At 65.4% G+C, this 57671-nt stretch carries 46 protein-coding genes and 2 pseudogenes (2 of these 48 running past the window's edge); 28 read left to right on the plus strand and 20 right to left on the minus strand.

The features are described from left to right. The 5 genes from shn_RS15750 to shn_RS15770 form a co-directional block, all read right to left on the minus strand. Nucleotides 1-852, minus strand: partial view of a Gfo/Idh/MocA family protein gene (locus shn_RS15750; RefSeq protein ID WP_064331242.1) — the 5' portion only. The gene continues 333 nt to the left of window position 1, outside the view; 852 of the gene's 1185 nt are visible here — the first part of the coding sequence; it begins with the start codon at nucleotides 850-852; its stop codon lies off the left edge, out of view. Nucleotides 853-948: 96 nt separating this feature from the next. Beyond that, entirely contained in the window at nucleotides 949-2001 is a 1053-nt protein-coding gene (locus shn_RS15755) for a sugar phosphate isomerase/epimerase (RefSeq protein WP_064331243.1), read from the minus strand. 246 nt (nucleotides 2002-2247) lie between these two features. Further along, nucleotides 2248-3201 (minus strand): substrate-binding domain-containing protein, encoded by a 954-nt coding sequence (locus shn_RS15760; RefSeq protein WP_064331244.1) that lies wholly within the window; start codon nucleotides 3199-3201, stop codon nucleotides 2248-2250. Between the two features lie 93 nt (nucleotides 3202-3294). Beyond that, the gene (locus shn_RS15765) at nucleotides 3295-4305 is read right to left on the minus strand and encodes an ABC transporter permease (RefSeq protein WP_064331245.1); all 1011 of its coding nucleotides are present in this window, start codon (nucleotides 4303-4305) and stop codon (nucleotides 3295-3297) included. 46 nt (nucleotides 4306-4351) lie between these two features. Beyond that, nucleotides 4352-5878 (minus strand): sugar ABC transporter ATP-binding protein, encoded by a 1527-nt coding sequence (locus shn_RS15770; RefSeq protein ID WP_064331246.1) that lies wholly within the window; start codon nucleotides 5876-5878, stop codon nucleotides 4352-4354. A 220-nt stretch (nucleotides 5879-6098) separates the two neighbouring features. On the opposite strand from shn_RS15770, the gene shn_RS15775 reads away from it, so the two are divergent. Continuing rightward, complete coding sequence (locus shn_RS15775; protein ID WP_064331247.1) at nucleotides 6099-7130, plus strand: LacI family DNA-binding transcriptional regulator; 1032 nt, start codon at nucleotides 6099-6101, stop codon at nucleotides 7128-7130. 33 nt (nucleotides 7131-7163) lie between these two features. Here the strand turns inward: shn_RS15775 and shn_RS15780 are convergent, their stop codons facing one another. The 4 genes from shn_RS15780 to shn_RS15795 all read right to left on the minus strand — a co-directional run bounded on the left by shn_RS15780 (nucleotide 7164) and on the right by shn_RS15795 (nucleotide 13084). After that, complete coding sequence (locus tag shn_RS15780; protein WP_064331248.1) at nucleotides 7164-8672, minus strand: globin-coupled sensor protein; 1509 nt, start codon at nucleotides 8670-8672, stop codon at nucleotides 7164-7166. A 559-nt stretch (nucleotides 8673-9231) separates the two neighbouring features. Continuing rightward, the gene (gene xylA, locus shn_RS15785) at nucleotides 9232-10542 is read right to left on the minus strand and encodes a xylose isomerase (protein ID WP_064331249.1); all 1311 of its coding nucleotides are present in this window, start codon (nucleotides 10540-10542) and stop codon (nucleotides 9232-9234) included. A gap of 27 nt (nucleotides 10543-10569) precedes the next feature. Next, on the minus strand, nucleotides 10570-12024 hold the full coding sequence (xylB, locus tag shn_RS15790) for a xylulokinase (RefSeq protein ID WP_064331250.1): 1455 nt from the start codon (nucleotides 12022-12024) through the stop codon (nucleotides 10570-10572). A gap of 10 nt (nucleotides 12025-12034) precedes the next feature. Further along, nucleotides 12035-13084 carry a LacI family DNA-binding transcriptional regulator gene (locus tag shn_RS15795; protein ID WP_064331251.1) on the minus strand — a complete coding sequence of 350 codons (1050 nt, stop codon included), beginning with the start codon at nucleotides 13082-13084 and terminating at the stop codon, nucleotides 12035-12037. Nucleotides 13085-13380: 296 nt separating this feature from the next. Between shn_RS15795 and shn_RS15800 the strand changes: the two genes are divergently transcribed. Beyond that, nucleotides 13381-14265 (plus strand): PhzF family phenazine biosynthesis protein, encoded by an 885-nt coding sequence (locus tag shn_RS15800; protein WP_064331252.1) that lies wholly within the window; start codon nucleotides 13381-13383, stop codon nucleotides 14263-14265. Between the two features lie 6 nt (nucleotides 14266-14271). On the opposite strand, the gene shn_RS15805 is transcribed toward shn_RS15800, so the two are convergent. Together shn_RS15805 and shn_RS15810 are read right to left on the minus strand one after the other, a co-directional pair. Next, nucleotides 14272-15864 (minus strand): DHA2 family efflux MFS transporter permease subunit, encoded by a 1593-nt coding sequence (locus shn_RS15805; protein WP_064331253.1) that lies wholly within the window; start codon nucleotides 15862-15864, stop codon nucleotides 14272-14274. Nucleotides 15865-15890: 26 nt separating this feature from the next. Beyond that, complete coding sequence (locus shn_RS15810; RefSeq protein WP_064331254.1) at nucleotides 15891-17093, minus strand: HlyD family secretion protein; 1203 nt, start codon at nucleotides 17091-17093, stop codon at nucleotides 15891-15893. Between the two features lie 145 nt (nucleotides 17094-17238). On the opposite strand from shn_RS15810, the gene shn_RS15815 reads away from it, so the two are divergent. The 5 genes and pseudogenes from shn_RS15815 to lysS all read left to right on the plus strand — a co-directional run bounded on the left by shn_RS15815 (nucleotide 17239) and on the right by lysS (nucleotide 24107). After that, the gene (locus shn_RS15815) at nucleotides 17239-17898 is read left to right on the plus strand and encodes a TetR/AcrR family transcriptional regulator (RefSeq protein WP_064331255.1); all 660 of its coding nucleotides are present in this window, start codon (nucleotides 17239-17241) and stop codon (nucleotides 17896-17898) included. A 134-nt stretch (nucleotides 17899-18032) separates the two neighbouring features. Next, nucleotides 18033-18781 (plus strand): annotated as a pseudogene (locus shn_RS15820) (TerC family protein). Nucleotides 18782-19182: 401 nt separating this feature from the next. Next, entirely contained in the window at nucleotides 19183-20955 is a 1773-nt protein-coding gene (locus shn_RS15825; protein WP_064331256.1) for an SLC13 family permease, read from the plus strand. Nucleotides 20956-21131: 176 nt separating this feature from the next. Then, nucleotides 21132-22601 (plus strand): glutamate--tRNA ligase, encoded by a 1470-nt coding sequence (gltX, locus tag shn_RS15830; protein WP_064331257.1) that lies wholly within the window; start codon nucleotides 21132-21134, stop codon nucleotides 22599-22601. Between the two features lie 12 nt (nucleotides 22602-22613). Further along, the gene (gene lysS, locus shn_RS15835) at nucleotides 22614-24107 is read left to right on the plus strand and encodes a lysine--tRNA ligase (RefSeq protein ID WP_064331258.1); all 1494 of its coding nucleotides are present in this window, start codon (nucleotides 22614-22616) and stop codon (nucleotides 24105-24107) included. 209 nt (nucleotides 24108-24316) lie between these two features. Here the strand turns inward: lysS and shn_RS15840 are convergent, their stop codons facing one another. Then, entirely contained in the window at nucleotides 24317-24958 is a 642-nt protein-coding gene (locus shn_RS15840) for a hypothetical protein (RefSeq protein ID WP_133033589.1), read from the minus strand. A 238-nt stretch (nucleotides 24959-25196) separates the two neighbouring features. Between shn_RS15840 and shn_RS15845 the strand changes: the two genes are divergently transcribed. The 6 genes from shn_RS15845 to shn_RS15870 all read left to right on the plus strand — a co-directional run bounded on the left by shn_RS15845 (nucleotide 25197) and on the right by shn_RS15870 (nucleotide 31021). Beyond that, a complete protein-coding gene (locus tag shn_RS15845) occupies nucleotides 25197-26087 on the plus strand; it encodes a metal ABC transporter substrate-binding protein (RefSeq protein WP_064331260.1) in 891 nt (296 codons plus the stop codon). Beyond that, nucleotides 26084-26953 carry a manganese/iron ABC transporter ATP-binding protein gene (locus shn_RS15850; protein ID WP_064331261.1) on the plus strand — a complete coding sequence of 290 codons (870 nt, stop codon included), beginning with the start codon at nucleotides 26084-26086 and terminating at the stop codon, nucleotides 26951-26953. The genes shn_RS15845 and shn_RS15850 overlap by 4 nt, the downstream gene beginning before the upstream one ends. Continuing rightward, nucleotides 26950-27822, plus strand: a complete 873-nt coding sequence (locus tag shn_RS15855; protein ID WP_064331262.1) for a metal ABC transporter permease — start codon at nucleotides 26950-26952, stop codon at nucleotides 27820-27822. Before shn_RS15850 ends, shn_RS15855 begins: the two co-directional genes overlap by 4 nt. Then, the gene (locus tag shn_RS15860) at nucleotides 27819-28673 is read left to right on the plus strand and encodes a metal ABC transporter permease (RefSeq protein WP_064331263.1); all 855 of its coding nucleotides are present in this window, start codon (nucleotides 27819-27821) and stop codon (nucleotides 28671-28673) included. Before shn_RS15855 ends, shn_RS15860 begins: the two co-directional genes overlap by 4 nt. Nucleotides 28674-28794: 121 nt before the next feature. Next, nucleotides 28795-30030, plus strand: coding sequence for an FAD-binding oxidoreductase (locus shn_RS15865; protein WP_064331264.1), 1236 nt, complete (start codon nucleotides 28795-28797; stop codon nucleotides 30028-30030). A 40-nt stretch (nucleotides 30031-30070) separates the two neighbouring features. After that, on the plus strand, nucleotides 30071-31021 hold the full coding sequence (locus shn_RS15870; protein ID WP_064331265.1) for a nucleoside hydrolase: 951 nt from the start codon (nucleotides 30071-30073) through the stop codon (nucleotides 31019-31021). Between the two features lie 202 nt (nucleotides 31022-31223). Here the strand turns inward: shn_RS15870 and ung are convergent, their stop codons facing one another. Both ung and shn_RS15880 read right to left on the minus strand, forming a co-directional pair. Further along, on the minus strand, nucleotides 31224-31919 hold the full coding sequence (gene ung, locus shn_RS15875) for a uracil-DNA glycosylase (protein WP_064331266.1): 696 nt from the start codon (nucleotides 31917-31919) through the stop codon (nucleotides 31224-31226). An 85-nt stretch (nucleotides 31920-32004) separates the two neighbouring features. Beyond that, nucleotides 32005-33177 (minus strand): dihydrodipicolinate synthase family protein, encoded by a 1173-nt coding sequence (locus tag shn_RS15880; protein ID WP_064331267.1) that lies wholly within the window; start codon nucleotides 33175-33177, stop codon nucleotides 32005-32007. A 374-nt stretch (nucleotides 33178-33551) separates the two neighbouring features. On the opposite strand from shn_RS15880, the gene shn_RS15885 reads away from it, so the two are divergent. The 5 genes from shn_RS15885 to shn_RS15905 are packed head-to-tail and all read left to right on the plus strand — an operon-like array spanning nucleotide 33552 to nucleotide 39492. After that, on the plus strand, nucleotides 33552-34598 hold the full coding sequence (locus shn_RS15885; RefSeq protein WP_064331268.1) for a LacI family DNA-binding transcriptional regulator: 1047 nt from the start codon (nucleotides 33552-33554) through the stop codon (nucleotides 34596-34598). Then, nucleotides 34595-35596, plus strand: coding sequence for a Gfo/Idh/MocA family protein (locus shn_RS15890; RefSeq protein WP_064331269.1), 1002 nt, complete (start codon nucleotides 34595-34597; stop codon nucleotides 35594-35596). The genes shn_RS15885 and shn_RS15890 overlap by 4 nt, the downstream gene beginning before the upstream one ends. 5 nt (nucleotides 35597-35601) lie before the next feature. Continuing rightward, on the plus strand, nucleotides 35602-37215 hold the full coding sequence (locus shn_RS15895) for an acyl CoA:acetate/3-ketoacid CoA transferase (RefSeq protein ID WP_064331270.1): 1614 nt from the start codon (nucleotides 35602-35604) through the stop codon (nucleotides 37213-37215). Further along, nucleotides 37208-37987, plus strand: a complete 780-nt coding sequence (locus tag shn_RS15900; protein WP_064331271.1) for an enoyl-CoA hydratase/isomerase family protein — start codon at nucleotides 37208-37210, stop codon at nucleotides 37985-37987. Before shn_RS15895 ends, shn_RS15900 begins: the two co-directional genes overlap by 8 nt. Further along, nucleotides 37987-39492, plus strand: a complete 1506-nt coding sequence (locus shn_RS15905) for an aldehyde dehydrogenase family protein (protein WP_064331272.1) — start codon at nucleotides 37987-37989, stop codon at nucleotides 39490-39492. Before shn_RS15900 ends, shn_RS15905 begins: the two co-directional genes overlap by 1 nt. Nucleotides 39493-39539: 47 nt before the next feature. On the opposite strand, the gene shn_RS15910 is transcribed toward shn_RS15905, so the two are convergent. Beyond that, nucleotides 39540-40505, minus strand: a complete 966-nt coding sequence (locus shn_RS15910) for a LacI family transcriptional regulator (protein WP_245337416.1) — start codon at nucleotides 40503-40505, stop codon at nucleotides 39540-39542. Between the two features lie 431 nt (nucleotides 40506-40936). Here shn_RS15910 and shn_RS15915 point away from each other — a divergent pair, with 431 nt between their 5' ends. The 8 genes from shn_RS15915 (at nucleotide 40937) to shn_RS15950 (ending at nucleotide 49635) form a co-directional block, all read left to right on the plus strand. Further along, nucleotides 40937-42148: an ABC transporter substrate-binding protein gene (locus tag shn_RS15915; RefSeq protein WP_245337417.1), complete on the plus strand. Its 1212-nt coding sequence runs from the start codon at nucleotides 40937-40939 to the stop codon at nucleotides 42146-42148. 167 nt (nucleotides 42149-42315) lie between these two features. Beyond that, complete coding sequence (locus tag shn_RS15920) at nucleotides 42316-43197, plus strand: carbohydrate ABC transporter permease (RefSeq protein WP_064332645.1); 882 nt, start codon at nucleotides 42316-42318, stop codon at nucleotides 43195-43197. Then, nucleotides 43194-44075, plus strand: a complete 882-nt coding sequence (locus shn_RS15925) for a carbohydrate ABC transporter permease (RefSeq protein ID WP_064331275.1) — start codon at nucleotides 43194-43196, stop codon at nucleotides 44073-44075. Before shn_RS15920 ends, shn_RS15925 begins: the two co-directional genes overlap by 4 nt. A 4-nt stretch (nucleotides 44076-44079) precedes the next feature. Beyond that, nucleotides 44080-45195, plus strand: coding sequence for an ABC transporter ATP-binding protein (locus shn_RS15930; RefSeq protein WP_064331276.1), 1116 nt, complete (start codon nucleotides 44080-44082; stop codon nucleotides 45193-45195). Nucleotides 45196-45202: 7 nt separating this feature from the next. After that, nucleotides 45203-46711, plus strand: coding sequence for a GMC oxidoreductase (locus shn_RS15935; protein ID WP_064331277.1), 1509 nt, complete (start codon nucleotides 45203-45205; stop codon nucleotides 46709-46711). Next, nucleotides 46708-47487, plus strand: coding sequence for a 3-ketoacyl-ACP reductase (locus shn_RS15940; RefSeq protein WP_064331278.1), 780 nt, complete (start codon nucleotides 46708-46710; stop codon nucleotides 47485-47487). Before shn_RS15935 ends, shn_RS15940 begins: the two co-directional genes overlap by 4 nt. Nucleotides 47488-47650: 163 nt before the next feature. After that, on the plus strand, nucleotides 47651-49306 hold the full coding sequence (locus shn_RS15945) for a GMC family oxidoreductase (protein WP_064331279.1): 1656 nt from the start codon (nucleotides 47651-47653) through the stop codon (nucleotides 49304-49306). A gap of 8 nt (nucleotides 49307-49314) precedes the next feature. Then, nucleotides 49315-49635, plus strand: a complete 321-nt coding sequence (locus tag shn_RS15950) for a Dabb family protein (RefSeq protein ID WP_064331280.1) — start codon at nucleotides 49315-49317, stop codon at nucleotides 49633-49635. On the opposite strand, the gene shn_RS15955 is transcribed toward shn_RS15950, so the two are convergent. The 4 genes from shn_RS15955 to shn_RS15970 are packed head-to-tail and all read right to left on the minus strand — an operon-like array spanning nucleotide 49632 to nucleotide 53432. Beyond that, the gene (locus tag shn_RS15955) at nucleotides 49632-50375 is read right to left on the minus strand and encodes an ABC transporter permease (RefSeq protein ID WP_064331281.1); all 744 of its coding nucleotides are present in this window, start codon (nucleotides 50373-50375) and stop codon (nucleotides 49632-49634) included. The two genes, shn_RS15950 and shn_RS15955, sit on opposite strands and share 4 nt — an antisense overlap. Then, nucleotides 50372-51310, minus strand: coding sequence for an ABC transporter ATP-binding protein (locus tag shn_RS15960; protein ID WP_064331282.1), 939 nt, complete (start codon nucleotides 51308-51310; stop codon nucleotides 50372-50374). The genes shn_RS15955 and shn_RS15960 overlap by 4 nt, the downstream gene beginning before the upstream one ends. After that, nucleotides 51307-52467: an ABC transporter permease gene (locus tag shn_RS15965; RefSeq protein ID WP_064331283.1), complete on the minus strand. Its 1161-nt coding sequence runs from the start codon at nucleotides 52465-52467 to the stop codon at nucleotides 51307-51309. The genes shn_RS15960 and shn_RS15965 overlap by 4 nt, the downstream gene beginning before the upstream one ends. Before the next feature lie 53 nt (nucleotides 52468-52520). Beyond that, nucleotides 52521-53432: an ABC transporter substrate-binding protein gene (locus tag shn_RS15970; protein ID WP_064332646.1), complete on the minus strand. Its 912-nt coding sequence runs from the start codon at nucleotides 53430-53432 to the stop codon at nucleotides 52521-52523. 325 nt (nucleotides 53433-53757) lie between these two features. Between shn_RS15970 and shn_RS15975 the strand changes: the two are divergent. Beyond that, a pseudogene (locus tag shn_RS15975) lies at nucleotides 53758-54227 on the plus strand (DUF4126 domain-containing protein). Then, a complete protein-coding gene (locus tag shn_RS15980) occupies nucleotides 54224-55597 on the plus strand; it encodes an FAD-containing oxidoreductase (RefSeq protein WP_064331284.1) in 1374 nt (457 codons plus the stop codon). The pseudogene shn_RS15975 and the gene shn_RS15980 overlap by 4 nt, the downstream one beginning before the upstream one ends. A gap of 204 nt (nucleotides 55598-55801) precedes the next feature. Here shn_RS15980 and shn_RS15985 read toward each other — a convergent pair whose 3' ends face one another. Further along, nucleotides 55802-57671: the 3' portion of a tyramine oxidase gene (locus tag shn_RS15985; protein WP_206362177.1), read on the minus strand. It continues 110 nt past the right edge of the window; 1870 of the gene's 1980 nt are visible here — the last part of the coding sequence; the start codon falls outside the window, past its right edge — the gene reads right to left on this strand; the stop codon is at nucleotides 55802-55804.

Here is a 57671-nt window from a genome sequence, read left to right on the forward strand (position 1 = left end):
GGTGCCATAGACGCGCACTTTCAGCCCGTTCTCGTGGCCCGGCGCCACCTGGCTGCACCAGAGCATGCCCTTGGCGGCGACGCCGTCCTTTTCCTTGAAGCGCATCATCACATGGGCATTGTCGTCGAGACGGCGGCCCGGCACGAAACTGTCGAGATCGGCGGCAAGCTCGGCGAGCTCCAGCCCGGAGATAAAGCAGCCGAGATTGTAGGCATGCGTGCCGATATCGCCGGTGGAGCCGCCGGCACCCGATTTCGAAGGGTCGGTGCGCCAGGCCGCCTGCTTCTGGCCGCTCGACTCGATGTCCTCCGTCAGCCAGTCCTGCGGATATTCCATCTGCACGAGCCGGATCGCGCCGAGATCGCCATTGGCCACCATCTCCCGCGCCTGGCGGACCATCGGATAGCCGGTATAGTTGTGCGTAAGCACGAAGAGCGCATCGCTCTCCTCCGCCAGCTTCTTCAGCTTGCGCGCATCCGAGAGCGTGGAGGTCAGCGGCTTGTCGCAGATGACATGGATGCCGCGCTTCAGGAATTCCTTCGCCGCCTCGTAGTGCACATGGTTCGGCGTGACGATCGCCACCGCCTCGATGCCGTTCTTCAGCTTCGCCTCGCGGATCGCCATTTCCTTGAAGCTGCCATAGCTGCGCGCGGGATCGAGCCCGAGCTCGCGGGCCGACTGTTCCGCCTTTTCCGGCGAGGACGACAGCGCACCGGCGACGAGTTCGTAATGATCGTCGAGCCGCGCCGCGATGCGGTGCACCGCGCCGATGAACGCGCCCGAGCCGCCGCCGACCATGCCGAGCCGGATGCGGCCCTCCCGCGCCTCGCTGGCGCTTCCTTCGATTGCCATGGGGTTTTCCTCCTTAAAATTTCTCCGAGGCAAATGCCCCTCGTCCGACCCCCTTCTCCCCGCAAACGGGGGGAAGGTTAGGGTGAGGGGTAGCCATCAAAGACCGAGCATGCGCCGGTTGGCCGCCTGATCCGTCCCGGCATCCGCAAAATCGTCGAAAGCCTTTTCCGTGACGCGGATGATATGCGCCTTGACGAATTCCGCGCCTTCCCGCGCGCCGTCCTCCGGGTGCTTCAGCGCGCATTCCCATTCCACCACGGCCCAGCCGGCAAAGTCGTTGGCCGCCATCTTGGAGAAGACGGCGCCGAAATCGACCTGGCCGTCGCCGAGCGAGCGGAAGCGGCCGGCGCGGTTCACCCAGCCCTGGTAGCCGCCATAGACACCCTGCCGGCCCGTCGGGTTGAACTCGGCATCCTTCACATGGAACATGCGGATGCGGTCCTTGTAGATGTCGATATTGTCGAGATAGTCGAGGCATTGCAGCACGTAATGCGAGGGATCGTAGAGCATGCAGGCCCGGGCATGGTTGCCGGTGCGCTCCAGGAACATCTCGTAGGTGATGCCGTCATGCAGGTCCTCGCCGGGATGAATCTCGTAGCAGACGTCGACGCCGTTCTCCTCCGCATGGTCGAGGATCGGCTTCCAGCGCCGTGCCAGTTCGTCGAAGGCGGTCTCGACGAGGCCGGCCGGCCGCTGCGGCCAGGGATAGACGAAGGGCCAGGCGAGCGCGCCGGAAAAGCTGGCCATGGCATCGAGGCCGAGATGCCGCGAGGCCGTCAGCGCCATCTTCACCTGCTCCACCGCCCATTCCTGCCGCGCCTTCGGGTTGCCGCGCACCTCCGGCGCCGCAAAACCGTCGAAGGCCTCGTCATAGGCCGGATGCACGGCGACGAGCTGGCCCTGCAGATGGGTGGAAAGTTCGGTGACCTCGACGCCGTTCTCGCGCGCCCTGCCGGCGAAGTCGTCGCAATAGGCCTTGGATTCGGCGGCCTTCCTGAGGTCGATGAGGCGGGCATCCCAGCTCGGGACCTGCACGCCCTTGTAGCCGATATCGGCGGCCCATTTGGTGATCGAATCCCAGGAATTGAACGGCGCGGCATCACCGGCGAACTGGGCGAGAAACAGGGCCGGGCCCTTGATCGTCTTCATCTGTGGCGTCCTCCCATGGACCGGGCCGCGCCTTGCGGGCGGCCGACGATATTCTTGCGGTACGTACCGCAGCGCGTGGAAAGCTATCGGCGTTTGGCGGGGTGGGCAATGCCGATTTGCCGGCAAAGGCCGAAACCTCTCTTCCGTCATCCTCGGCTCACGCCCGAGGATGACGGAAGAGAATGAGGAACTGTCGTTGTCAAACCGCCCGGGCCATCATGTCCCGGGCGGCTTGTTTCCGTCAGGTCAGAACGGGGAATCCGGGAAGTAGAAGTCCTTCGCGTTGTCCTTCGTCACCAGCGTCGCGTCGATCGTGTAGACGCCGCGGACCGGGACCTGACCGTAGAAGTTGGCGGCCGTCATTTCGAGCGCGGTGCCCACCATCGCCGGCGGATAGAGCACGTCGACGGGGATCATCTTGTCGCCGTCCATGACCTTCTTGATCATGTCCTTCGAGCCGGCACCGGCCACGACATACTGGATGTCCGTGCGGCCGGCCTGCTCGATGGCCTGCAGGACGCCGACGGCCATGTCGTCGTCCTGGCACCAGACGACGTCGATCTTCTGGTACTTGGTGAGATAGTCCTGCATGACCTTGAAGGCGTCGTCGCGGTTCCAGTTGCCGTACTGGCGATCGAGAATCTTCACGCTCGAGCCTTCGATGCCCTTGTCGAAGCCGTCCTGACGCTCCTGGTCGATCGGGATCGGCATGCCGCGGATGACGACGACTTCGGCTTCCGGCGTCGTGGCCTTGATATATTCGCCGGCCGTCTGGCCGAGCGCGAAGTTGTTGCCGGCGACATAGAGGTCACGCACGGAATTGTCGTTCGTGCTAGGCGCACGGTCGACCAGCGCCACGAAGGTGCCGCTGTCCTTGATTTCCTTGATGGCGTTGACCAGCGGATCGGGATCCGTGGGCAGGATGACGAGCGCATCGATGCCCTGCGTTGCAAGGTCCTGCACGGCATTCGCCTGGCTTGCCGGATCCGGCGAGGTCTTGACGACGATGTTGAGGCCCGGATGGCTCGCCATCAGGAGCTTGGCGACGCGCTCGGCATGGAAGATCACGCCGGCCGTCCAGCCATGGCTGGCCGCCGGGATCGAGACGCCGATCGTCACCTTCTTCTCTTCCTGTGCGTGGGCAAAGCCGGTGAAGACGGCGAATGCCGCAACCGTCAGGCCCAGTAGTTTCTTGCGCATGAGTTTCCTCCCAAAATCAGGTCTTCCTCACAGACCGGGCGACCTGTAGACCCGGCTACTTCCCCGCAATTCCATGGCTGGAACTGCCTGGTCTCACGATTTGCGCACCAGCGAGCGCTGGACGAGCATCGCAATGATGATGATCGCGCCCTGGATGGCCCCGATCAGGTATTCGCTGATGAAGTTGGAGAGCAGCATGATGTTGCCGACCAGCTCCAGAATGAAGGCGCCGCAGATCGTGCCCCAGACACGCCCCGCCCCGCCCTTCAGCGCCGTGCCGCCGACGACGACCGCGGTGATCGCCTGCAATTCCCACAGGATGCCCGTCGTCGCCGAGGTGGAGCCGAGGCGCGGCACATAGAGCAGCACGGCGATGGCGACGCACAGGCCCTGGATGACGAAGGCGATGGTGCGCACGCGATCGACCGGAATGCCCGAATAGCGCGCGACATCCCTGTTCGAACCGACCGCCACGACATGCCGGCCATAGCGCATGCGATAAAGCACGAAGGCGGCAATCGCGGTGACGACGAGGATGACGGCGATCGGCACCGGCACGCCGAAGATCGAGCCGAAATAGACCGGGCGATAGAGCGCCTGCAATTCCGGCTCGCGCAGCGTGATCGCGCCGCCCTGCGAAAGCCAGGTCGTCAGGCCGCGATAGATGCCCATCGTGCCGAGCGTCGCGATGAAGGGCTCGATCTTGCCGACGGTGGTGATGAGGCCGTTCAGAAGGCCGCACCCCGCGCCGATGACGACCGTCAGGACCATCGCGGCGGTCAGCATCAGCGAGGGATCGGCGATAGCGCCGGAATTCATGAAGAGGATCATGAGGCTGGCGACGAAGGCGACCATGGCGCCGACCGACAGGTCGAGGTCGCCGGACGAGATGACGAAGGTGGCGCCGACCGCGATGATCGCGATGAAGGCGCTGCGCGTCGCCACGTTCGCCAGGTTGGTGAAACCGATGAAGTTGGGGTTCACCAGCGCGCCGACAATGAGCAGCAGGGCCAGCGCCGCGAAGGGCGCGACGGCCCTCAGGTCGACATCCCGCCAGCTGCGGCCCTTGCCCTTCGTTTCGACCGCGTCTTCGCTTGCCGTCATGTCCGTCCCCAACCTTGAATTCTGTGTGATGCCGCCGGCGCAAGGCTCAGGCAGCGGACTTCTTCTTCAACCCTGCCGAATAGCGCATGATCTCCTGCTCGGAGATCTCCTCGCCTTCGAGAATGCCGACGATCCGCCCTTCCCGCATCACCGCGACGCGGGTGCACAGGCCGATGATCTCCGGCATCTCGGAAGAGACGACGATGATCGACTTGCCGTCGCGGGCGAGCGCCGAGATGAAATGGTAGATCTGCTGCTTGGTGCCGACATCGATGCCGCGTGTCGGCTCGTCGATGATGATGACGTCGGGCTCGGTCTCCATGACCTTGGCGAGCAGCAGCTTCTGCTGGTTGCCGCCCGACATGCGGCCGGCGACGACGCGGCCGTCGCGCACGCGGATATCGAAGCGCCGGCGCGCACGCTCCAGCGCCTCCGCCTCGCTCTTCGGGCTGAGGTAACCGTAATGACCGTGCTTATCCAGCGATTGCAGCGTGAGGTTCGCCGTCATGCGGGAGTTCAGGAGCAGGCCCTTGTGCTTGCGGTCCTTCGTCATATAGGCGATGCCGACGCGGTTGGCGGCATGAACATCGCCGCCCGGCACGCTTTCGCCGCGCACGGAGACCTCGCCGGAAAGGCGCGAGCGAAGCCCCGCCACGGCCTCCATCAATTCCGAGCGCCCGGAGCCGATCAGCCCGGAAAAACCGAGAATCTCGCCCTTGCGCACCTCGAAGCTCGCGTCCTTGACATAATGGGTCGAAAGGCCCGCCACGGCGAGCGTCACCTCTTCGTCGACGCTCGGCTCCTGCTTGGACGGGTAGAGGCTGGAAAGCTCGCGGCCGACCATCAACTGCGCGATCGATTCGCCGTCGAGAATGGCGGTGGGCGCGGTCTTCACCCATTGCCCGTCGCGCAGCACCGTGACCCGGTCGGTGAGTTCCATCACCTCGTCCAGCTTGTGCGAGACGAAGACGAAGGAGGTGCCCTCCTCGCGCAATTTGCGCACCTGGCGGAAGAGATAGTTGGTCTCCTCGCGCGACAAAACGGCCGTCGGCTCGTCCATGAAGATGATGCGCGCATCGCGGCTGATCGCCTTGGCGATCTCCACCATCTGCTTGTCGGCGATGGAGAGCGAGCTGATCAGAGCGTTCTCGTCGACATGGGAGCCGAGCTGGTCGAGCACGCGGCGCGTTTCGGCGCGCATGAATTTCCGGTCGAGCACGCCGTAGCGCGTCACTTCCCGGCCGAGAAACAGGCTCTCGGTGACGGTCAGGTGTTCGGCGAGGTTGAATTCCTGGTGGATGATGACGATGCCGAGCTGCTCGGCCTGGCCGTTCGGCGGCAGCTTGACCGGCTGGCCGTCGAGAAGGATCTCCCCCGATGTCGGCTGCTCGAAGCCGGAGAGAATCTTCACGAGCGTCGACTTGCCCGCGCCGTTCTCGCCCATCAGGGCATGGATCTCACCGGCGCGCAGCTCGAAATTGACGCTGAACAGCACCTGCACGCCATTGAAAGACTTGGCGATGCGGCGTGCAGCGAGAACGACGGGAGCCCCGTCGGCAGCGTCCGGATTCATGATTTCCTCCCTGCGGCTCCTCGACCGCTTGAGAAGTGATGTAAACCTTTACACGATCCATGTAAAGGTTTACATCATGGGATATCAGGAATTTTCACCAAGCGCCGTTTGACCCTCAGTCCAGTCTGTGTAGTGTCCCCCGCACTTCGTTTGTTAATGCAATTCCGGATGCTGCGCTTCGCACCCCCGCCGGACTTGCCCGTGCCGAGTGAGAGCCAGTTTGTCGACGTCCAGCCCCGCCACGATCGAGGATGTTGCGCGCATCGCGCAGGTCTCGATCGCGACCGTATCGCGGGCGATCCACACGCCGGAAAAGGTGGCGAATTCGACGCGGCTGAAGGTCAACCAGGCGATCGCGATCACCGGCTATACGACCAATGCGATGGCGCGCAGCCTGCGCCTCGGCCGGTCGAACATGATCCTCGTCGTGGCGCCCGACATCGGCGACCCGAACTTCTCCAACATCCTTGTCGGCCTGGAGAACGAGGCGCGCGCGCACGGTTACGGCATCCTGATCGGCCATACGCAGAACGATCCGCAGCGCGGCCTCGAATATCTGAAGTTCCTGAATTCCAACCAGGCGGCCGGGCTGATCCTCTTCACCGGCATCCTGCCCTTCGGCCACCAATCCATGACGGCCCGCCTGCCGCCCAGCGTTGGCGTCTTCGAGCCGGTCTACAACGGCGGCATTCCCTATGTCGGCGTCGACGACATCGAAGGGGCGCGCAAGGCGGTCGATCTCCTCATTGCCGAGGGACACCGCAAGATCGCCTTCATCGGCGATTCGCGCACGCGCCTTGCCTATAGCCGGCGCCGCCAGGGCTATGATGCCGGGCTCGACGCCGCGGGCGTGCCGGCCGGCGAGCGCATCATCCTGGAGGGCGACGGCACGATCGAGAGCGGGCGCCTCGCGCTCGAGCAGCTCTTCATGCGCGACACGCTGCCGAGCGCCTTCATGTGCGTCAACGACCAGACGGCGATCGGCGTGATGATCGGCCTCGGCGCGCGCGGCTATGACATTCCGACCGACTTTTCCGTCACCGGCTTCGACGACGTGCCGCAGGCGAGCTTCATGACGCCCGCGCTCACCACGATCCGCCAGCCGCGCACCGCGATCGGCAAGAGCGCCATGGCGCTGCTGTTCGAGCTTCTCTCCGACAGCGAACCGACTGACACGGAAATCCTGCTCCGGCCGGATCTGATCGTGCGCAATTCGGTCTCCGCGCCATCGCGACGGTTTCAGAAACGGTAGAAGCCCTCGATCCAGGCACGCACGCCGCCAGCCCTAGCCGTAGCGGCGCTGGGTCGGCCGTGCCGTCCGCTGGCTGCGTTCGGCCGAGACCGTGAAGCGGTCGACGAGACTCTTCAGCGTCGTGCTGATCTGCATGAGATTATGTGTGGCAGCATTGGTCTCCTCGACCATCGCCGCATTCTGCTGGGTCATCTGGTCCATGCTGCCGACGGCCGTGTTGATCTCGGAAATGCCGGCCGACTGCTCGCGGGCGGAGCTGGCGATGGCATCGATATGCGCGTTGATGTGCACGACCTGCTCGCCGATATGATGCAGCGCCTCGCCCGTCTTGTTGACCAGCGATACGCCGAGCTGCACGTCCTCGAAGGACTTGTCGATCAGAACCTTGATCTCCCTGGCCGCATCCGCGGATTTCTGCGCGAGTTCGCGCACCTCCTGCGCCACGACGGCAAAGCCCTTGCCCGCCTCGCCCGCCCGGGCCGCCTCGACGCCGGCATTGAGCGCCAGGAGATTGGTCTGGAACGAGATCTGGTCGATGACGCTGATGATCTGCGTGATCTTTCCGGAAGAGTCCTGGATGGCGCCCATCGCGGAGACTGCCTGTTCGACGATCTGGCCGGAGCGCCGGGCCTCGTCCGTGGCGCTGCCGACGACGCGGCGGGCCTCTTCCGCACGCTGCGCGGCCTCGCGGGAAATGGTGGTGATTTCCTCTACGGCCGCAGCGGTCTCTTCAAGAGACGCCGCCTGCTGCTCGGTGCGCTTGGCCATGTCGTCCGTGGCATTCACCAGTTCGCCGGAATTGCCGGCCGCATCGTCCGCCGCCGTGACGATGGCGCCGAGCGTGTCGTCCAGCTTCTCGATCGCCCCGTTGAAATTGGAGCGCAAGCGCTCGAACTGCGGGGCGAGCGGCTTGCTGATCGAGGCCGTGAGGTCGCCGCCTGCAAGGCGGGTGAGCGAGGTGTCGAGCGCAGCCAGCGCCTCTTCCTGCTCGGCATTCAGCACCTGCCGTTCGGCCTCCGCCTTCTCGCGCTCCTCCTGCAGGGCCTCCAGATAGACGGAGATGGCGTAGTCCATGTCGACGAGCGCGGCCTTGACGATGGCCGAGATCTCCTCGCCGAGCGCGGCCGCCTTCTTGCGGTAGATGAACCCTTCGAGATGTTTTGCGATGACGCTCTCGACGATCGCCTCGAGGATCAGCGCGTAACCGCCGATATACCAGCGCGGCTCCAGGCCGAGGCGGGCATGCGTCTTGCCGATCATCGTGACGGCATCGACATATTGCGTATCGAAACGCGCCGAGCCGATCAGCTCCCAATGCTTGACCTGCCGCCCCTTGGCGCTCTGGATATGGGCCTCGCTGGAGAAGAATCGCGCCGTCTCGGGCGTGGCGCGAGCCTTGCGGTAGAAGATGTCGAGGGCGCCATCGAGTGACGCGGAGATCGTCGGCAGCGCGCGCTTCAGCGCCTCGCGCTGGCCGTCATCGAGTTCGACGAAGGAGAGACGCTCATTCAATTGCTGGGTCTTGGCATCCTGCGCTGACATCCGAAATATCCTCGTGCGGTTGGAGTGCTGATTGATGCCCAGCTCCGAATCAGGGGCCTAGCTTCCGATCGCCGACGATTCTCCGCGAGGGATGGTAAATAAACAACTATGAATAGAGCGGCAATACTTTATAGAATTTGACGAAAAGCCAGAAAATTATGGCTTTTTGTGATAAGTTCCACTTATTATTATGAAGTATAGCAATTAAAATGCTGGAACCACAATACAATCTCACGCAACGTGAAGTATAACTAACCTTACGTGAGGCAGCGCACTTTTACGTCCCCAACCAGAGGTGCATCCAAAGGCATCTCGATGAAGAAACACTCGATCGCATGCGTGAACGGGCACCCCCGGCATGATGCGAAAGCACCGATGCGTCGCCAAACATTCCTTCGGAGTCAGCGGGCGGATGACGGCAGGCGCACCACCGACATGACACCAAACCTGCATAAGCTCGCAAAACAACAAAGGCCCCGGTCAAACCGGGGCCTCCAGATGGTTCCATGCGGTCTGCAAGGCCCCCACGCCGATCCGCGGCGGGAGCCCGTCGACCGGCTCAGACGTAGCGGTTGACCACGTTTTCCAGCAGTTCCTGCTTGCCGGAGCGCGGCTGCGGGTTGATGCCGCCGGCAAGAACGTAGGCCTCCAGCGCCTCCAGCGAGGAACCACCGGACAACACCTTCTGCGCATCCGGCGTCTGCCAGCCGGCATAGCGCTCGGCGAGCGGCCCGGACAGCGCCTTGTCCTCGATCATGCGGGCCGCGGCCTTCAGGCCGCGCGCGCAGCAATCCATGCCGCCGATATGACCGATCAGGAGGTCCGCCGGATCGATCGACTGGCGACGCAGCTTGGCGTCGAAGTTCGTGCCGCCGGTGGTGAAACCGCCGCCGGAAAGCACCTGGTAGAAGGCAAGCGCCATTTCCGGCACATTGTTGGGGAACTGGTCGGTGTCCCAGCCGGACTGGTAGTCGTTGCGGTTCATGTCGATCGAACCGAAGATGCCGAGCGCGTTGGCGAGCGCCAGTTCATGCTCGAAGGAATGGCCGGCGAGGATCGCGTGGCCCTGCTCGATATTGACCTTCACCTCGTTTTCCAGGCCGTACTTCTTCAGGAAGCCGTAGACCGTCGCGACGTCGTAATCGTACTGGTGCTTGGTCGGTTCCTGCGGCTTCGGCTCGATGAGGATCGCGCCCTTGAAGCCGATCTTGTGCTTGTATTCGACGACCATGTTGACGAAGCGGCCGAGCTGGTCGAGCTCCTGGCCGAGATTGGTGTTGAGCAGGGTCTCGTAGCCTTCGCGGCCGCCCCACAACACATAGTTGTCGCCGCCGAGGCGATGCGTGGCGTCGATGCAGGTCTTCACCGTCGCCGCGGCGAAGGCGAAGACATCCGGATCGGGATTGGTTGCCGCGCCCCCCATGTAGCGACGGTTGGAGAAGAGGTTCGCCGTGCCCCACAGCAGCTTCACGTCCGTCTCGGCCTGCTTCTTTTCAAAGTAGTCGACGATCTCGTTGAGGTTCTTCGTGTTCTCGACGAAGTCCCGGCCTTCCGGCCGCACGTCCGCATCGTGGAAGCAGTAGAAGGGCACCCCGAGCAACTGGAAGAATTCGAAGGCGACGTCGGCCTTCAGCTTCGCCGCCTGCATGGAATCCTCGAACCACGGACGCTCGAAGGTCTGCCCGCCGAAGGGGTCGCCGCCCGGCCAGACGAAGGTGTGCCAATAGGCGACGGCAAAGCGCAGGTGATCCTCCATGCGCTTGCCCAGCACGATCTCGTCGGGATTGTAGTGGCGGAAGGCGAGCGGGTTGGTGCTGTCGGGGCCTTCATATTTGATCCTGGCGATGTCGCCGAAGAAGCCGGTGGCCATGGGTGTCTCCTCTTGTGTGTTTGCTGGTCAGTAGGCGGCGCGGATCGCCGGGTAGAGGCGGCGATAGCGCTGGTAGGCGTCCTCGTAGGCGGCGGTCAGCGCCGTCTCGGGTTCGATCGTCTCGGCCGTGGCCGGCGCGCTGCAGACCGCAACGGGGTCCGCGCCGGTTGCCGCGACGAGGCCGAGGCGGGCGGCGCCGAAAGCGGCGCCGAAATCGCCGTCCGCCGGCAGGTCGACGGGCAGGTTCAGTGCGGTGGCGATCGATTTCAGCCAGTAGCGCGAGCGCGAGCCGCCGCCGATGGCGGTGACGCGGGTGAGCGCCGTGCCGGCGGATTTCAGCGCTTCCAGGCTGTCGCGGATGGCGAAGGAAACGCCTTCGAGCACGGCCTGCGTCAGCACTATGCGGCTGCTCTCGTGGCCTAGGCCGAGAAAGGCGCCGCGGATCGCCGCATCGTTGTGCGGCGTACGCTCGCCCGAGAGATAGGGCAGGAAGGTGACGCCGGACGGCGCCTTCAGCGCATCGCCGAGTTCCCCGGTGAGATCGGCGGCGGAGGCTCCGGTGACGCGCGAATGCCAGTTGAGCGCATCGGTGGCCGAGAGGATGACGCCCATCTGGTGCCAGGTGGCGGGCAGCGCATGGCAGAAGGCGTGCACGGCGCTTTCCGGGTTCGGCAGGTAGCTGGCATTGGCCGCAAAGAGCACACCCGACGTGCCGAGCGAAACGAAGGCCGCCCCCTCGCGTACCGTGCCCATACCGCAGGCCGAGGCCGCATTGTCCCCCGCCCCGCCGGCAACGACGACACCGGCGCCAAGGCCCCATCGTGCCGCAAGCTCCGGCCGCAGGATGCCGGCGGCCTCCGTGCCTTCCACCAGCGCCGGCATCTGGCGCTCGTCAAGCCCCGTCGCGGCAAGCAGCTCACCGGACCATTTGCGCGCGCCCGTATCGAGCCACGAGGTGCCGGCCGAATCCGACATTTCCGACATATGCTCGCCGGTGAGCCAGACGCGCAGAAAATCCTTCGGCAGCAGGACCCAACGGACCTTCGCGAAGATATCCGGCTCGTTGTTCTTCACCCAGGCGAGTTTCGGCGCCGTGAAGCCGGGAAAGACGATGTTGCCGGTGATCCTGCGAAAGCGTGGATCCGCATCGAGCGCCGCCGCCTCACGATGGCTGCGCGTGTCGTTCCACATGATGCAGGGGCGCAGCACCCTGTCCTCGGCGTCGAGCAGCGTCGCGCCGTGCATGTGGCCGGAAAGGCCGATGCCGCGCACGGCGGCAAGCGCGGCAGGATGGGCGGCGCGAAGGCCGGCGATCGCCTCCTCCGTCGCGCGGATCCAGTCCGCCGGGTCCTGCTCGGACCAGCCGGCCTGCGGCCGCGCGGTCTTCACCTCCGTGCTGGAGGCCGAGCCGACGACCGTCTGCTCCGCATCGATCAGCATGGCCTTGACGCTCGACGTGCCGAGGTCGATCCCGAGATACATGGCGTTCTCCCTAGTTGCCGTCATCCTCGTCCGGGCCGGCCGGGAGGTTGTCCTTGATGAAGATTTCGAGACGGATGCGCTCCTGCGCCGCGATGACGGGCAGGCCGTCCGCCTTGGCGCGCAGCACGCGGATGGCGCTGCGCACCTCGTGGCCGGCATCCTGGTTGAGCACGGCATCGATGGTGCCGGTTTCGAGCGCGGCGCGGGTATGGGCCGTCAGTTCGTGGGCGATCACGCAGATATCGTCGCGCTCGCCGTCGGCAAGCGCCGCGACGAGGCCCTGGTTGCCGGCGCCGAGGCTGTAGACGCCGGCAAGGTCCGGAACGGCGGCAAGGCACTCGGACATCAGCGCGCGGGAACGCGCGGGATCGTCCTGGCCCTCCAGAACCGGCAGGATCGCGCGGGCAACGGGCATCTCCGCCATCGCGGCGCAAAACCCCTCCAGGCGTTCGCGATGATCCCGCACGCGCATCGAGCCGGCGAGCACCGCGACGGGGCCGGGCCGGCCGCCGAGGAACCGTCCCATCAGGCTGCCGGCCGTGCGGCCTGCGGCAATGTTGTCGACGCCGACGAAATGATCGCGGCCGGAACCGGCAAGGTCGGAAACCAGCGTGACGAGGGGAATGCCGGCCGCATGCGCCCGGCCGACAGCCGTGGAAACCTCCGGTGCGTCCACCGCGACGACGGCGATGCCGGACACATTTTCGGCAATGGCGCCGTCGATGGCCTGCGCCAGCGCGCCGGCATCGAAGGCGGGAACGGTGACGACCGACAACCGGGTGCGCTCGCTCGCCGAATGCAGGCCGGCGCGGCGCACCTCGGCCTCAAGCCCGCGCATGAAGGGATTGTCGCCCTCCGGCAGGATGAAGACGAGGGGGTAGACCCGGCTCTTGGCAAGGTTCGCCGCCGCCACGTCGCGAACGTAGCCGAGCGCCGCAATCGCCGCCTCGACCTTAGCGCGCGTCACGCCGCGAACGCCCGGACGGTCGTTCAGCACGCGGTCGACGGTCGCCAGGCTGACGCCCGCCGTGTCGGCAATATCGTGAACCGTGGGTCTCATCTCTCCTCCGTGCCGAGACCCATAGAGGAATTTCTGATGTACGTAAATCAGAAATTTTCACGCGGACGATCCAAGCCGATTTCTCAGCCCGGAAAGCGCCTGTTCACGGCATGGATTAAGGTGATCGCACCCGATATTTCCAGCGCTCGAAGCCGCCCAGCCGGACATCGAAAGGTACGCTCCGGACGGACGGACGCCCCGTAGTGCGGAACAGCATGCCCCCCGGCCGACAGAACCCGCAGCACCTTGAGCAGTTCCGGCGAACTTGCTACCACCAAGCTCTTTGGAGCCGGTCGATGAAGCTGCCCTTTCACACGCTCGATGTGTTCACCCGAACCCGCTTCGGCGGCAATCCGCTCGCCGTGGTGCTCGATGCCGACGCACTGACGACTGAACAGATGCAGGCGATCGCCCGGGAATTCAACTATTCCCATACGACCTTCGTGCTGCGCCCCAGGAGCGACCGGCATAGCGCGCATGTGCGCATCTTCACGCCTACTGTGGAAGTGCCCTTCGCCGGCCACCCCAATGTCGGCACGGCCTATGCGTTGGCGACGGCCGAGGGTGCCGAAGCCGTGAGCGAATTCACCTTCGAGGAAGCGGCCGGGCTCGTGCCGGTTCGGATCCTGCGGGTGGAGGGAAAGGTCGATCGGGTGCAACTGACGGCACCGCAGGCGCTTTCGATCGGGCGTTCGTTTGCCCCTGCCAGCGTTGCCGCTTGTCTTTCGCTTGAGCAGGCGGATATCGCAAGCGGGGTTCATCCGCCCTGTATCGCCTCGGTTGGCCTGCCGTTCCTCGTCGTCGAAGTCGCGACACGGGCGGCGTTGCGGCGCGCCAAGCCGGACATGGCAGCCTTCTCCACCATCCTGCCCGCGGATGGTGCCGATGCGATCTACCTCTATTGCCGAGAATTGCAGGCGGATGACGGCGCGGTGGATTTCACCGCCCGCATGTTCGCCCCCTTCGACGGACTGCCGGAAGATCCCGCCACCGGCAGCGCCACGGCCGCGACCTGCGCCCTCCTCGCCACGCTGGAGAAGACCGCACCACGGCGCTTCGAGGTGGCGCAGGGCATCGACATGGGGCGGCCGAGCCTGCTGTCCGTCGAGGTCGAGGACGAAAGGACCGTGCATGTCGCCGGTGCCTGCGTGTCCGTGATGAGCGGAACCCTCACCGTCTGACGACCTTCAATGCCCGCCGCCGCCCCGCACCGCACCCTGCGGCTTGCGGATCGCCAGCACGCAGACGATGAGCGTCGCGAAAAGGCCGGTGAGCAGCACGAAGACATCGATGAAGGACAGGATATAGGCCTGCTGCTGCACCATGCCGGCCATCTGCTTGATGGCAATGGTAGGCCCGTCGAGGCCATGGGCGCTGTAATTGGCGGCCATGCTGTTCATGCGCTCGACGGCCTCGGGATTGCCCCACTGCACATGCTCGGAAAGGCGCAGGTAGTGTTCCTGCGAGCGCTGGGTGAGGATCGTGTTGATGACCGCCAGCCCCACGGCGCCGCCGAGATTGCGCGTCAGGTTGAAGAGGCCGGAGGCGTTGCGGATGCGGTCGGGCGACAGCGTGCCGAGCGCCACGTTGTTGATCGGCACCATGCAGATCATCAGCGAGACGCCGCGCAGGATCTGCGGCACGAGCAGTTCGTAGAAATCCCAGTCGGCGGTAAGCTGCGTCATCGACCAGGTGCCGAGCGCAAAACCGCCGAAGCCCATCATCATCATGACGCGCGGATCGAGCCGCGACGACATCATGCCGGCAATCGGCGCCGTGCAGAACATGGCAAGGCCGGAGATGAACAGCGTCTCGCCGATCATCAGCGAATCGTAGCCGCGGATGCGCGCCAGATAGAGCGGGTAGAGATAGGTGAGGCCGTAGAGGCCGATGCCCATGGTGAAGGAGAAGATCGAGCCGAAGGCGAAGTTGCGGTTCGCGAAGGCGCGCAGGTCCACCACCGGAAACGGCACCTTGAAGGCCCGCCAGAAGAAGACCACGGCGCCGACCACGACGGCGACGGATCCCATGACGATATGCTCGTCGCTGAACCAGTCCTTGTTGTTGCCCTCTTCCAGCACATATTCGAGCGAGCCGAGGAACACCGCCATGGAGATGAGGCCCCACCAGTCGAAGCGCTTCATCAGGCTGAATTCCGGCTTGTCGAAGTCGATGAGGTTCCAGGTCAGCACCGTGACGATGATGCCCGGGATGATGTTGACGAGGAAGAGCCAGTGCCAGGAGAAGGCGTGGCTGAGATAACCGCCGACCGTCGGGCCGATGGTCGGGGCAAGCGTGGCGACGAGGCCGATCATCGGCGAGACGACGGACCGCTTGGAGGGCGGGAAGATGGTGAAGGCGGCCGCGAAGACCGAGGGGATCATGCCGCCGCCGATGAAGCCCTGGATGGCGCGGTAGACAATCATCTGGTCGATGTTCGTGGCGGTCGCGGCAAGCGCACTCGCCACGGTGAAACCGGCGGCCGAGAAGGCGAAGAGCACGCGCGTCGAGACGATGCGCGCCAGCGTGCCCGACAGCGGGATCATGATGACCTCGGCGATGAGATAGGAGGTCTGCACCCAGGCGATCTCGTCGGCGCCCGCGCCAAGGCCGGCCTGGATCTCCGAGAGCGAGGCGGAGACGATCTGGATGTCGAGGATCGACATGAACATGCCGAAGACCATCGCGAAGAACGCGACGACGCGGCGGACGGGAACCTTGTCGGCCTGCGCGGGCGCCGCCGTCAGGGCGCCTGCTGCCGGTTGAGCGGTCGCGGCCATCGCCCGCGCTCCTTTGCTTAAGGTCTCTACTCGGCCTTGGCAGCCACCGCCGTGCCCTGGGGCGCCGTGCGGCTGTCGACATCGACGACGACACTGAGGCCGGCGCGCAGCTTGCCGGTATCCAGCGCGTCCCGCGGGATGGCGATGCGGACCGGCACGCGCTGCGTGACCTTGGTGAAGTTGCCGGTGGCGTTCTCCGCCGGCAGCAGCGAGAAGACCGAGCCGGAGGCCGGCGCGATCGAATCCACGATGCCGACGATGTCGTCATCCTCGAAGGCATCGACATGCAGATGCACCTTCGAGCCCGGCACCAGATGGGCGATCTGCGTTTCCTTGAAGTTCGCCTCGACATAGAGGTCCTTCACCGGAACGAGGGCGGCAAGACGCTGGCCGGCCGAGACGAGGTCGCCGACCTGCACGGAAATATTGCCGACGACGCCGTCATAGGGCGCCTTCAGCACGGTGAAGCCGAGGTCGCGCTCGGCCTTGTCGCGGGCAAGCTCCAGCGTGCGGATCTGGCTTTCGGCCTCCGCGCGTTGCGCCTCGAGCACCGTGATGGCCGCCCTGGCGGCAACGATATTGGCATCCGCGCCGACGAGATTGGCCTTGGCCTGGTCCAGCGCCACGGTGGCGCTGTCGAGCGAGGCGGTGGTGCCGACGGCCTTGGCATTCAGCTCCTTGGCGCGCTTTTCAGCGACCTCCGCACCGCTGAGGGCGGCCTGGTAGGCCGTCTTCTGGGCATCGGCCTGGGCAAGGCTCGCCCTGGCGCCTTCGATCTGCGCATCGATGCGGCCGAGCGAAAGCTTCTGCGTCGCGATCTGCGCCTCGGCCTGCTCGCGGGCGAGCCGGTAGTCGCCGTCATCGAGCGTGACGAGCGGATCGCCGGCCTTCACCGTCTGGTTGGCGACGGCGTTGACCATGGCCACATAGCCGGAAACCTTGGGGGAGATGGAGGCGATGTCGCCCTCGATATAGGCGTCGTCCGTCGAGATCATGAAGCGGCCGTTCGTCCACCATTCGTGGCCGTACCACCCGCCTGCGGCGATGAGGGCAACGGCGAGGATCGGCAGCACAAGGCGCCGGCCACCCTTCTTCGGCTCTGCCGGCTGGGCAACGGCGGCGGGTGCCGTCTCTGCGGTGGTCGCCGGCCGCGCCTCGGCGGTCTCGGCCTCGAAATCATCGTTGACCGGACGAACCTTCGCCGTGCCGGCGCCATGGGAAGTCGACATGGATTTGCCACCATCTCTGGGATAGATTTCCGAACTGAACCGTTCGGTTCGATTTGACATAGACTCCTTTCTCGCGCATATCAAGTGGAAATCGAACCGAACGGTTCGAAATGGTTGACGCCAGGTCTCGAACACGGGAACGGAGATGCAGACGACGGAAGAAAAATCGCGCACCCCGCAAACGGGCCGCCGCATTGCCGGCGAGGACCCTGCCAAGCGCGAGCAGATTCTCGATGGCGCGAAACGCGTGTTCATGGAAGAGGGCTTCGAAGCCGCCAGCATGAACGACATCACGCGCGCGGCCGGCGTCTCCAAGGGCACGATCTACGTCTATTTCGAGAACAAGGAAGACCTGTTCGGCTCGATGATCGAGCGCGAGCGCCGGCGGATCACCGAAACGGTGCGCCATGTGCTCGACGGCAGGCGGCCGATCGCCGAAACGCTGATGGAATTCGGCCTGCTCTTCGCCACGCACATGACGGCGGACCAGACGATCCGCGCCATGCGCATGGTGATCGCCGCCAACCATCGCCTGCCGAAACTCTGTAGCCGCTTCTTCTCCGCAACGCCGATCAACCCGGTCTCGGTGCTGCAGGAATATCTCGACCGACAGGTAGCGGCCGGCACCATCGTTTCGGACGACACGACCCAGACGGCCAAGCAGTTCATCGAACTCACCACGGTCGGCCTTTTCAAGCCCCGCATCTTCGGCGCGATGGAAGAGGTGCCGCAGAAGGCCGTGATCGAACAGAACGTCGCCTCGGCCATAAGGGTCTTTCTCGCAGCTTATGGCGCAAAGCCCTGAAGACGCGGGCGGCGGTCATCAGATGACGAAATCGTGATATCCGCCCGAACGGCAGGCGGTCAGCTTGTCAGCAGTCAAATTCCGCATAAATACGAAGGTCCATTCTCAACCCGTATCTTGGAGAGGAAGACCGGATGGACAGCATTCTTGCGCTCATGCAAGACCCGGCCGCGTGGGTAGCCCTCGTCACGCTCGTCGTGATGGAGGTCGTTCTCGGCATCGACAACCTTATCTTCATCTCGATCCTGACGAACAAGCTGCCCCCGAGCATCGCGAAAGGGCCCGCCGTATCGGCATCGGCCTCGCGCTCATCATGCGCCTTGCGCTGCTCGGCACCATTGCCTGGATCGTCCAGCTCACCACTCCGGTCTTCGAGGCCTTCGGCCATGGCTTCTCCTGGAAGGACATGATCCTGATCGCCGGCGGCCTATTCCTCGTCTGGAAGGCGACGAAGGAAATCCACCACAATGTCGACCCCATCGACCACAAGGAAGACATGATGGGCGGCGCGGCCTCGACGACCTTCACGGCGGCGATCGGCCAGATCCTGCTGCTCGACCTCGTCTTCTCCATCGACAGCATCATCACCGCCGTCGGCATGACGCCGCACTTGCCGATCATGGTTGTCGCCGTCCTCGTCGCCGTCACGGTCATGCTGCTTGCGGCCACGCCGCTCGCCAATTTCATCGAGAAGAACCCGACGATCGTCATGCTGGCGCTCGCCTTCCTCCTGATGATCGGCACGACACTGATCGCCGAAGGCATGGGCTTCCATGTGCCGAAGGGCTACGTCTACGCTGCGATGGCCTTCTCGGCCCTTGTCGAGGTGCTCAACATGTTCTCTCGCCGGGCGCGGCAAAGGAGCAGGGCCTCGGGCCACTAGAGCAATTCCAACAAAAAGTGCGAAGCGGTTTTGCGCCCGGAATTGCTTAAAAACAAACAGACAGAGCGTTTTCGCGATTCGAAGAAAAGCGGGAATGTTCCTGGCACGAAGAAACCGGCGGGACCTTCATCCCGCCGGTTCCCGTTTGGAAAGGTGCTGAAGACGGACCGGACAGGTGGGGAGCTCGACTGCCGTTTCGTTGGCCACGGGAAGAAACCGGAAAAACGCCCGTGTTCTCCATCCCCGTCGCGTCCGGTTGACACGGTCCGCCTTCTCTTGGCAAACCGCCCGGCAAATGGATTGTTCCGCAAAAGTTTGTGACCGGCTTGCGCGTCTTGCAGGAACCGGAAAGGCCCGTACGGAATTCATGTCGAGCATCGTCCCGCCGCACGGACCGGAATATGACCCTTGAGCAGACCTTCGCCTTCGTCGTCATCACGCTCATGATGGCGGCGTTCATCTGGGGACGGTTTCGCTACGACCTCGTTGCCTGTTGCTCGCTGCTCCTGGCGCTCGCGCTCGGCATCGTGCCCTTCGACAGGGCCTTTTCCGGTTTCAGCGACGACATCGTCATCATCGTCGGCAGCGCATTGATGGTCAGCGCGGCCGTCGCCCGCTCCGGCATCGTCAATCTCGCGGTCAAGCGCTTCTTCCCGAACCTCACCTCCGGCCGCGCGCAGCTCGCGCTGCTGCTCGTCTCCGTCGCGGTGCTCTCGGCGTTCATCAAGAACATCGGCGCGCTCGCCATCATGATGCCGCTCGCCTTCCAGTTCGCCCGGAAATCCGGCACGCCCGCCTCGAAATTCCTGATGCCCATGGCCTTCGCCGCGCTGCTCGGCGGCCTGATGACGCAGATCGGCACCTCGCCGAACATCGTCGTCTCGCGGCTGCGCCAGGAGATCACCGGTGAGAGCTTCACCATGTTCGACTTCACGCCCGTCGGCGCCACGCTGGCGGTTTGCGGCATCCTCTTCATGCTGTTCTTCAACCGCATCGTGCCGGAACGCACGAACAGCAATGCCAGCATCGAGGAATCGCTGGAGGCGGCCGCCTATTCCTCCGACGCGACGGTGGAGGAAGGCTCACCCTCCGTCGGCAGGTTGCTGAACGACGTGCTGAAGCACGGCGACGGCGAGGTGATCGCCACCGCCATCATCCGCGGCCATGTCCATCTCTCCCCGCTGCCCGATGTGCGCCTTGCCGCGGGCGACACGATCCTGATGGAGGGCACGGCAAGAGCGCTCGACAAGGTCGTCTCCGCCGCCGGCCTCATGCTGTCCGGCAAGCCGATCCGCGCCGGGCGCGGCGAGGAAGGCGAGATCAGCGCCATCGAGGCCGTCGTCGGCAACGATTCCCGGCTCATCGACATTTCGGCGCGCAGCATCGCACTGTTTCATTCCTACGGAATCAACCTGCTCGCCGTCAGCCGGCAGGGCGAACGGCTGCGGGAAAAGCTCTCCGCGGTGCGGCTGCGCCCCGGCGACATGGTCGTGCTGCAGGGCAACAATCGCACCCTGCCGACGCTCCTGCCGGAACTTGGCCTGCTTCCCCTCGCCCAGCGCGAGATCCTGCTCGGCGCGCCCCGCCGGGCGATCATCCCCGTGCTGGTGCTGATCGCCGCCATGGCCTCCACCGCCATCGGCCTCGTGCCGGTGGCGACCGGCTTCTTCGCCGCCGCCGTCGCCATGGTGCTCTTGCGCGCCGTGCCGCTGCGCGAGGCCTATGCCGCGCTCGACGGGCCGATCCTCATCATGCTCGCCTGCCTCATCCCCGTCTCCGACAGCCTGCGCACGACGGGCGCCAGCGAGCTCATCGCCGGCTGGCTGGGCGATGTCGCCGTGCACCTGCCGCCCTTCGGCGCCCTCGCCCTCATCCTTTTGACCGCCATGGCCGTCACGCCCTTCCTCAACAATGCCGCGACGGTGCTGGTCATGGCGCCGATCGCCGCAAGTTTCGCCGGCGCGCTCGGCTATCGGCCGGAGGCCTTCCTGATGGCGGTGGCGATCGGTGCGGGCTGCGATTTCCTCACCCCCGTCGGCCACCAGTGCAACACGCTGGTCATGGGGCCGGGGGGCTACAAATTCGCCGATTATCCGCGGGTCGGCCTGCCCCTGTCCTTCCTCATCGTTCTCGTCAGCGTACCGGCCTTGCTCTACGTCTGGCCGGTGCAATAGGCGCGGCTGACTTTTTCTTGACGCGCCGGGCTGAATATGGTCTCACGCAGCCCAACGGAAAGCCTTTCCCCGCCGCCTGTCCGGCGCAAAACCGGGCTCTCCCTCCCTAAAGTGACGCCTTCGCCGCCGGAACCGCCGGCCCGGGGGCGTAGAACCATGTCAAGACGGGCCAAACCATGAGCACTTCCGCAACCGCCTCCGGCGTTCGCGTCCGCATCGCACCCTCCCCGACCGGCGAGCCGCATGTCGGCACCGCCTATATCGCGCTGTTCAACTATCTCTTCGCCAAGAAGAACAACGGCACCTTCATCCTGCGCATCGAGGATACGGACGCCACGCGCTCGACGCCGGAATTCGAGCAGAAGGTGCTGGACGCACTGAAATGGTGCGGCCTCGAATGGTCGGAAGGCCCCGACATCGGCGGCCCCTACGGCCCCTATCGCCAGTCCGATCGCAAGGACATCTACCATCCCTTCGTCGACAAGATCGTCGAGAACGGCCACGGCTTCAAGTGTTTCTGCACGCCCGAGCGGCTGGCGGAGATGCGCGAGGCGCAGCGCGCCGCCGGCAAGCCGCCGAAATATGACGGCCTGTGTCTCCATCTCTCTGCCGAGGAAGTGAAGACGCGCGTCGAGGCGGGCGAGCCGCATGTCGTGCGCATGAAGATCCCGACCGAAGGCTCCTGCAAGTTCGTCGACGGCGTTTACGGCCCGGTCGAAATCCCGTGGGATGCCGTCGACATGCAGGTCCTGCTCAAGGCCGACGGCATGCCGACCTACCATATGGCGAACGTCGTCGATGACCACCTGATGAAGATCACGCATGTCGCGCGCGGCGAGGAATGGCTCGCTTCGGTGCCGAAGCACATCCTCATCTACCAGTATCTCGGCCTCGAGCCGCCGGTCTTCATGCACCTGTCGCTGATGCGCAACCACGACAAGTCGAAGCTCTCGAAACGCAAGAACCCGACCTCGATCTCCTATTATTCCGCGCTCGGTTACCTGCCGGAAGCGCTGATGAACTTCCTCGGCCTGTTCTTCATCCAGATCGCCGAGGGCGAGGAACTGCTGACCATGGATCAGCTCGCCGAAAAGTTCGATCCGGAGAACCTGTCCAAGGCCGGCGCGATCTTCGACATCCAGAAGCTCGACTGGCTGAACGGCCGCTGGCTGCGCGAGCAGCTTTCAGAAGAGGAATTCGTCCAGCGCGTGCTTTCCTGGGCGATGGAGAACGACCGCGTCCGCCAGGGGCTGAAGCTCTCGCAGTCGCGCATTTCCAAGCTCGGCGAACTGCCGGACCTTGCCGGCTTCCTGCTGAAATCCGACCTCGGCCTGACGCCGGAGGCCTTCGCCAAGGTGAAATCCACGCCGGAAGAAATCCTCGAAGTCCTCAATCAGGTCCAGCCCGATCTCGAAAAGATGCCGGAATGGACCGTGGAGAGCATCGAGGCGGAATTGCGCGCCAGCGCCGACAAACTCGGCAAGAAGCTGAAGGTCGTCGTCGCCCCGCTCTTCGTCGCCGTTTCCGGCTCGTCGCGCTCGCTGCCGCTCTTCGATTCGATGGCCATCCTCGGCCGCTCCGTCGTGCGCCAGCGCCTCAAAGTGGCCGCGCAGGTGGTTGCCTCGATGGTCGGCAGTGGAAAGTAAGGAACAAGAAGAATGAACGAGAAGACAGAAACCGCCCTTTCCTCCGACCCGACGGAAGTCCGCCGCCAGAAGCTCGACCAGCTTCGCCAGACGATCGGCGACGTCTACCCGGCGCATTTCCACCGGACGATGACGAATGCCGAACTTGCGGAAAAATACGAGGACCTGGCGCCCGATACCGAGAGCGGCGACGTGGTGACGGTCGCCGGCCGCGTCTATTCCTCGCGCAATTCCGGCATGTTCATGGACATCCATGACGCCTCGGGAAAGATCCAGATCTTTTCGCACAAGGACACGACGCCCGAAGAAGCCCGCGCGCTGCTGCCGATGATCGATCTCGGCGACATCATCGGCGTGACGGGCGTCGTGCGCCGCACCAAGCGCGGCGAGCTGACGATCAACGCACAGCAGATCGTCATGCTGACGAAGACCCTGCTGCCGATGCCGGAAAAGTGGCATGGCGTGGCGGACATCGAGATCCGCTACCGCAAGCGCCACCTCGACATCATGACCAACGAGGAATCCAAGCTCCGCTTCCAGCAGCGCTCGAAGATCGTCTCCGGCATCCGCCGCTTCATGGAGAACGACGGCTTCATGGAAGTGGAGACGCCCATGCTGCATTCCGTCTATGGCGGCGCGACGGCCGAGCCCTTCAAGACGCACCACAACACGCTGAAGCTCGACATGTACCTGCGCATCGCGCCGGAACTGTTCCTGAAGCGCACGCTGGTTTCGGGCTTGACCGACAAGGTGTTCGAGATCAACCGCAACTTCCGCAATGAGGGCGTGTCCACCCGGCACAATCCCGAATTCACCATGATGGAGTGCTACTGGGCTTATGCCGACTACGAGGACATCATGGACCTCGTGGAACGCCTCTTCGCGGAGCTCGCGGTCAAGATCCACGGCTCGACCGAATTTTCCTACGGCGACAAGCAACTCTCCTTCAAGGGCCCGTTCAAGCGCGTGCCGATGCCCGACGCCGTGAAGGAAGCGACCGGCATCGACTTCCTCGCGATCAAGACGGACGAGGAAGCGCGCGCCGCTGCCAGGGCCGCCGGCTTCGAAGTCGAGAAGGACTGGACCTGGGGCGAATGCCTCGCCTTCGTCTTCGAGGAGAAGGTCGAGCCGACGCTGATCCAGCCCTCGCACGTCACGCACTTCCCGAAGGACATCTCGCCCTTCGCCAAGGAAGTGCCGGGGGAACCGCGCCTCGTCGAGCGTTTCGAGACCTATTGCAACACCTGGGAACTCGGCAACGCCTTCTCCGAGCTGAACGATCCGGAAGAACAGCGCGCCCGCATGGTCGAGCAGCTCGAACAGGCCCATGCCCGCGGCGAGAAGGACAAGCAGCTCGACGACGAATTCCTGGATGCCATCGACCAGGGCATGCCGCCCGCTGGCGGCCTCGGCATCGGTGTCGACCGCCTGATCATGCTGCTCACCAACGCCTCGTCGATCCGCGACGTCATCCTCTTCCCGGCCCGCCGGGCAAAGGCGGACTGAGAGCTGAGGCGGCTGATGCCGGCCACCTCTTGTCTGATTTCGTTCTTGGCTCTTGCCCCTCACCCTAACACTCTCCCCGCAAGCGGGGAGAGGGGACATGCCCCACGAACGGATATTGGTTGAGGAAACGAGCGCGTCCTATCCCCTTCTCCCCGTTTACGGGGAGAAGGTCGCGGCAGCGGGATGAGGGGCATTGCCTCCTCTACCCGTCAATGCTCGCTGGCGGCGACCTCGTGCGACCCGTCTTCGGCTGACGCTTCGCCGTGGCCACCTTCGGCCTTCGCCTCGCGATGGCCACCCGCTTCCTCGACCGCATGCGGATCGATACAATCCGCCCGCTCCTTCATCGCGGTCACGATGGTCTTGATCTCGTCCAGCGAAAGCTCCTTGCGCTCGCCGTAGAATTCGCCGTTGCCCGCCGGCTGGCCGGTCGTGTAGCGCGCGACGAACGGTGCCGCCATTCCGGGGATGGCTGACGGGTTGCGTGCGAAAAGCACCTCGGCGCCGATGGCGCGGCCGCGCATGTCGGCCCGGTTCACGGGCCCGGCGGCATCGAGCAGGATGACCTGGTAGAGATCGGCCTCCTCGTGGTTGGATACGGCGCCGGCGACACGCAGCGCCGTCTTGATGCGCACATCCCCGTCCTTGGCGTCCGAGCGCACATATTTGCGCAACCATTGTTGGCCGTTGCGATCGAGGCGTACGGTGGACACCGTCGTACAGGCGGCACCCGACACCTGTTCCGCCGGTGGCCCGAGCAACGCATCGCGCCCGACGAAAATCGCGGCCGCCCCCGACGCCCCCGTCAGCACGACGACGCCGGTGACGATGATCAGAAGCTTCCGGGACAAGCGGAAAGAGGTCGGAAGGAACTTCACGGGCGGTGGACTTCTCTTGAAACGCAGGAACACGAACGCGCCGAGAGCACGCGAACTGCCCGCACTCTACAGGCCGGGCGTTTCGGAAGTTTTAAACCCGGGCGTCCGATTCCGGGACGTTTTTGCGAATGATTTGCAATTGCGTTGACAGGGGCGAAAACAGCCCTATAGTTTAATGCAACTCATTCGCAAAAGCAGATCAGGAGAGCCGATGCTCCGACGTTCGTTCCATACCCTTCTTCTCAGCCTGCCGCTTCTGATGGCAGGCCCTGCTCTTGCACAGGAAAAACCGAAGGTCGTCACGACCTTCACCATCATCGCCGACATCGCGGCGAATGTGGCGGGCGATGCCGCGGTCGTCGAATCCATCACCAAGCCGGGCGCGGAGATCCACAACTACCAGCCGACCCCGCGCGATATCCTGAAGGCGCAGGACGCCAAGCTGGTGCTGTGGAACGGGCTGAACCTCGAACTCTGGTTCGAGAAGTTCCTCGCCAATCTCGGCGACGTGCCGAACGTTACCGTCAGCGAGGGCATCGAGCCGATGAGCATCGTGCAAGGCCCCTATGAGGGCAAACCGAACCCGCATGCCTGGATGTCGCCGGCCAACGCGCTCATCTATGTCGAGAACATCCGCAAGGCGCTGGTCGCGCTCGACCCCGCCAATGCCGCGAACTATGACGCGAACGCCAAGGCCTACAGCGAGAAGATCACCGCACTCGGCGCCGAGATGAAGGCGAAGATCGATGCATTGCCCGAGGAAAAACGCTGGCTCGTCACCAGCGAGGGCGCCTTCAGCTACCTCACCCGCGATTTCGGCCTCAAGGAACTCTTCCTCTGGCCGATCAACGCCGACCAGCAAGGCACGCCCAAGCAGGTGAAGGCCGTGATCGACGCGGTGCGCGAACACAATATCCACGTCGTCTTCTCCGAAAGCACCGTTTCAGACGACCCGGCAAGGCAGGTGGCCGCGGAGACCGGCGCGGCCTATGGCGGCGTGCTCTATGTCGACTCGCTGAGCGAGGCGGACGGCCCCGTGCCGACCTATCTCGACCTCCTGCGCGTCACGTCGGAGACCATCGTGAAGGGTCTTTCACAATGATGATGGGCGGCAGGCCGAAGAAGGTGGACGGCATTCTCGCCGAGGACGTGACCGTCACCTACCGCAACGGCCACACGGCGCTGACGCATGCCAGCTTCTCCGTGCCGAAGGGCACGATCACCGCGCTCGTCGGCGTCAACGGCGCCGGCAAGTCCACGCTCTTCAAGGCGATCATGGGCTTCGTGCCGGTCGCCGCCGGCAAGGTGACCATCCTCGGCCTTTCCGTGCAGGAGGCGCTGAAGAAGAACCTCGTCGCCTATGTGCCGCAGGCCGAGGAGGTCGACTGGACCTTCCCCGTGCTCGTCGAGGACGTCGTCATGATGGGCCGCTACGGCCACATGAACTGGCTGCGCATTCCGACGAAGCACGACCACGAGATGGTCGAGCAAGCGCTGTCGCGGGTGAATATGAGCGACTTCCGCAAGCGCCAGATCGGCGAGCTCTCGGGCGGGCAGAGGAAGCGCGTCTTCCTCGCCCGCGCGCTCGCGCAGGAGGGCCAGGTGATCCTGCTCGACGAACCCTTCACCGGCGTCGACGTGAGGACGGAGGAGCAGATCGTCGACCTGCTCGGCAAGCTGCGCGACGAGGGCCGTGTCATGCTGGTCTCCACCCACAATCTCGGCAGCGTGCCGGACTTCTGCGACCGCACCGTCTTCGTGAAGGGCACCGTCATCGCCTCCGGCCCGACGGCCGAGACCTTCACCGAAGCCAATCTGGAGCGCGCCTTCGGCGGCGTGCTGCGCCACTTCATCCTCGGCGGCCACGACCTGCACGACGACGAGGACAAGCGCTCCGTCAAGGTCATCACCGACGACGAGCGCCCCTTCGTCATCTACGGCGAGCGCGACGCGGAGAAGACGCCGTGATCGACACGCTCCTCGAACCCTTCGGCTATGGCTACATGGTGAACGCCATGTGGGTGAGCGCGCTGGTCGGCTGCATCTGCGGCTTCCTGTCCGCCTATCTCATGCTGAAGGGCTGGTCGCTGATCGGCGATGCGCTCTCCCATTCCATCGTGCCCGGCGTTGCCGGCGCCTACATGCTGGGCCTGCCCTTCGCGGCCGGCGCCTTCCTCTCCGGCGGGCTTGCCGCCGCCGCGATGCTCTTCCTCAACCGGAAGACCAGATTGAAGGAAGACGCCATCATCGGCATGATCTTCTCCTCCTTCTTCGGCCTCGGCCTCTTCATGGTCTCGCTCGCCCCGACGCCGGTGAACATCCAGACCATCGTGCTCGGCAACATCCTCGCCGTCAGCCCGGAGGACACGATCCAGCTCGCCATCATCGGCGTCGTCACGCTCGTCATCCTGCTCCTGAAATGGAAGGACCTGATGGTCACCTTCTTCGATGAGAGCCACGCCCGCTCGATCGGCCTCAACCCGACGGGCCTGAAGATCCTGTTCTTCACGCTGCTCAGCGCCTCCACGGTCGCCGCCATGCAGACGGTCGGCGCCTTCCTCGTCATCGCCATGGTGGTAACGCCGGGTGCTACCGCCTATCTGCTGACGGACCGCTTCCAGCGGCTGATCACGATCGCCGCCGCGCTCGGCGCCGGCACCAGCCTCGTCGGCGCCTATATCTCCTATTTCCTGGATGGGGCGACGGGCGGCATCATCGTCGTTCTGCAGACGGCGATCTTCCTTACCGCCTTCCTCTTCGCCCCGAAACACGGCCTTCTTGCCGCGCGCCGCAGGGGTCGCCTCGCCCTCGAAGCCCTGGAGGCGAAGCTGCCATGAACGAGACACTCGAACTTGCGATCATGCCCTTCCAGCTCGCCTTCATGCAGAACGCCTTCCTGGTGACGCTGATGATATCGGTGCCGATGGCGCTGCTCTCCTGCTATCTCGTGCTGAAGGGCTGGTCGCTGATGGGCGACGCGGTCTCCCATGCTGTCCTGCCGGGCGTCGTCATCGCCTATGTCCTGGGCCTGCCCTTCGCCGCCGGCGCCTTCGTCGCGGGCCTGTTCTGTGCGCTTTCGGCCGGCTACCTCAAGGACAACAGCCGGGTGAAGGAGGATACGATCCTCGGCATCGTCTTTTCCGGCATGTTCGCGCTCGGCCTCGTTCTCTACGTGAAGATCCAGCCGGATATCCATCTCGACCACATCCTCTTCGGCGACATGCTCGGCATCGCCGCCGCCGATCTCGTGGAGACGGCCGCGATCGCCGCGGCCTCGACGGCCTTCATCCTCCTCTTCCGCAAGGACCTCCTGGTGCATGCCTTCGACCGGCAGCACGCCTCGGCCATCGGCCTGCCGGTGAAACTGCTGCATTACGGCCTGCTCGCCGTGCTGTCGCTCGTCGTGGTCGGCGCGCTGAAGGCGGTCGGCATCATCCTCGCCATCGCCATGCTGGTGGCGCCGGGCGCCATTGCCGCCCTCCTCACGCGGCGCTTCCCGAGCATGCTCATGGTCGCCGTCGCGGTCGCCCTCGGCGCCACCTTCTTCGGCATCTGGCTGAGCTTCCTCATCGACAGCGCCCCCGCCCCGACCATCGTGCTCCTGATGACCGTCCTCTTCGTGCTCGCCTTCCTGCGGCAGGTGCTGCAGAGCCGCAAACCGGCGCAGGAGGCCAGCGAGCGGGCCTGATCCGGCACGGCTGCCGCTCGGTCGACAGCCGCGCGCTTTCCGTCTATCGTCCGCCGCAACCTGCCGTTCCTGCTTCGCGAGGGACGGCGCAACGAACGAAAACAACACGCAACGGGACGGCATGGCGCATATCGGTATCGTCGGCGGCGGCCTCATGGGCTGCGCCACAGCGCTCAATCTCCTGGAACAGGGCCACAGCGTCACCATCCTGGAGCGGGACGCCGGCGGCCTGCCGGCCTCGGTCGGCAATGCGGGCATCCTGGCCGTGCCGGAAATCGATCCGCTCGCCCGGCTGGACATGCTGCTCTCCGTGCCGAAATGGCTGCTCGATCCGCTGGGGCCGCTGACCCTGCGCTGGCAGGATCTGCCGGCGCTCACCCCCTGGCTCATCCGCTTCCTCCTTTCGGCCCGCGCCGGCACGGCCGCAGAAAGCCGCAAAGCCCTGCTTTTCCTCATGAAGACGGCGGAGGCCGATCATGTGCGCCTCGGCGCGATGGCCGGCCTCTCCGGCCATATGCGCGACACTGGCGCGCTGACGGTCTTCGACAGCGCCGCGGCCCGCGACAAGGTGTTCGCGCACGAGGCGGAGAATGCCCGGCTGATCGGCTGCAACGTCGAGGCGCTGGACGTGGAAGAAGCCCGCCGCCGCGTGCCGGCCCTCTCGGGACCTTTTGCCGGCGCCATCTTCAACGACGGCTACAAGACCTTCGAATATCCGCTGACCTTCCTGCGCCGCCTGCAGGCGCTGCTGCGCGACCGCGCGGCACTGCTCGACGCCACCGTGTCGCGCGTCGCCCGGGCGGAGAGCGGGATCAGCGTGACGACGGAGGGCGGCCGGACCTTCACCTTCGATCGCCTTGCGATCACCGCGGGCGTCTGGTCGCGCCGCTTCGTCGCCGATCTCGGCCTGAAGGTGCTGCTTGAAACCGAGCGCGGCTACAACACCACCTTCATGAATCCGTCGACGACGCTCGAAATGCCGGTCTTCTTCTCCGAGCACGGCTTCGTGGCGACGCCCTTCGAGAATGCGCTGCGTATCGGCGGCGCGGTGGAGCTCGCCTCGCCCGACGCGCCCGCCAACTACAGGCGCGCCGCCGCCATGCGCAGGAAGATGCGCCGCTACGTGCCGGACCTTCCGGAAGAAGGCGGCACCGAATGGATGGGGCGGCGCCCCTCCACCCCGGATTCGCTGCCCGTCATCAGCCTGCATCCGGGCGATCCGCGCATCGCCTTTGCCTTCGGCCACGGCCATCTCGGCCTCACGCTTTCCGCAACGACCGGCCGCCATGTCGCCCAGCTTCTGGCCGGTGAGGGTGAAAGCACGCTTGCCCCCTTCTCCATCGCCCGTTTCCAGTAGGCGCGCGATCTCCATAACGACAAGAAGAAAGACACCCGTAATGCACAAGGTTATTTTCGACACGGATCCCGGCGTCGACGACGCGATGGCGCTGCTGTTCCTGCACAATCATCCCGAGATCGACCTCATCGGCATCACCACCGTCTTCGGCAATGCCGCCATCGAGACCACGACGCGCAACGCCCTGTTCCTGAAACGCGAATGGGGCATCGCGGCCCCCGTCGCCCGCGGCGAGGGCAAGACCTACAATCCGATGCGCAACCCGGTCGACTGGCCGGTGCTGATCCACGGCCATGACGGGCTCGGCAATATCGACGTGCCCGAGACGATCGACCTGCCGCTCGATCCGCGCCCGGCGCACCGCTTCATCATCGAGACCGTACGGGCCAATCCCGGCGAGGTGACGCTGATCGCCGTCGGCCGCATGTCGAACCTCGCCTATGCGCTGAAGGAAGACCCCGCTATCGCCGGCCTCGTCAGGCAGGTCATCATCATGGGCGGCGCCTTCGACGTGTCCGGCAACATCACGCCGGCCGCCGAAGCCAACATCCACGGCGACCCGGAAGCCGCCGACGCGGTGATGACGGCGCCGTGGAAGGTCGTGGTCGTCGGTCTCGACGTGACGATGAAGACGGTGATGACCCGCAAGCGCCTCGCCGAACTCACCGAGCGGAACGGCAAGCACCTGAAGCTGCTTTCCGACATCTCGCAATTCTACATCGACTTCTACGGCCAGCATGTGGAGGACGAGGGCATGGTGGTGCACGATAGCTGCGCCTGCATCTATCTCGTCGCCCCCGAACTCTTCACCACCCGCCCCGGCGCGATCCGCGTCGTCGCCGGCGGCATTGCCGATGGCCAGACGATCCAGAAGCCGGACGCCCGCACATTCCCGCCCGGCAACTGGGACGACCTGCCGAGCCAGCACGCCTGCATCGGCATCGATGCGGAAAAGGTGATGGCGCTGCTCGACGAGACGCTCGTCCGCTGAGGAGCCTGCCCCTCCCCCCTACCGGGACCTTCTCCCCGCAAGCGGGGAGAAGGAGGATGTGGCGATGCCGTACCCTATCAGCGATCACTCTGCCGCAGGCAGCGGGAGGGAGGAAGGCGGCGCGCCCATCGCTCCTCGCCCCGCTTGCGGGGAGAGGATGCCGGCAGGCAGGTGAGGGGCAACCCTCGCCCCAAGAGCCTGCTCAGCCCGGCGTGCCCGGCAATTGCCAGTCGATCGGCTTGCGGCCGTGCTTTTCGAGAAACGCGTTCGCCTTGGAAAACGGCCGCGAGCCGAAGAAGCCGTTATGGGCGGAAAGCGGCGAGGGATGGGCCGAGCGCAGCACGAGATGGCGGTCCCGATCGACGAAGGCCGCCTTCTTCTGCGCATAGGAGCCCCAGAGGATGAAGACGACGGGCTTTTCCTGCTCGTTGACGGCGCGGATGACCGCGTCGGTGAACCGCTCCCAGCCGCGGCCCTGGTGCGAGGCGGCGCGGCCCATCTCCACCGTCAGCACGCTGTTCAAAAGCAGGACGCCCTGCTTGGCCCAGTGCTCCAGGAAGCCATGACGGACCGGCGGGATGCCGAGATCGTCCTGCATTTCCTTGTAGATGTTGACCAGCGACGGCGGGATGCGCACGCCGGGCTGCACGGAAAAGCAGAGCCCGTGCGCCTGCCCCTCGCCGTGATAGGGATCCTGCCCGAGGATGACGACACGCACCTCCTCCAGAGGCGTCAGGTCGAGGGCGCGGAAATATTCCGAGCCTTTCGGGAAGATGCGCCGTCCCGCCTGCTTCTGCTCCAGGAGGAAGGCCTTGAGGTCGGCCATGTAGGGGCTGGAGAATTCCGCCGCCAGGGGCGCCTTCCAGCTTTCCCCGACCTTCACTTCGCCCGCTGCCATCGCCCGCTCCCGTGTCTTCCTTCGAGAAGACAGAGTTTAGCGCCTGACAGCGGCAAGAACCGGCGGCAAGGCCGGTCATCCACAGCTAATCTTGCCCGACGCCGAGCACCGTCATCAGGTTCTTCATGCGCGCAGCGGCGAGGTCCGGCCTGTCGAGCACGTTGGCCCGGTCGGCAAGGCGGAAGACGTCGGCATAGTGCAGGAGGCCGCGGGCCGACTGCATGCCGGCCGGCATGGTGAAATGGTCCTGGTGGCCGTTGAGCCAGGCGAGGAAGACGACGCCTGCCTTGTAATATTGCGTCGGCGCCTCGAAGATCTTGCGCGAGAGCGGCACCGTCGGCTCGATGACGGCCCGGAAGGTGGCGGCATCGCCGGTCGCGAGCGCCGCCAACGCCTTGGAAGCCTGCGGGGCCACCGCATCGAAGATGCCGAGCAGTGCATGGCTGTACCTCTGCCCGTCACCCTCGATCAGCTCGGCATAGTTGAAGTCGTCGCCCGTGAAGCAGAGCACGCCCTCCGGCAGCCGGTTGCGCAACGCCACCTCGCAGGCATTGTCGAGCAGCGAGATCTTGATGCCCTCGACCTTGCCGCGGTTCTCCGCGATGATCGACAGGACCGTCTCCAGCGCAGGCGCGAAATCCCTGGAGCCCCAGTAGCCCGCAAGCTGCGGGTCGAACATGTCGCCCAGCCAGTGCAGCACGACCCTGTCCTTCGCCTGGCCGAGGATGCGGCCATAGACCTTGCGGTAGTCGTCCGGCGAGGCCGCGAGGCGAGCGAGCGCCCGGCTCGCCATCATGATGGCCCGGCCACCGTGCTTCTCGACGAAACCGACCTGCTCCTCATAGGCCCGGATCACGTCGTCAAGCGAACGCGCATCGGCGGGGTCGAGATGGTCCGTGCCCGCGCCGCAGGCGAGATCGGCGCCCGGCACGGTCTTCGCCTCGGCCAGCGAGCGGCGGATCAGCTCCTGCGCGCCGGCCCAGTCGAGCCCCATGCCGCGCTGCGCCGTGTCCATCGCCTCGGCGATGCGGAAGCCGAGCGACCAGAGATGGTGCCGGAACGCCATCGTACGCTCCCAGTCGATGGCCGGCGCCTCCCAGGGCCGCGCGTCGTGACGCGGATCGGAAACCACATGGGCCGCCGCATAGGCGATGCGGCTGAAGACGGGCGCGGCGGTGGGGCGCTCAAGCGGCGTCCCGACAAGCTCGTAGCGGGCAAGGCCGCCATCCGGCTGCGGCAGGGTAAGGCTGATCGGCATGAAATCCTCCCGGGTTTTTCAGGGCAATAATTTAGATCGTTCCAAATTTCAAGGGAGATTTTTGCCGGATTGCGTTCGGCAACGACGCGTCGCCAGCCATGTCGAGAGACAGGAAAGCGCCTGCCCCGCCCTCTGTCGTCATTCTCGGCTTTGAGCCGAGAACCCATGAATCCGAGACCTTGCGGACGTAACATGAATGGTCGGGTCAAGCCCGACCATGACGAGTGGAGAGGATGGCGATACAATATGAGGGCATCTGGCCTTTGCCATTCAACTTCATCAAGCGCGATCCAAACCCTCTTGACAAATTTGGAACGATCCAATTAATTGCCGTCAACAAGCGGGCTCGAACGCCCTGTGCAGGGAGGAAGACCGTGAACAAGAGCCGGGTGACCGTCGTCGATATTGCGCGCGCCGCCGGCGTGTCGAAGTCGACCGTCTCGCTCGTGCTGCAGGCAAGCCCCCTGGTGAACGAGGCGACCCGCGCCAGGGTGAACGCCGTCATCCGCGAACTCGGCTATGTCTACAATCGCGGCGCGGCGAACCTGCGCCAGTCCGCGTCCTCGCGGATCATCGGCATCATCGTCAACGACCTCACCAACTCCTTCTTCGCCGAGCTTGCCGTCGGCATGGACATGGTCATGCAGTCGGCCGGCTACGTGCAGTTTTTGTCGAACTCCGCCGAAAGCGTCGACCGCCAGCGCGAGGTCATCGCCTCCATGCGCGAGCACGGCATTGCCGGCCTCATCCTGTCGCCGGCCCGCGGAACGGAGGCGGCCGACCTGAAGCCGCTCGCCGCCAGCGGCATCCCGGTCGTCGCCGTGGTGCGCAATGTCGTCGGTGCCAAGGTCTCGACGCTGTTCTCCGACAACTATGCCGGCGCGAAGGATGCCGTGCGGCACCTCGTCTCGCTCGGCCATACCCGCATCGCCTTCCTCGGCGGCATCGCCAACACCACGGTCTTCACCGAGCGCGTCGAAGGCTGGCGGGATGCGCTTTCGGAAGCCGGGCTTGCGGCACCGGACCGGCTCGTCATCGGCACGGCAGCCTCGCGCGCCGGCGGCGTTGCCGCCATCGAGCGCGCGTTGCTTCTGCCCGAAGCGCCGACCGCCGCGCTCTGCTTCAACGACGCCGCCGCCTTCGGCGTGTGCGACGGCCTGCGCGGCGCCGGCAAGGAGCCGGGCCGCGACTTCGCCGTGGTGGGCTTCGACGACGTGATCGAGGCCGAAACCGCCGTGCCGGCGCTGACGACGGTCTCCGTCGACCCGCAAGGAATGGGCCGGCGCGCGGCGCAACTCTTGCTGAAACAGATCAATGCCGGCCGGGTGGAACCCGAGACCATCGTCAGCTCCGTGCGCCTCGTCGTGCGCCAGAGCTGCGGTGCCGGCCAGACGGACAGGACGAGGAGGATTTCCGCATGACAAACTGGGGTTTGATCGGCGCAAGCACGATCGCGAAGGAATGGGTGATCGGCGCGATCCGCGCGACGGGCGGCGAGGTCGTCTCCGTGATGAGCACGAGCGCCGAGCGCGGCCACGCCTATGCGGACGAACAGCGCATCGCAAAGTCGGTCACGACGCTTGCCGATCTGCTCGACGACCCTAAGATCGACGCCGTCTACATCTCGACGACGAACGAGCTGCATCGCGACCAGGCCCTCGCCGCGGCGAAGGCGGGCAAGCACATCCTGTGCGAAAAGCCGCTCGCCCTTGCGCTCGACGATGCCCGTGCCATGATCGCGGCGGCAGAGGCGGCCGGCGTCGTACTGGCGACGAACCATCACCTGCGCAATGCCGCGACGCACCGGGCGATGCGCGATGCCATCAAGGCCGGCCGCATCGGCAAGCCGCTGTCGGCCCGCGTCTTCCACGCCGTCTACCTGCCGCCACACCTGCAGGGCTGGCGGCTCGACAAGCCGGAGGCCGGCGGCGGCGTCATCCTCGACATCACCGTGCACGATGCCGACACGCTGCGTTTCGTGCTCGACGACGATCCGGTGGAGGCCGTCGCCTTCTCGCAGGCCGGCGGCATGGGCAAGGTGGGGCTGGAGGATGCCGTGATGGGCGTGCTGCGCTTCGGCTCCGGCACGATCGCGCAGTTCCATGACGGCTTCACCACGAAATTCGCCGAAACCGGCCTCGAAGTCCATGGCACGGAGGGCTCCCTCATCGGCCGCAATGTCATGACGCAGCGCCCGACCGGCACGGTGACGCTCCGGGATGCCGACGGCGAGCACGAGCTGCCGCTTGACCATCGCAACCTCTACGAGGCCACCCTCGCCGCCTTCCATGCCGCCATCGCCGGCAAGGGAACGCCCTCGGCCACCGGCGAAGACGGCATCTGGTCGCTGGCGACGGGCCTTGCCGTCGTCGAGGCGGCCCAAACGGGCCGTGCGGTCCGCATCGAACCGGGACTGTGAGCCCCATGAGCAAGCATATCACCCCGCGCGAGGCGGCAGGCCTGATCCCGGATGGCGCCGTCGTCTCGGTCTCCTCCTCCTCCGGCCTCGGCTGCCCGGACCTGATGCTGAAGGCGATCGGTGAACGTTTCGACGAGACGGGCCATCCGAAGAACCTGACGACGCTGCACCCCATCGCCGCCGGCGACATGAGCGGCATCAAGGGTGTCGACTACATCGCCAGGAAAGGCCTCTTGAAGACGATCATCGGCGGCTCCTATCCGTCCGGCCCCTCCTCCTCCGAACCGCCGCTCATCTGGCAGATGATCGGTTCGAACGAGGTCGCCGCCTACAACATCCCCTCCGGCATCCTCTTCGACATGCACCGCGAAGCGGCTGCCAAGCGCCCCGGCGTCATCACCAAGGTCGGCCTGGAGACCTTCGTCGACCCAAGTCGCGAAGGCTGCGCGATGAACGAAGCCGCGGCGAACGAGCCGGTGGTGGAGAAGATCACCTTCGCCGGCGAGGAATGGCTCTACTTCAAGGCGATCGCGCCTCACGTGGCGATCATCCGCGCCACCACCGCCGACGAGCGCGGCAACCTCACCTATGAACACGAGGGCGCCACTCTCGGCGGGCTCGACCAGGCGCTCGCCGCCCGCAACAATGGCGGCATCGTCATCGCGCAGGTCAAGCGCATCACCAAGGACGGCTCCCTGAAGCCGCACGACGTGCGCGTGCCCGGCGTGCTGGTCGATTATATCGTGGTCGATCCGGACCAGAAGCAGACGACGCAGACCCTCTACGACCCCGCCATTTCCGGCGAGATCTTCCGTCCGCTCGCCAGTTTCCGCGTGCCCGAGTTCAACATCCAGAAGGTCATCGCCCGCCGCGTGGCCGAGGAGCTGGAGGCCGGCAGCGCGGTCAATCTCGGCTTCGGCATCTCCGCCAACGTGCCGCGCATCCTGCTGGAAGAAGGCCTGCACGGCGCCGTCACCTGGGTGATCGAGCAGGGCGCCGTCGGCGGCGTGCCGTTGCTCGACTTCGCCTTCGGCTGCGCCTCGAACGCCGATGCCTTCATGCCCTCGCCCTACCAGTTCACCTATTTCCAGGGTGCCGGCTTCGATGCCTCGCTGCTCTCCTTCCTGGAAATCGGCAGGGACGGCTCGGTGAACGTCTCGAAACTCTCCTTCCGTCCGCATGTGACGGCGGGGGCCGGCGGCTTCGTCGACATCACGGCGCGGGCGAAGAAGATCGTCTTCTCCGGCATGTTCAATGCCGGCGCCAGGCTTGCCGTCGCGGATGGAAAGCTCGTCATCGAGAAGGAAGGCAAGCTGAAGAAGCTGGTCAATGCCGTCGAGCATGTCACCTTCTCCGGCCCGCGGGGCGTCGCACAGGGGCAGGACATCACCTATGTCACCGAGCGCTGCGTCATGAAGCTGACGCCCGACGGCATCGTGCTCACCGAGATCGCGCCCGGCGTCGATCTCAAGACGCATATCCTCGACCAGTCGGAATTCGCGCTGATCGTTTCGCCCGACCTCAAGGTGATGGACGCAAAGCTCTTCACCGATGCACTGACCGGCCTCACGCTGCCCGAAAAGGCGCCGCGCACGCTGGCGGGAGCCGCCCATGGCTGAGCCGCGCATCCGCATCGATATCGAAGGTCCTCTCGCGACGATCACCGTCGCGCGGCCGGAAAAGCTGAACGCCTTCGACATCGAGATGCTGAAGGAGCTTGCGGCGGCCTGCGACGCGGTCGAGGCGAATGCCGCGGTGCGTGTCGCCATCCTCACCGGCGAAGGCAAGGCCTTCTCCGCCGGCGGCGATATCCGCGCCTGGGCCGGCATGGAGCCGAACGAATTCGGCCATGCCTGGGTGCGCTTCGGCCACCGCGTCTTCGAACGGCTGGCGACGCTGCGCATGCCGCTGATCGCCGCTATCAACGGCCATGCGCTCGGCGGCGGGCTGGAGCTCGCGGCGGCAGCCGATATCCGCATCGCGGACGCCCAGGTGAAGATCGGCCTGCCGGAAGCCGGCCTCGGCATGGTGCCCGGCTGGTCCGGCACGCAGCGGCTGGTGAAGCGTTTCGGCGCCCAGGCGGTGCGCCGCATGCTGCTCGGCGGCGAGGTGCTGACGGCGGCGGAAGCCGCAACGCTCGGCATCGTCGATCAGGTGGTGGAAACCGGGACAGCCGTGCAAGCGGCCAAGACCTATGCCGCGCGCATCGCGGCCCGCGGGCCGGCGGCAACGGAAGTTTCCAAGCTGATGATCGCAGTGGCGAACGGCGAGGACAATGGCGCGGCGGTGGAGGCCCTCGGCTCGATCCTCGTCGCCAAGACCGGGGACCTCAAGGAAGGCGTCGCCGCCTTCACGGGCAAGCGCCCCGCTGATTTCAAGGGAGAATGGTGATGACCGCGCATGTGAAACCCAAGGCGCTGGAAAACTTCAAGGCACGCGATTTCCGCATGCTGATCGACGGCGCCTGGACGGAGGGCACCGGCCAGCCGATCGAGCGCATCGCGCCCGGCCACGGCATCGTCGTCAGCCGCTATCCGGCCGGCAGCAAGGGCGATGCCGAGCGTGCCATCGCCGCCGCGCGCAAGGCCTTCGACGACGGACCATGGCCGTCCATGACCGGCGCCGAGCGCTCCAGCATCCTCCTGAAGGCCGCCGACCTCATCGCCGCGCGCGCGGATGAGCTCGCCTTCCTCGACTGCATCGAAAGCGGCAAGCCGATCAGCCAGGCCAAGGGTGAACTCGGCGGCGCCGTCGACATCTGGCGCTATGCCGCGGCGCTTGCCCGCGATCTTCACGGCGAAAGCTACAACACGCTCGGCGACGGCACGCTCGGCGTCGTGCTGCGCGAGGCGATCGGCGTCGTGTCGATCATCACGCCGTGGAATTTCCCCTTCCTGATCGTAAGCCAGAAATTACCATTCGCGCTCGCCGCCGGCTGCACGACGGTGGTCAAGCCGTCCGAGCTCACCTCGGGCTCGACGCTCGTCCTCGGGGAGATCCTCATAGAGGCAGGCGTGCCCGCAGGCGTCGTCAACATCGTCACCGGCACCGGCCCGGAGGTCGGCGCGCCGATGACGACGCATCCGGATGTCGACATGGTCTCCTTCACCGGCTCGACCGGCGTCGGCCGCCTGACCATGGCCAATGCGGCGCAGACGTTGAAGAAGGTGTCGCTCGAACTCGGCGGCAAGAACCCGCAGATCGTCTTCCCCGACGCCGATCTCGACGCCTTCGTCGACGCCGCCGTCTTCGGCGCCTATTTCAATGCCGGCGAATGCTGCAATGCCGGCTCGCGGCTGATCCTGCACACATCCATCGCCGCCGACGTGACAGCCCGCATCGCGGACCTGGCGAAGAAGGTGAAGGTCGGCGACCCGCTCGATCCGGCGACGCAGGTCGGCGCGATCATCACGCCGCAGCACCTGGCAAAGATCGGCGCCTATGTGGACGGCGCGGCGAAGGCCGGCGCCTCGGTGGCGCTCGGCGGTGCGGCGCTCGACCTCGGCCTCGGCCAGTTCATGGCCCCGACCATCCTTTCGGGCGTTCAGCCGGACATGGCCGTCGCCCGTGAGGAAGTGTTCGGTCCGGTGCTTTCGGTTCTGACCTTCGAGACGACGGAAGAGGCGATCCGCATCGCCAATGCCATCGACTACGGCCTGTCGGCCGGCGTCTGGAGCCGGGACTTCGACACCTGCCTCACCATCGGCCGCAAGGTGCGCGCCGGCACGATCTGGATGAACACCTTCATGGATGGCGCCTCGGAGCTGCCCTTCGGCGGCTACCGCCAGTCCGGCCTCGGCCGAGAGCTCGGCCGCCATGCGGTGGAGGACTATACGGAGACCAAGACGCTCAACATGCATATCGGTGCGCGCACCGGCTGGTGGATGCCGCGATGAGCCACGCTTTTCCGACAACCATGGCTGGGACCGGCGCTGCCGCTCACTCAGGGCGTCGGGAAGCTGAATTGCGGGCTCTGCAGGATAGAGAGGTCCTCGATAGGCTCGCCGCCGATGCGCTTCAGCAGCAGCCGGCCCATCGCCTCGCCGGCCGCCGTCAGGTCCTCGTAGATCGTCTCGACCTTCGGCTGGATCTGGCTGAGCAGCCGCGACGTCTGCTTGGCGACGATGTCGTATTCGCCGCCGAGCAAAAGGCCCCGATCGCTCATGCCGGTGATCGTGGCGAGCGCCGACACCTCGCCGGGACAGGCGAAACCGTCGGGCGGATCGGGCTCGGCGCTACGGCGGCGCACATAGTCGCGGATCATGTCGGCGGGGCTGTCGAGATCGAGCGCCTCGGGAATCTCGTAGGCGACTCCGGCCTCGCGCACGGCAGTCATGAAACCGTGCAGCATGTGCTGGTAGAAGGTAAGGCGCCGGGGCGGCAGGATGATCGTCACCTTGCGCCGGCCCTTGACGATCAGCCGTCTGGTGGCCGCATAGGCGAAGGCAAAATTGTCGTAATCGACGAAGGCATGCGGGGTGGAGAATTCCGTGCGGCCGTGGGTGACGAAGGGAAAGCCGTTTTCCAGCAGCAGCCGCACGCGCGGATCGAAGGGTTCCGTCCGGGAAAAGATGAGACCATCGGCCATGCCGTTGCGGATGATGTAGTTGACGGCATCGACATTGCTGCCATCGAGGAAATTCGGCGTGACGATGAGGTGGTAGGCCGTGCCCTGAAGGGCGCGCGCCAGGCCATGCATGATGGACGTGCCGAAGCCCAGGATCTCCTCATGCGGATCGAGCAGGACGGATACGACATTGGTGCGACCCGTCTTGAGGCGCTGGGCGGCGCGATCCGGCAGGTAGCCGATCTCGGCGGCGACCTCGTGCACGCGCCGGCGCGTCGTCTCGGAGATCTGCGGCGCGTTGCCGAGCGCACGGGAAACCGTGGTGACCGCGAGGCCCGTCATTTCCGCAATCGTCTTCAGCGTCGGCTTGCCGGTTCGAAGCACGTTGCGGGCGGGGTCACTGTCGGCGGGCTTTTCGATGCGGGACACGGGTGCGGTTCTTCGAATGGCGGCAGGCGATATCCGGCACCATACCGGCGAGCCCCGTCTTCGGCAATCTTGCATCGCACAGAATTTAAAACGATTTCAGTGCACTGCACAACGCTTTACGCGCGGCATGAAATACCCGAATTTCCGGAATTTACCGCATTTGCAAAAGCATATCTCCGCAGGCGTGGCACGAGCTTGACTCCGCAAATTTACAACGTTTTAAATTGGCACGGCGCTTTAAGCCGCAGATGAACCATCGGCGGGAGGAGGCTCTCGCCCTCGAACTTGCAAACGGGAGGAATACGATGCGCAAGTTTCTGACGACCACCGCGATCGCCGCGGTGATGATGACGATGGGCGGCCTGTCCGCCAAGGCCGCGGAAGGCGTGGAAGTCCTGCACTGGTGGACCTCCGGCGGTGAGGCCGCAGCCCTCGACGTGCTCAAGAAGGATCTCGAATCCAAGGGCATTTCCTGGACCGACATGCCGGTCGCCGGCGGCGGCGGCACGGAAGCCATGACGGTGCTGCGCGCCCGCGTCACGGGCGGCAACGCGCCGACCGCGGTGCAGATGCTCGGCTTCGACATTCTCGACTGGGCCAAGGAAGGCGCGCTGGGCAATCTCGACGAGATCGCCGCCAAGGAAGGCTGGGACAGCGTGATCCCGACCGCCCTGCAGCAGTTCTCCAAGTATGACGGCCACTGGATCGCCGCGCCCGTCAACGTGCACTCGACCAACTGGGTCTGGGTCAACAAGGCCGCACTCGATGCTGCCGGCGGCGCGGAGCCGACCAACTGGGACGAGTTGGTCGCCCTGCTCGACAAGTTCAAGGAACAGGGCATCACGCCGGTCGCCCATGGCGGCCAGCCGTGGCAGGATGCGACGATCTTCGACGCGGTCGTGCTCTCCTTCGGCAACGACTTCTACAAGAAGGCCTTCATCGACCTCGATCCGGAAACGCTGGGCAGCGCCCAGATGAAGGAAGCCTTCGACCGCATGACGAAGCTGCGTTCCTACGTCGATGACAATTTCTCGGGTCGCGACTGGAACCTCGCCTCCGCCATGGTCATCGAAGGCAAGGCCGGCGTGCAGTTCATGGGCGACTGGGCGAAGGGCGAATTCATCAAGGCCGGCAAGGTGCCGGGCACGGATTTCGTCTGCATGCGCTTCCCGGGCACGCAAGGCTCGGTCACCTTCAACTCCGACCAGTTCGCGATGTTCAAGGTCGCCGAGGACAAGGTTCCGTCCCAGTTGACCATGGCGTCGGCCATCGAGAGCCCGGCCTTCCAGTCGGCCTTCAACGTGGTCAAGGGCTCCGCCCCGGCCCGCACGGACGTCTCCGACGAAGCCTTCGACGATTGCGGCAAGAAGGCCATCAAGGACCTCGCGGAGGCGAACACCAACGGCTCGCTCTTCGGCTCCATGGCGCATGGCCACGCCAACCCGGCCTCCGTCAAGAACGCCATCTACGACGTCGTGACCCGCCAGTTCAACGGTGAGCTCTCCTCCGAGGAAGCCGTCGAGGAACTGAAGTCCGCCGTCGAAGCTGCGAAATAAGGCAAGGGCGCAGCCCTCACCCTGGCCCTCTCCCTGGAAACGGGGAGAGGGAGAAGGACGGGCCACGGCATATGTCCTTCTCCCCGCCTGCGGGGAGAAGGTGCCGGCAGGCGGATGAGGGGCCTCGCCCCGCCGCCGACAAACACACAACAATGGTGGTAACGACCATGGATAGCCGAAGCCGGCTGCAGGAGCTTCTGCCGAAGCTCGTGCTGGCCCCCAGTTTCCTCATCGTGCTCGTCTTCGTCTACGGCTTCATCGCCTATACGGGCTTTTTGTCCCTGACGGACAGCAGGATGCTGCCCTCCTACAATTTCGTGGGACTGAGCAACTATTCCAAGCTCTGGGCGCTGCCGCACTGGTGGCGGGCGATCTCGAATCTCGCGATCTTCGCCTCGCTCTACATCGTCATCTGCTCGGTGCTGGGCCTGGCGCTCGCCATCCTGCTCGACCAGAAGATCCGCGCCGAGGGCATCCTCAGGCCCATCTACCTCTACCCGATGGCGCTCTCCTTCATCGTGACGGGCACTGCCTGGAAGTGGTTCCTCGACCCCGGCATCGGCCTTGAGAACACCATGCATCTCTGGGGCTGGGAAAGCTTTGCCTTCAACTGGATCAAGGACCGCAACTACGCCATCTACTGCGTGGTGATCGCCGCCGTGTGGCAGTCCTCCGGCTTCGTCATGGCGATGTTCCTCGCCGGCCTTCGCGGCGTCGACAACGAGATCATCAAGGCCGCCCAGATCGACGGCGCCTCGACCACCACCATCTACCGCCGCATCATCATCCCGCTGATGCGCCCGGTGTTCCTCTCCGCCTTCGTCGTGCTCGCCCATCTCGCCATCAAGGCCTACGACCTCGTCGTCGCCTTGACCGGCGGCGGCCCCGGCCAGGCGACCGAACTGCCGGCGACCTTCATGTATTCCTACACGTTTACCCGCAACCAGATGGGCATCGGCGCCTCGTCGGCCATCATCATGCTGGTCATGATCTTCTCGATCATCATCCCCTACCTCTATTCCGAAATCCGCGGAGGCAAAGGCCGATGAGCGCTCCCAGTCCCGACAACGTCATCTCGCACAACAGGCTGACGCGCGCCCTGATCTACACCGCGCTCATCCTCTTTGCGGTCTATTACCTGCTGCCGCTCTACGTGATGCTGGTGAACTCGCTGAAACCGCTGGAGGAAATCCGCCAGGGCGGCATGCTGAACCTGCCGCAGGTCTGGACCATCGAGCCCTGGCTGCAAGCCTGGTCGACGGCGCAGATCGGCGTGCAACCGACGGGCCTTCGCCCCTTCTTCATCAACTCGATCCTGATGGTCGTGCCCGCCGTCGTGATCTCCACCATCATCGGCGCGCTGAACGGCTATGTGCTGACCAAGTGGCAGTTCAGGGGCTCGAACGTCTTCTTCGGCCTGCTGCTGCTCTCCTGCTTCATCCCGTTCCAGATCGTGCTGATCCCGATGGCGCGCATCCTCGGCATGCTGGGGCTCGCCGGCTCGCTCTGGGGCCTGATCCTCGTGCACGTCGTCTACGGCATCGGCTTCACGACGCTCTATTTCCGCAACTACTACGAAAACTTCCCGACCGAGCTGGTGCGCGCGGCACAGATCGACGGGGCGAGCTTCTTCCAGATCTTCTACCGCATCCTGCTGCCGTCCTCGGGGCCGATCATCGTCGTCTCGGTCATCTGGCAGTTCACCAATATCTGGAACGACTTCCTGTTCGGCGCCTCCTTCTCCGGCGCAGGCACGACGCCGATGACGGTGGCGCTCAACAACCTCGTCTCCTCCTCGACAGGCGTGAAGGAATACAACGTGCATTTCGCGGGCGCGATCCTCGCGGCGCTGCCCACCCTCATCGTCTACATCGTCTCCGGACGCTACTTCGTGCGCGGCCTGATGTCCGGCGCCGTGAAAGGATAATGCCATGTCTTTCCTGAAGATCAGCCACTTGCGCAAATCCTACGGCGCGCTCGAAATCCTGAAGGACATCAATATCGAGATCGAACAGGGCGGTTTCCTCGTGCTCGTCGGCCCCTCCGGCTGCGGCAAGTCCACGCTGCTCAACACCATCGCCGGGCTGGAGCCGATCACCTCGGGCGACATCGCCATCGACGGCCGCTCGGTCGCCGGCCTGCACCCCTCCAAGCGCGACATCGCCATGGTGTTCCAGTCCTACGCGCTCTATCCGAACATGACGGTCGGCGGCAACATCGCCTTCGGCATGAAAATCCGCGGCGTGCCGAAGGAGGAGCGCGACAAGGCCATCAAGCAGGTCGCCGACATGCTGCAGATCGGCCACCTTCTCGACCGCAAGCCCGGCCAGCTCTCCGGCGGCCAGCGCCAGCGCGTCGCCATGGGCCGGGCGCTGGTGCGCGATCCAAAACTCTTCCTGTTCGACGAGCCGCTCTCCAACCTCGACGCGAAGCTGCGCGTCGACATGCGCACGGAAATCAAGCGCCTGCACCAGCGCATGAAGACCACCATCGTCTATGTGACGCACGACCAGATCGAGGCGATGACGCTCGCGACGAAAATCGCCGTGCTGAAGGACGGCGTGCTCCAGCAATTCGGCTCGCCCGCGGAGATCTACAACAACCCGGCCAACATGTTCGTCGCCGACTTCATGGGCTCGCCCGCGATGAACCTGTTGAAGGCGAAGATTGAGGGCAACGGTTCCGGCGTCGCCGTCTCGCTTGCCCGCCACCAGGCCGAACCGCTGGTTCTCTCGGTGCCGAACGCGCCGGGCGGCCTGTCCGCCTATAGCGGCAAGGAGGTCATCTTCGGCATCCGCCCGGAAGCCCTCACCGACCCTGACGGCGCGGACCGCAACGCCCGCACCGTCGGCGAAGGCGATTGCCTGATCGAAGTGGTGGAGCCCGCCGGCGCCGATACCTTCGCCGTCACCCATCTCGGCGGCAAGGAGATCGTCGCCCGCCTGCGCGCCGACGTGCGCATCACCGCCGGCCAGACGGCACGCCTTGCCTTCAACCTCGACAAGGCCGTGTTCTTCGACCCCGCAAGCCAGCTTCGCATCGCCTGAGAAACCCATGACCACGCAGCCGGACATCGTTATCATCGGATCGGGCATCGGCGGCTCCACCATGGCCGCCGCCCTCGCCCCCACGGGCGCCAGGATCGTCATCCTCGAAGCGGGCGACCACCTGCCCGACCGCCCGGAAAACCGCGACCAGCGCGCCATCTTCCAGCGCGGCCATTTCCGCCCGAAGGAGATGTGGCACGAGGCGGACGGCACCGCCTTCAACCCCGGCAACTACTACAATGTCGGCGGCAACTCGAAATTCTATGGCGCGGTGCTGGTGCGCTACCGCAAGGAAGATTTCGAGGAAATGCGCCACCGCGACGGCGTCTCCCCCGCCTGGCCCTTCCCCTATGAAGAGCTGGAGCCTTGGTATTCCGCCGCCGAAAAGCTCTACAACGTCCGCGGCACGCTCGGCGAGGACCCGACCGAGCCGCACCACTCCGCGCCGTACCCCTTCCCGCCGGTGCCGGACGAACCGGCCATCGCCAGCGTGCGCGCAAAAATGAAGGCGAACGGCCTTCACCCCTATTCGCTGCCGCTCGGCGTCGATATCGACCGCTGGCTCGCCAAGGCGAAGACGCCCTGGGATGCGCATCCGAACAGCAACGACGGCAAGATGGACGCGGAGAGCACCGCGCTCACCGAAGCTCTCAGGCACCCGAATGTCGAACTGCGCACCAATTGCCGGGTGACGCGGCTTGCCACCGCCCCGCACGGCCGCACCATCGCCACCGTGCACTACCAGCGCGGCGGCGAGGCGGAGAGCGTCTCGCCGAAGCTGGTCATCCTCTCGGCCGGCGCCGTGCAATCCGCGGTGCTGCTGCTGCGCTCGGCCTCGGAAGCCTTTCCGAAGGGGCTCGCCAACACATCCGACCAGGTCGGCCGCAATTTCATGAACCACAATTCGAGCGCCGTGATCGGCGTCTCGCCCTTCTACAAAAACACGTCTGTCTACCAGAAGAGTTTCGGCTTCAACGACTACTACCTCTCCGACGGCAATGGCGGCCCGCCGCTCGGCAATGTGCAGCTTCTCGGCCGCGTCTCCGGAAAAATCCTGAAGGCCAACATGCCCTCCGTGCCGGAATGGCTGCTGGACCAAGTGGCAGCCCGCGCCATCGATTTCTACGCGATGAGCGAGGACCTGCCACATCCCGAAAGCCGCATCATGGTCGATCGCGACCGGATCGTCATGAAGTGGACGCGCACCAACTGGCAGGCCCATCTCGACCTCGTCACCAAGCTCAAGAGCGCGTTGAAGAAGGCCGGCTTCCCGGTCGTGCTCGCGCGCGCCTTCGACAAGCGCACGCCCTCGCACCAATGCGGCACCGTGCGCATCGGCAGCGATCCGAGGGCGGCGCCGCTCGACATCTGGTGCCGCGCCCATGACCACCCGAACCTCTTCGTGGTCGACGCCTCGTACCTGCCGACCTCGGCCGCCGTGAACCCGGCGCTGTCGGTCGCGGCGCAGGCGCTGCGCGTCGCGGCCCACATCAAATCGAGGGACCTTGCCGCATGACGACACCAGCACGCCCCGTCGCCATCGTCACCGGCGGCCGCCGCGGCATCGGCCTCGGCATCGCGAAAACCCTCGCGGCAGAGGGTTTCGACATCGCCATATCGGGCATCGGCGACGGCGACGCCGCGACCGACGCCATGCTCGCCGACCTCGCCACGCTCGGCGCCCGCGCCATCTACCTCAAGGCCGATCTCGCCGATCTGCCGGGCCACGCAGCCACCGTCGCAGCCGTCGAGGACCAGCTCGGCGCCATCGGCTGCCTCGTCAACAATGCCGGCATCGCCTCCGTCGTGCGCGGCGATTTCCTCGATCTTTCACCGGACCATTTCGACACGATCGTCGCCACCAACCTGCGCGGCACCGTCTTCTTCACCCAGGCCGTGCTGAAGGCCATGCTGCATTCCAGACAGGCGGCCGGCCCGCGCACGATCATCAACATCACCTCCGTCTCGGCCGGCCTCACCTCGCCCGAACGGCTGGATTACTGCATGACCAAGGCAGGGCTTGCCGCCTTCAGCCAGGGGCTGGCGCTCAGGCTGGCGGATACCGGCATCTCCGTCTTCGAGATCCGCCCCGGCATCATCCGCTCCGACATGACGGCCGGCGTCTCGGCGAAATACGACGCCCTCATCGAAGGCGGCCTCGTGCCGATGAAGCGCTGGGGCGAGCCGGACGATATCGGCGCCGCCGCGGCAGCGCTGGCGACGGGCAAATTCGCCTTCGCCACCGGCTCGGTGATCCATCTCGACGGCGGGCTTTCGATCGGCCGGCTGTGAACATGGGGCGCCCCTCACCCCGCCCCCTCCCCGCAAGCGGGGCGAGGGAGACGAGAGGGCACAGCAAACTTCCTTCTCCCCGCTGGCGGGGAGAAGGTGCCGGCAGGCGGATGAGGGGCAATTTCACCCGGCCACGGCACCGAACCATTCTGAGGACCAAGGCATGACCTACGACTACATCATCACCGGCGCCGGGCCTGCCGGCTGCGTGCTGGCGAACCGGCTCTCGGAAGATTCCAGCGTGCGCGTGCTGCTGCTCGAAGCGGGAAGCGGCGACTGGAATCCGCTGTTCCACATGCCCGCCGGCTTTGCCAAGATGACGAAGGGCGTCGCCAGCTGGGGCTGGGAGACCGTGCCGCAGAAGCACATGAAGGGCCGCGTGCTGCGTTATACGCAGGCCAAGGTCATCGGCGGCGGCTCCTCGATCAACGCCCAGCTCTATACCCGCGGCAATGCGGCCGATTACGACCTCTGGGCCAGCGAGGACGGCTGCGAGGGCTGGAGTTATCGCGAAATCCTGCCCTATTTCAAACGCGCCGAGGACAACCAGCGTTTCGCCGACGACTACCATTCCTATGGCGGCCCGCTCGGCGTTTCCATGCCGGTCTCGGCCCTGCCGATCTGCGACGCCTATATCCGCGCCGGCCAGGAACTCGGCATCCCCTACAACCACGATTTCAACGGCCGCCAGCAGGCCGGCGTCGGTTTTTATCAGTTGACGCAGAGGAACCGCCGCCGCTCCTCCGCCTCCCTCTCCTATCTTTCTCCAATCAAGGATCGCAAGAATCTGACGATCCGCACCGGCGCTCGCGTCGCCCGCATCGTGCTCGAAGGGTCTCGCGCCGTCGGCGTCGAGGTGGTGACAAGCAAGGGCGTCGAGACGATCCGCGCGGAGCGCGAGGTGCTGGTCTCCTCCGGCGCCATCGGCTCGCCGAAACTGCTGCAGCAATCGGGCATCGGCCCGGCCGATCACCTGAAATCCGTCGGTGTCCAGGTCAAGCACGACCTGCCGGGCGTCGGCTCGAACATGCAGGACCATCTAGACCTCTTCGTCATCTGCGAATGCACCGGCGACCACACCTATGACGGCGTCGCCAAGCTGCACCGCACGCTCTGGGCCGGCCTGCAATATGTGCTCTTCCGCTCCGGCCCCGTCGCCTCCTCGCTCTTCGAGACGGGCGGCTTCTGGTATGCCGATCCCGAGGCGCGCTCGCCGGACATCCAGTTCCATCTCGGCCTCGGCTCCGGCATCGAGGCGGGCGTCGAAAGGCTGAAGAATGCCGGCGTGACGCTGAACTCCGCCTACCTGCATCCCCGCTCGAAGGGCACGGTGCGCCTTTCCTCCGCCGACCCCGCCGCCGCGCCGCTGATCGACCCGAACTATTGGGATGACCCGCATGACCGCAAAATGTCGATCGAGGGGCTGAAGCTCGCCCGCGAGATCATGCAGCAGGCGGCGCTGAAATCCTACGTGATGGCCGAGCGCCTACCAGGGCCGAAGGTCGTCACCGACGAAGACCTCTTCAATTACGGCTGCGCCAATGCCAAGACGGACCACCACCCCGTCGGCACCTGCAAGATGGGCACGGGGGCGGATGCGGTCGTCGGCCTCGATTTGAAGGTGCACGGGCTTGAAGGATTGCGCGTCTGCGACAGTTCCGTCATGCCGCGCGTTCCCTCGTGCAACACCAATGCGCCGACGATCATGGTGGGCGAGAAGGGCGCCGACATCATCCGCGGCCTGCCGGCGCTGCCGGCCCAGGTTTTTCAATATGAACGCAACGACGTGCGTCCGCGCGCCCGCGCCAACATCCGATAGGGAACACCATGATCCGCCACTGCGTCTTCATCCACTTCAAGCCGACGATTTCCCCCGCCTACAAGGCCGAACTCTTCAACGAGATCGACGCCCTGAAGGACCGCCTGCCGGGCATGCTCGCCGTGCACATCGGCGTGAATGTCAGCCCGGAGGCGGGCATGGATAAGGGGTTCAGCGACGGCTTCATCGTCGATTTCGCCGACAGTTTCGCGCGGGATGCCTATCTGGAGGACCCGGAGCACAAGCAGACGGGCGCCCGGCTCGTCGCTGCCGCCGAAGGGGGCATCCAGGGCATCCTCGTCTACGACCTGGAGACCGGGGACCGCTAAATCCGTCCCGCCCGGCGCGACAGCACCCGTTCGAGGGCGGAGAAGGCATCGTAGATCAGCACCGCCAGCACGGCGACGACGAGGCCGCCCTGCAGCACGAAGGCGAGGTTGTTCGATTGCAACCCGGCGATGATCACCTCGCCGAGCGTCTTGGCCGCCACCGTGGAGCCGATGGTGGCGGTGGCGAGGCTGATGACGACGGAAAGGCGGATGCCGGCGAGGATGACCGGCAGTGCCAGCGGCAGCTCCACCCGGGTGAGCCGCTGCCAGGCGGTCATGCCCGTGCCGCGCGCCGCCTCCGTGATGGCCGGCGGCAGGGTGGAAAGGCCCGTCATGGCATTTTCGAAGATCGGCAGCAGGCCGTAGAGGAAGAGCGCGATCAGCGTCGGCTTCTCGCCGAAGCCCACGGCGGGCACGGCGAGCGCCAGCACCGCGACCGGGGGGAAAGTCTGGCCGATATTCACCAGGCTGCGCGACAGCGGCAGGAATTCCGCGCCGATCGGCCTCGTGACGAGGATGGCGAGCCCGACGGCGACGATGGTCGCGGCGAGCGTCGCGGCGAAGACCGTGGCAAGGTGCGAGAGCGTCAGCGACAGCAGGCTGCCCTGGTTGTAGACGGCCGGCGCATTGGCCTGCACCAGCGGTTTCAGCAAGGGCTCGAAGAGCGCCGGCTGGACGAGAAAGGCGATGAGGACGAGGAGCGCCGCCAGCCGCAGGAGATTGGGCAGGAGCCGCTTCATTGCGGCCTCGCGGCGCGCCGGGCAAGGCCGGCAAGCGTGACGCGGCCGAGCCGGGCGCCATCCGCGCCGACGACCGGCAGGGCCTCACGGCCGGACCAGAGCAGGGCGGACAGTGCATCGCGCTGGCTGGCGGCAGCGGCGATCGGCTCGCCCTCCGCCTCGCCGGCCTCCGCCGCCTCCGCGACGGCGCCGATCGACAGGAGCCGGAAGGGCCGCTCGCCGGCGCCGATCAGCGTCTCGACGAAATCCGTCGCCGGTTTCACCAGCATCTCCTCCGGCGCCGCATATTGCACGATCCTGCCCTTGTCCATGACGGCGATGCGGTCGGCGAGGTGGAAGGCCTCCTCCATGTCATGGGTGACGAGCACGATGGTGGTGCCGAAATGCTTCTGGATCGCCAGCAGGTCGTCCTGCGCCTTGGCGCGGATGACCGGGTCGAGCGCGCCGAAGGGTTCGTCCATCAGGAGGATGTTCGGCTCGGCGGCGAGCGCCCGGGCGACGCCGACGCGCTGCTGCTGGCCGCCCGACAGTTCATGCGGGTAGCGCGGGCCGAAGGCGGCGGGATCGAGCTGGAACAGCGACAGCAGCTCCTTCACCTTGGCGGCGATGCGGGATTTCTCCCAGCCGAGCAGGGTCGGCACGGTGGCGATGTTCTCCGCGACGGTGCGGTGGGGGAAGAGGCCGTGGCCCTGGATGGCATAGCCGATGCGGCGGCGCAGCTCGTAGCCGGGGATGGAGCGGTTGTCGGCGCCGTCGATCAGGATCGTGCCGGAGGTCGGTTCGACCAGGCGGTTGATCATGCGCATCAGCGTCGTCTTGCCGGAACCGGACGTGCCGACGATGACGGTGATCGTGTGCGGCGCGATCGTCATCGAGACGCTGTCCACGACAGCCGTCTCGCCATAGCGCTTGGTGATGCTGTCGATCTCGATCATGCGGCCCTGCCGGATTTGCGGTTGGAAAGTTCGGTTGCGGCATCGAGCACGATCGCCGCGGCGAAGGCGAGGGCCACGGTCGGCACCGCGCCGAGCAGCACGAGATCCATCGCCGTCTGGCCGATGCCCTGGAAGACGAAGACCCCGAAACCGCCCCCGCCGATCAGCGCCGCGATGGTCGCAAGGCCGATATTCTGCACCAGCACGATGCGGATGCCGGTAAGGATGACCGGGAAGGCAAGCGGCAGCTCGACGCGGAAGAGGCGCTGGCCATCCGTCATGCCGATGCCGCGGGCGGCATCGTTCGCTTCGCGCGGCACGCCGGCAAGGCCGACCACCGTATTGGCGACGACCGGCAGCAGCGAATAGAGGAAGAGCGCGATGAAGGCCGGCGCGGCGCCGATGCCGCGAATGCCGAGCGCCGCGGCCCCCGGCACATGGACGGCGATCCAGCCGAGCGGCGCGATCAGCAGGCCGAAGAGCGCGATCGAGGGGATCGTCTGGATGATGTTCAGCACGTTGAGCACGCCGGCGCGCAGCGCCTCCACGCGGTGGCAAAGGATGCCGAGCGGCAGGCCGACGAGCGTGGCGGCGACAAGCGAGCCGAGCGCCAGGACGACATGGCGGCCCGCCTCCAGCCAGAAGCTGTCGGCCCGGCTGCCATATTCCTTGAGGATCGACAGCCCGTCCCAGGCGCCGGACATCAAAAGCCCCGCGGCAGCCGCGGCGACGGCGGCAAGCAGCGCGACCCGGGCAAGCGGCGAAAGCCGGAGACGCGCCAGCGCATCGGCCGCCACGAGCGCGAAGGCAAAGCTCAGCAGCCAGAAGCCGGAGGCCGGCGAGACGCGGGCATAGGTGTTTTCCGGCGGCGTGAGGTGAGCGGCGGAAAGGCCGACGAGGATGGCGAGCGCCAGCAAGGCGGCAAGCCCCAGCAGCAGCCGGAAGACCGTCGGCGTCTTCAGCGCGACGACAACGATGGCGATGACGGTAAAGCCGACCAGCGCCGCGCCGAGCCCGGCGGGAAGCGCCTCCAGGACGCCTCGCGCCTCGCCGGGCACGATGCGGTTGGCCCGAAAATTGGCGAAAGGCGCCAGAAAGGCGCCATAGGCCAGCAATGCGGCGATCACCACGCCGAGCTTGTCGATCCGGAACGTCATGAACGCCTTTCGAGGAGAGGCCCTCCGCCCGCAGGACGAAGGGCAAACGCGCCTTACTGGATGAAGCCGTTCTTCTTCAGGAAGTCCTCGGCAACGGCCTTGGCCGGCTCGCCGCCGACCTGGACGCGACCGTTGAGATCCTGCAGCGTCACGAGATCGAGCTTTTCGAAGACGGGCTTCAGGATTTCCTCGATCTGCGGATTGGCCTTCAGCACCGCTTCGCGGATGATCGGCGCCGGCTGATAGACCGGCTGCACGCCCTGGTCGTCCTCCAGAACCACGAGACCCGACGGCGCGATGCCGCCGTCCGTGCCATAGACCATGGCGGCATTCGCACCGTTCGTCTGGTTGGCGGCCGCCGCGATCGTCGCGGCCGTATCGCCGCCGGAAAGCGTGATGAGCTGTTCCGGCTTCAGGGTGAAACTGTAGGTCGTCTGGAAGGCCGGCAGCGCCGCGGCCGAGTTCACGAATTCGGAGGAAGCCGCAAGCACCACCTGGCCACCATCGGCGACATATTTGCCGAAATCGCTCAGGGTCACCAGCTTGTTCGGCTCGGCGACGTCCTTGCGCAGCGCGATCGCCCAGGTGTTGTTGGCCGGGGACGGCGTCAGCCAGACGAGCTTGTTGGCGTCGAAATCGAGCGTCTTGGCCAGCTCATAGGCCTTGGCCGCATCCTTCCAGGCGGGATCCTCGGCCTTTTCGAAGAAGAAGGCGGCATTGCCGGTATATTCCGGATAGATGTCGATCTCGCCGGCGATGATCGCCTGGCGCACGACCGGCGTCGCGCCGAGCTGCACGCGGTCCGTCGTCTCGATGCCGTTGGCATTCAGCACCGAGAGGATGATGTTGCCGAGCACGCCGCCTTCGGTATCGATCTTCGAGGAGACGACGACCTGGGCCTGGGCAGCACCGGCCGCAAGCCCGAGGGCCAGAGCTGCTCCGAGGAATTTGACGACTGGACGCATGAGATAACCCTTTCGTTCTGTGCGGGAAGTCATGACGGCATTTTCACCACGTTTGGGAAAGCCAGTCCCGGCAAAGCATTTCATATATGGCAGTCAATCGCAAAAAATAGACTGCGCCGCACCGACAGGACATGCTGTTTGTTGCAGCGTTCAAAGCGCTTTCAAGATTGCGCGAAGCAGCAGCCTTTTGCAACAGAAACGCGTTGCAATTGCCGGTCGCATCCGACACTCTCGCCTTGGCCCGCCTCATTTTCCGATATTGCATTTCACCCCTGCCGGGAAACCATCCCGGGCCGATGTCCGGCGCAGATATCTGTGAGGGACAATGAGCATTTACATTCTCGCATTGCTGATCGGCATCGTGGCGGGGCTGCGCGCGATGACGGCGCCGGCCGCCGTCAGCATCGGGGCAGCGCTCGGCTGGCTCCCCGTCTCCGGCACCTGGGCCGCCTTCCTGGCCTACCGCTTCACGCCCTATATCTTCAGCGCCCTCGCCCTCGTCGAGTTCGTCACCGACCAACTGCCGGGCACGCCGAGCCGCAAGGTGCCGCAGCAGTTCGGCGCGCGCATCGTCAGCGGCGGGTTCTGCGGCGCAGTTCTCGGCACCCTCGGGGGTCGATGATCGGCGGGCTCGTCGCCGGCGTCATCGGCGCGGTCATCGGCACGCTCGGCGGCTATGAAGCCCGCAAACGCCTTGTCGCAGCCATCGGCGGCAAGGATCTCCCCATTGCGCTGCTGGAAGACGCCGTCGCCGTGCTGCTCGGCCTCTTCGTCGTCTCGTCGGTCGTGCCATGAAGCGGTTCGACGCGATCATCATCGGCGCGGGCCAGGCCGGCCCGTCGCTTGCCGGCCGGCTGACGGCCGCGGGAAAGACGGTCGCGCTCATCGAGCGCAAGCATGTGGGCGGCACCTGCGTCAACACGGGCTGCATGCCGACCAAGGCCATGGTCGCCAGCGCCTATGCCGCCCATCTCGCCCGCCGCGGCGCCGATTACGGTGTGGTGACGGGTGAGGTCTCCATCGATTTCCACAAGGTGATGGCCCGCAAGGACAAGGTGCGCTTTGATGCCCGCAAGGGTAACGAGGACTGGCTGGCGGGCATGAAGGGCCTCACCTTCATCCGCGGCCATGCGCGCTTCGAAAGCCCGACGGAAATCCGCGTCGGCGAGGAACGGCTGTCGGCCGGGCAGATCTTCCTCAATGTCGGTGGCCGGGCTGTCGTGCCCGATTTCCCGGGCGTCGGGGACGTGCCGCATCTCGACAATGTCTCGATGATGGAGCTGACCGAGGTGCCGAAGCACCTCATCGTCGTCGGCGGCAGCTATATCGGGCTGGAATTCGCCCAGATGTTCCGCCGCTTCGGTTCCGACGTGACGGTCGTCGAGAAGGGACCGCGGCTGATCGCCCGCGAGGACGAGGACGTCAGCACCGCCGTGCGCGACATCCTCGAACGCGAGGGCATTGCCATCCGCACGGGGGCGGAGTGTATCCGCTTCTTCAAAAGCGGCGACGGTGTCGGGGTGGGCGTCGACTGCACGGCGGGCACGCCCGAGATCCTGGGCTCCCATATCCTCCTCGCCACCGGCAGGCGGCCGAACACCGACGACCTCGGCCTCGACAAGGCGGGCGTGGCGACGGACAAACGCGGCTACGTCACCGTCGACGAGCGGCTGGAAACCAGCGTGCCCGGCATCTTCGCCATGGGCGACTGCAACGGCCGCGGCGCCTTCACCCACACGGCCTACAACGATTTCGAGATCGTCGCCGCGAACCTCCTCGACAACGAACCGCGCAAGGTGAGCGACCGCATCCAGACCTATGCGCTCTACATCGACCCGCCGCTCGGCCGCGCCGGCATGAGCGAAACGGAAGCGCGCAAGTCAGGCCGCAAGCTGCTGATCGGCACAAGACCGATGAGCCGCGTCGGCCGCGCCAAGGAAAAGGGCGAGACCCTCGGCTTCATGAAGGTGATCGCCGATGCGCAGACGAAGGAAATCCTCGGCGCCTCCATTCTCGGCACCGGCGGCGACGAGGCGGTGCAGAGCATTCTCGACGTGATGTATGCGGGCCGGCCCTATACGACCATCACGCATGCGGTGCACATCCATCCGACCGTTTCGGAGCTGATCCCGACGGTTTTCGGCGACATGCAGCCGGTGGAGTGAACGAGGCCGGAGGGCGCCAGGGCGGCCCCTCATCCCGCTGCCGCGACCTTCTCCCCGCCAGCGGGGAGAAGGGGCAAGAAGCAAAGCTTTCCTTCCCGACAACGCCGCTGCCCCGGGAAACCGGCGCGACATCCCCCTTCGCCCCGCTTGCGGGGAGAAGGTGCCGGCAGGCGGATGAGGGGCATCGCCTGCCGGACCCGGTCCTTATTTCTTGCGCAGCGTCAGCGCCGGGTTATGGGCGAAGAAGTTGTGCGGCATGATGTGCACGGTCTTCCACTCCGTCGACATGACCGGCCAGTCCTCCATGCGCGGAATGTGATGGAAGCCGGCGGAGAACCAGGTGACGATGTCCTTGCCCATCAGGCTCTGGTCCTTCTTGACCCATTCGGCGAGCGTGTCCGAGCCGTCGCTCTGCATGGCGAACTTGCCACCGGCATAGCGCTGTTCCGGATCGTAGACCGTGTTCCAGACCGAATATTCGATATAGGCGTTGCGCTTCATCGGCGGATCGTTGGCATAGTCGTAGGGACCGTAGGCGACATTGCCGTGATGGATCATCCAGCCGGGCTCGTGGCCGAGATAGCCTTCACGCGACGGGTTGGAGATGTGGAAGTAGCGCGGCTGCATGGCCGAGAGCCTGTAGCGCGCCTCCATTTCCGTATGCGGCATGTTGTGCTCGACCGTCCACATCGATTTGCGCGGGCTCGACGGATCGAGCTTGGCCGGCACGATGTCCATGGTCGAGAAATGGTTCACCGGCTGGTCGACGTCGAAATCGATGCGGAAGTTGAAATAGTGGTCGTGGTTGGCGGCGACGAGGTTCGGCGCGATCAGCGTGCCGTAGGCCGTGTCCGCCTTCGCCGTCGCATCCTTCATCGAGGCCGAGGCGACGCCCTTCACCGCATCGAGGCCGGTCGCGCCGACATAGATGTTGATCTGGCCGTTCTGCTGCAGGCGATAGTCGATGAGATAGTCGTAGTTGCCGACCTCCGAGGCCGTACGCACCACGAGTTCCGTCGCCGGGCGGCCTTCCGCCGGCACCGGGGTCTCCGGCGTCTGCGCGAAGACCTCGAAATGGCGCCAGGCCGGATCGCCGATATTGCGCTCGAAGACGCAGATCGCATCCGGGATGACGAGCGGCGCGCCCTTGTCGTCGGCGATCGTCGCCGGCAGGAAGGTGGCGTGCGCGGGGCAGTCGATGCCGGCGCGCAGCGGGCTCAGGAAGAGGCCGAAGCCATATTCCCCGCTGTCCATGTAGGTGCGCCAGTACCAGCCCTCCGTCGGGTCCATATAGGGCACGAAGACCTCGGAAAGATGCGCCTGGTAGATGACCGAGCGCCAGGTGCCGGCATCGTTGACGTCGAGATTGGAGACGACGAGGCCCGGCCGCTTGTCGACGCGGAAGTTGAAGCGCCAGATATCCCATTCGACATGGCTGCCGTCGATCTTGTAGTTCGGCCCGCCGTCCTGCACGAGCGTGACGGGCTTCATTTCCGGGCGGAGCGGCAGGCGCGCGGCGACTTCCTCCTCCGTATAGCCCCAGCTGTCCTTCGGCGCCTGTTCCACGACACCGGTATCGATGACGCGCTGCACCTCCTTCTTGCCGATATCGTAGATGGCGAAGAGCCCCTCGATCGGCTTGGCATAGAAGTTGGATCCCTCCGGCACCTGGTAGCAGGGCACCTTCATCAGGCGGGAGTTCCTGTATTCCTCGGTGAAGAAGTTGCCGCCCGTCAGCGGCAGGCAGAAGGCCTGCTCCGGCTTCAGGCCCCGCTTTTCAAGCCCCGCGATCATGTCCGGATGGCCGAGCGCGCCTTCCAGCGCATTCATGAACTCGGTGAACAGCACCATCGGCTGGCCGGCCGTCTTGCCGTTGCTCTCCACCGTGCCCTTGGAGATGTTGACGACCGCCTCGTTGAAGCCGTCGGCGCTGGTGAAGTAGACCGTCGCCTTGCGGTCGAGGCTGTCGCCCTCCTTCCAGGCAAGCACCTCGGCCTTGGCCGGTTCCTTCAGCTCGATCAGCGGATAGAGCGTGTCGTCGTCCGCCACCTTCTGCTCGCGCAGGATCTGGTTG

Source organism: Shinella sp. HZN7, assembly GCF_001652565.1.
Classification (GTDB): Bacteria; Pseudomonadota; Alphaproteobacteria; order Rhizobiales; family Rhizobiaceae; genus Shinella; species Shinella granuli.

Bases quoted from the DNA above. Each gene is read 5' to 3' on its own strand.
- shn_RS15970 (WP_064332646.1), bottom strand. From the start codon at position 53,432: ATGCGTCCAGTCGTCAAATTCCTCGGAGCAGCTCTGGCCCTCGGGCTT.
- shn_RS15940 (WP_064331278.1), top strand. From the start codon at position 46,708: ATGACGACACCAGCACGCCCCGTCGCCATCGTCACCGGCGGCCGCCGC.
- shn_RS15795 (WP_064331251.1), bottom strand. From the start codon at position 13,084: ATGAGACCCACGGTTCACGATATTGCCGACACGGCGGGCGTCAGCCTG.
- shn_RS15845 (WP_064331260.1), top strand. From the start codon at position 25,197: ATGCTCCGACGTTCGTTCCATACCCTTCTTCTCAGCCTGCCGCTTCTG.
- shn_RS15930 (WP_064331276.1), top strand. From the start codon at position 44,080: ATGTCTTTCCTGAAGATCAGCCACTTGCGCAAATCCTACGGCGCGCTC.
- shn_RS15935 (WP_064331277.1), top strand. From the start codon at position 45,203: ATGACCACGCAGCCGGACATCGTTATCATCGGATCGGGCATCGGCGGC.
- shn_RS15755 (WP_064331243.1), bottom strand. From the start codon at position 2,001: ATGAAGACGATCAAGGGCCCGGCCCTGTTTCTCGCCCAGTTCGCCGGT.
- shn_RS15865 (WP_064331264.1), top strand. From the start codon at position 28,795: ATGGCGCATATCGGTATCGTCGGCGGCGGCCTCATGGGCTGCGCCACA.
- shn_RS15870 (WP_064331265.1), top strand. From the start codon at position 30,071: ATGCACAAGGTTATTTTCGACACGGATCCCGGCGTCGACGACGCGATG.
- shn_RS15780 (WP_064331248.1), bottom strand. From the start codon at position 8,672: ATGTCAGCGCAGGATGCCAAGACCCAGCAATTGAATGAGCGTCTCTCC.
- shn_RS15815 (WP_064331255.1), top strand. From the start codon at position 17,239: ATGCAGACGACGGAAGAAAAATCGCGCACCCCGCAAACGGGCCGCCGC.
- xylA (WP_064331249.1), bottom strand. From the start codon at position 10,542: ATGGCCACCGGCTTCTTCGGCGACATCGCCAGGATCAAATATGAAGGC.
- shn_RS15920 (WP_064332645.1), top strand. From the start codon at position 42,316: ATGGATAGCCGAAGCCGGCTGCAGGAGCTTCTGCCGAAGCTCGTGCTG.
- shn_RS15770 (WP_064331246.1), bottom strand. From the start codon at position 5,878: ATGAATCCGGACGCTGCCGACGGGGCTCCCGTCGTTCTCGCTGCACGC.
- shn_RS15860 (WP_064331263.1), top strand. From the start codon at position 27,819: ATGAACGAGACACTCGAACTTGCGATCATGCCCTTCCAGCTCGCCTTC.
- shn_RS15880 (WP_064331267.1), bottom strand. From the start codon at position 33,177: ATGCCGATCAGCCTTACCCTGCCGCAGCCGGATGGCGGCCTTGCCCGC.
- shn_RS15850 (WP_064331261.1), top strand. From the start codon at position 26,084: ATGATGATGGGCGGCAGGCCGAAGAAGGTGGACGGCATTCTCGCCGAG.
- shn_RS15980 (WP_064331284.1), top strand. From the start codon at position 54,224: ATGAAGCGGTTCGACGCGATCATCATCGGCGCGGGCCAGGCCGGCCCG.
- shn_RS15965 (WP_064331283.1), bottom strand. From the start codon at position 52,467: ATGACGTTCCGGATCGACAAGCTCGGCGTGGTGATCGCCGCATTGCTG.
- xylB (WP_064331250.1), bottom strand. From the start codon at position 12,024: ATGTATCTCGGGATCGACCTCGGCACGTCGAGCGTCAAGGCCATGCTG.
- shn_RS15825 (WP_064331256.1), top strand. From the start codon at position 19,183: ATGACCCTTGAGCAGACCTTCGCCTTCGTCGTCATCACGCTCATGATG.
- shn_RS15765 (WP_064331245.1), bottom strand. From the start codon at position 4,305: ATGACGGCAAGCGAAGACGCGGTCGAAACGAAGGGCAAGGGCCGCAGC.
- shn_RS15950 (WP_064331280.1), top strand. From the start codon at position 49,315: ATGATCCGCCACTGCGTCTTCATCCACTTCAAGCCGACGATTTCCCCC.
- shn_RS15800 (WP_064331252.1), top strand. From the start codon at position 13,381: ATGAAGCTGCCCTTTCACACGCTCGATGTGTTCACCCGAACCCGCTTC.
- shn_RS15805 (WP_064331253.1), bottom strand. From the start codon at position 15,864: ATGGCCGCGACCGCTCAACCGGCAGCAGGCGCCCTGACGGCGGCGCCC.
- shn_RS15900 (WP_064331271.1), top strand. From the start codon at position 37,208: ATGGCTGAGCCGCGCATCCGCATCGATATCGAAGGTCCTCTCGCGACG.
- shn_RS15895 (WP_064331270.1), top strand. From the start codon at position 35,602: ATGAGCAAGCATATCACCCCGCGCGAGGCGGCAGGCCTGATCCCGGAT.
- shn_RS15955 (WP_064331281.1), bottom strand. From the start codon at position 50,375: ATGAAGCGGCTCCTGCCCAATCTCCTGCGGCTGGCGGCGCTCCTCGTC.
- lysS (WP_064331258.1), top strand. From the start codon at position 22,614: ATGAACGAGAAGACAGAAACCGCCCTTTCCTCCGACCCGACGGAAGTC.
- shn_RS15910 (WP_245337416.1), bottom strand. From the start codon at position 40,505: ATGACGGGCCTCGCGGTCACCACGGTTTCCCGTGCGCTCGGCAACGCG.
- shn_RS15905 (WP_064331272.1), top strand. From the start codon at position 37,987: ATGACCGCGCATGTGAAACCCAAGGCGCTGGAAAACTTCAAGGCACGC.
- ung (WP_064331266.1), bottom strand. From the start codon at position 31,919: ATGGCAGCGGGCGAAGTGAAGGTCGGGGAAAGCTGGAAGGCGCCCCTG.
- shn_RS15890 (WP_064331269.1), top strand. From the start codon at position 34,595: ATGACAAACTGGGGTTTGATCGGCGCAAGCACGATCGCGAAGGAATGG.
- shn_RS15925 (WP_064331275.1), top strand. From the start codon at position 43,194: ATGAGCGCTCCCAGTCCCGACAACGTCATCTCGCACAACAGGCTGACG.
- shn_RS15810 (WP_064331254.1), bottom strand. From the start codon at position 17,093: ATGTCGACTTCCCATGGCGCCGGCACGGCGAAGGTTCGTCCGGTCAAC.
- shn_RS15945 (WP_064331279.1), top strand. From the start codon at position 47,651: ATGACCTACGACTACATCATCACCGGCGCCGGGCCTGCCGGCTGCGTG.
- shn_RS15760 (WP_064331244.1), bottom strand. From the start codon at position 3,201: ATGCGCAAGAAACTACTGGGCCTGACGGTTGCGGCATTCGCCGTCTTC.
- gltX (WP_064331257.1), top strand. From the start codon at position 21,132: ATGAGCACTTCCGCAACCGCCTCCGGCGTTCGCGTCCGCATCGCACCC.
- shn_RS15915 (WP_245337417.1), top strand. From the start codon at position 40,937: ATGATGACGATGGGCGGCCTGTCCGCCAAGGCCGCGGAAGGCGTGGAA.
- shn_RS15960 (WP_064331282.1), bottom strand. From the start codon at position 51,310: ATGATCGAGATCGACAGCATCACCAAGCGCTATGGCGAGACGGCTGTC.